The 55,072-nt window shown below is 73.1% G+C and carries 51 protein-coding genes, 2 tRNA genes, 1 pseudogene and 1 riboswitch (2 of these 55 running past the window's edge); of the genes and pseudogenes, 26 read left to right on the forward strand and 28 right to left on the reverse strand.

The genetic code is table 11. From position 1 onward, the window contains the following. Window positions 1-878, reverse strand: a pseudogene (locus tag ACF9IK_RS15980) (PP2C family protein-serine/threonine phosphatase) (its annotated part extends 424 nt beyond the left edge of the window); the annotation flags it as partial. A 172-nt stretch (window positions 879-1,050) separates the two neighbouring features. Continuing rightward, on the reverse strand, window positions 1,051-2,430 hold the full coding sequence (locus ACF9IK_RS15985) for an NAD(P)/FAD-dependent oxidoreductase (protein ID WP_395294868.1): 1,380 nt from the start codon (window positions 2,428-2,430) through the stop codon (window positions 1,051-1,053). Between the two features lie 611 nt (window positions 2,431-3,041). On the opposite strand from ACF9IK_RS15985, the gene ACF9IK_RS15990 reads away from it, so the two are divergent. Both ACF9IK_RS15990 and ACF9IK_RS15995 read left to right on the forward strand, forming a co-directional pair. Next, the gene (locus tag ACF9IK_RS15990; RefSeq protein WP_395294869.1) at window positions 3,042-3,962 is read left to right on the forward strand and encodes a TetR/AcrR family transcriptional regulator; all 921 of its coding nucleotides are present in this window, start codon (window positions 3,042-3,044) and stop codon (window positions 3,960-3,962) included. Between the two features lie 337 nt (window positions 3,963-4,299). Next, entirely contained in the window at window positions 4,300-6,615 is a 2,316-nt protein-coding gene (locus ACF9IK_RS15995) for a sigma-70 family RNA polymerase sigma factor (RefSeq protein WP_395294870.1), read from the forward strand. Between the two features lie 25 nt (window positions 6,616-6,640). Here ACF9IK_RS15995 and ACF9IK_RS16000 read toward each other — a convergent pair whose 3' ends face one another. The 3 genes from ACF9IK_RS16000 to ACF9IK_RS16010 all read right to left on the reverse strand — a co-directional run bounded on the left by ACF9IK_RS16000 (window position 6,641) and on the right by ACF9IK_RS16010 (window position 10,301). Continuing rightward, window positions 6,641-7,402: a DsbA family oxidoreductase gene (locus tag ACF9IK_RS16000; RefSeq protein WP_395294871.1), complete on the reverse strand. Its 762-nt coding sequence runs from the start codon at window positions 7,400-7,402 to the stop codon at window positions 6,641-6,643. Window positions 7,403-7,469: 67 nt separating this feature from the next. After that, on the reverse strand, window positions 7,470-7,991 hold the full coding sequence (locus ACF9IK_RS16005; RefSeq protein WP_395294872.1) for a universal stress protein: 522 nt from the start codon (window positions 7,989-7,991) through the stop codon (window positions 7,470-7,472). A 138-nt stretch (window positions 7,992-8,129) separates the two neighbouring features. Then, complete coding sequence (locus ACF9IK_RS16010) at window positions 8,130-10,301, reverse strand: asparagine synthase-related protein (RefSeq protein WP_395294873.1); 2,172 nt, start codon at window positions 10,299-10,301, stop codon at window positions 8,130-8,132. 839 nt (window positions 10,302-11,140) lie between these two features. Between ACF9IK_RS16010 and ACF9IK_RS16015 the strand changes: the two genes are divergently transcribed. From ACF9IK_RS16015 to ACF9IK_RS16050, 8 genes are all read left to right on the forward strand, one after another. Beyond that, window positions 11,141-12,565, forward strand: a complete 1,425-nt coding sequence (locus ACF9IK_RS16015; RefSeq protein ID WP_395294874.1) for an MFS transporter — start codon at window positions 11,141-11,143, stop codon at window positions 12,563-12,565. 790 nt (window positions 12,566-13,355) lie between these two features. Continuing rightward, window positions 13,356-15,107: a group II intron reverse transcriptase/maturase gene (ltrA, locus tag ACF9IK_RS16020; protein ID WP_395294875.1), complete on the forward strand. Its 1,752-nt coding sequence runs from the start codon at window positions 13,356-13,358 to the stop codon at window positions 15,105-15,107. Between the two features lie 545 nt (window positions 15,108-15,652). Further along, window positions 15,653-17,245: a TROVE domain-containing protein gene (locus ACF9IK_RS16025; protein WP_395294876.1), complete on the forward strand. Its 1,593-nt coding sequence runs from the start codon at window positions 15,653-15,655 to the stop codon at window positions 17,243-17,245. A 158-nt stretch (window positions 17,246-17,403) separates the two neighbouring features. Further along, complete coding sequence (gene lhgO, locus ACF9IK_RS16030) at window positions 17,404-18,639, forward strand: L-2-hydroxyglutarate oxidase (protein ID WP_395294877.1); 1,236 nt, start codon at window positions 17,404-17,406, stop codon at window positions 18,637-18,639. Window positions 18,640-18,804: 165 nt separating this feature from the next. Next, a complete protein-coding gene (gene trmB, locus ACF9IK_RS16035) occupies window positions 18,805-19,635 on the forward strand; it encodes a tRNA (guanosine(46)-N7)-methyltransferase TrmB (protein ID WP_395294878.1) in 831 nt (276 codons plus the stop codon). Window positions 19,636-19,761: 126 nt separating this feature from the next. Further along, complete coding sequence (locus ACF9IK_RS16040) at window positions 19,762-21,123, forward strand: PrsW family intramembrane metalloprotease (protein WP_395294879.1); 1,362 nt, start codon at window positions 19,762-19,764, stop codon at window positions 21,121-21,123. Window positions 21,124-21,257: 134 nt separating this feature from the next. After that, a tRNA-Met gene (locus tag ACF9IK_RS16045) sits at window positions 21,258-21,331 on the forward strand. Window positions 21,332-21,543: 212 nt separating this feature from the next. Then, complete coding sequence (locus ACF9IK_RS16050) at window positions 21,544-22,302, forward strand: hypothetical protein (protein ID WP_395294880.1); 759 nt, start codon at window positions 21,544-21,546, stop codon at window positions 22,300-22,302. A 299-nt stretch (window positions 22,303-22,601) separates the two neighbouring features. Here ACF9IK_RS16050 and ACF9IK_RS16055 read toward each other — a convergent pair whose 3' ends face one another. The 13 genes from ACF9IK_RS16055 to ACF9IK_RS16110 form a co-directional block, all read right to left on the reverse strand. After that, window positions 22,602-23,780, reverse strand: coding sequence for a methyltransferase domain-containing protein (locus tag ACF9IK_RS16055; RefSeq protein ID WP_395294881.1), 1,179 nt, complete (start codon window positions 23,778-23,780; stop codon window positions 22,602-22,604). Continuing rightward, on the reverse strand, window positions 23,777-23,920 hold the full coding sequence (locus ACF9IK_RS16060) for a hypothetical protein (RefSeq protein ID WP_395294882.1): 144 nt from the start codon (window positions 23,918-23,920) through the stop codon (window positions 23,777-23,779). Before ACF9IK_RS16060 ends, ACF9IK_RS16055 begins: the two co-directional genes overlap by 4 nt. Before the next feature lie 339 nt (window positions 23,921-24,259). Next, entirely contained in the window at window positions 24,260-24,451 is a 192-nt protein-coding gene (locus ACF9IK_RS16065; protein ID WP_395294883.1) for a hypothetical protein, read from the reverse strand. Next, entirely contained in the window at window positions 24,448-24,642 is a 195-nt protein-coding gene (locus ACF9IK_RS16070) for a hypothetical protein (RefSeq protein WP_149030330.1), read from the reverse strand. The genes ACF9IK_RS16065 and ACF9IK_RS16070 overlap by 4 nt, the downstream gene beginning before the upstream one ends. A gap of 100 nt (window positions 24,643-24,742) precedes the next feature. Beyond that, on the reverse strand, window positions 24,743-25,591 hold the full coding sequence (locus tag ACF9IK_RS16075; RefSeq protein WP_395294884.1) for a helix-turn-helix domain-containing protein: 849 nt from the start codon (window positions 25,589-25,591) through the stop codon (window positions 24,743-24,745). Between the two features lie 28 nt (window positions 25,592-25,619). Next, on the reverse strand, window positions 25,620-26,144 hold the full coding sequence (locus ACF9IK_RS16080) for a DUF6879 family protein (RefSeq protein WP_395294885.1): 525 nt from the start codon (window positions 26,142-26,144) through the stop codon (window positions 25,620-25,622). Further along, window positions 26,116-26,376, reverse strand: coding sequence for a hypothetical protein (locus ACF9IK_RS16085; RefSeq protein ID WP_391380486.1), 261 nt, complete (start codon window positions 26,374-26,376; stop codon window positions 26,116-26,118). Before ACF9IK_RS16085 ends, ACF9IK_RS16080 begins: the two co-directional genes overlap by 29 nt. 172 nt (window positions 26,377-26,548) lie before the next feature. Then, window positions 26,549-26,773, reverse strand: a complete 225-nt coding sequence (locus ACF9IK_RS37040; protein WP_428846371.1) for a hypothetical protein — start codon at window positions 26,771-26,773, stop codon at window positions 26,549-26,551. 670 nt (window positions 26,774-27,443) lie between these two features. Then, on the reverse strand, window positions 27,444-28,199 hold the full coding sequence (locus ACF9IK_RS16090; protein WP_395294886.1) for a hypothetical protein: 756 nt from the start codon (window positions 28,197-28,199) through the stop codon (window positions 27,444-27,446). Next, a complete protein-coding gene (locus tag ACF9IK_RS16095) occupies window positions 28,192-28,776 on the reverse strand; it encodes a hypothetical protein (protein ID WP_395294887.1) in 585 nt (194 codons plus the stop codon). Before ACF9IK_RS16095 ends, ACF9IK_RS16090 begins: the two co-directional genes overlap by 8 nt. Further along, the gene (locus ACF9IK_RS16100) at window positions 28,773-28,919 is read right to left on the reverse strand and encodes a hypothetical protein (RefSeq protein ID WP_395294888.1); all 147 of its coding nucleotides are present in this window, start codon (window positions 28,917-28,919) and stop codon (window positions 28,773-28,775) included. Before ACF9IK_RS16100 ends, ACF9IK_RS16095 begins: the two co-directional genes overlap by 4 nt. A 6-nt stretch (window positions 28,920-28,925) precedes the next feature. After that, window positions 28,926-29,270, reverse strand: coding sequence for a hypothetical protein (locus tag ACF9IK_RS16105; RefSeq protein ID WP_395294889.1), 345 nt, complete (start codon window positions 29,268-29,270; stop codon window positions 28,926-28,928). A gap of 990 nt (window positions 29,271-30,260) precedes the next feature. Then, window positions 30,261-32,030 (reverse strand): recombinase family protein, encoded by a 1,770-nt coding sequence (locus tag ACF9IK_RS16110; RefSeq protein WP_395294890.1) that lies wholly within the window; start codon window positions 32,028-32,030, stop codon window positions 30,261-30,263. A 418-nt stretch (window positions 32,031-32,448) separates the two neighbouring features. Here ACF9IK_RS16110 and ACF9IK_RS16115 point away from each other — a divergent pair, with 418 nt between their 5' ends. After that, the gene (locus ACF9IK_RS16115) at window positions 32,449-33,594 is read left to right on the forward strand and encodes a hypothetical protein (protein WP_395294891.1); all 1,146 of its coding nucleotides are present in this window, start codon (window positions 32,449-32,451) and stop codon (window positions 33,592-33,594) included. A 3-nt stretch (window positions 33,595-33,597) separates the two neighbouring features. Here ACF9IK_RS16115 and ACF9IK_RS16120 read toward each other — a convergent pair whose 3' ends face one another. The 3 genes from ACF9IK_RS16120 to ACF9IK_RS16130 form a co-directional block, all read right to left on the reverse strand. Continuing rightward, the gene (locus ACF9IK_RS16120; protein ID WP_395294892.1) at window positions 33,598-34,344 is read right to left on the reverse strand and encodes a class I SAM-dependent methyltransferase; all 747 of its coding nucleotides are present in this window, start codon (window positions 34,342-34,344) and stop codon (window positions 33,598-33,600) included. 115 nt (window positions 34,345-34,459) lie between these two features. After that, window positions 34,460-35,173, reverse strand: a complete 714-nt coding sequence (locus tag ACF9IK_RS16125) for a sensor domain-containing protein (protein WP_395294893.1) — start codon at window positions 35,171-35,173, stop codon at window positions 34,460-34,462. A gap of 109 nt (window positions 35,174-35,282) precedes the next feature. Further along, complete coding sequence (locus tag ACF9IK_RS16130) at window positions 35,283-35,873, reverse strand: GNAT family N-acetyltransferase (protein WP_395294894.1); 591 nt, start codon at window positions 35,871-35,873, stop codon at window positions 35,283-35,285. Between the two features lie 42 nt (window positions 35,874-35,915). Between ACF9IK_RS16130 and ACF9IK_RS16135 the strand changes: the two genes are divergently transcribed. Then, on the forward strand, window positions 35,916-36,818 hold the full coding sequence (locus tag ACF9IK_RS16135; protein WP_395294895.1) for a hypothetical protein: 903 nt from the start codon (window positions 35,916-35,918) through the stop codon (window positions 36,816-36,818). A 90-nt stretch (window positions 36,819-36,908) separates the two neighbouring features. On the opposite strand, the gene ACF9IK_RS16140 is transcribed toward ACF9IK_RS16135, so the two are convergent. Next, the gene (locus ACF9IK_RS16140; RefSeq protein WP_395294896.1) at window positions 36,909-37,766 is read right to left on the reverse strand and encodes a M23 family metallopeptidase; all 858 of its coding nucleotides are present in this window, start codon (window positions 37,764-37,766) and stop codon (window positions 36,909-36,911) included. A 12-nt stretch (window positions 37,767-37,778) separates the two neighbouring features. Continuing rightward, window positions 37,779-37,937, reverse strand: a riboswitch (cyclic di-AMP (ydaO/yuaA leader). 245 nt (window positions 37,938-38,182) lie between these two features. On the opposite strand from ACF9IK_RS16140, the gene ACF9IK_RS16145 reads away from it, so the two are divergent. The 3 genes from ACF9IK_RS16145 to ACF9IK_RS16155 all read left to right on the forward strand — a co-directional run bounded on the left by ACF9IK_RS16145 (window position 38,183) and on the right by ACF9IK_RS16155 (window position 40,210). Next, window positions 38,183-38,473, forward strand: coding sequence for a YiaA/YiaB family inner membrane protein (locus ACF9IK_RS16145; RefSeq protein WP_395294897.1), 291 nt, complete (start codon window positions 38,183-38,185; stop codon window positions 38,471-38,473). 158 nt (window positions 38,474-38,631) lie between these two features. Further along, complete coding sequence (locus tag ACF9IK_RS16150; RefSeq protein WP_395294898.1) at window positions 38,632-39,513, forward strand: alpha/beta fold hydrolase; 882 nt, start codon at window positions 38,632-38,634, stop codon at window positions 39,511-39,513. Window positions 39,514-39,640: 127 nt separating this feature from the next. Continuing rightward, window positions 39,641-40,210, forward strand: a complete 570-nt coding sequence (locus ACF9IK_RS16155; protein WP_395294899.1) for a TetR/AcrR family transcriptional regulator — start codon at window positions 39,641-39,643, stop codon at window positions 40,208-40,210. Between the two features lie 87 nt (window positions 40,211-40,297). On the opposite strand, the gene ACF9IK_RS16160 is transcribed toward ACF9IK_RS16155, so the two are convergent. Continuing rightward, window positions 40,298-40,374 (reverse strand) — tRNA-Ile (locus ACF9IK_RS16160). Window positions 40,375-40,561: 187 nt separating this feature from the next. Between ACF9IK_RS16160 and ACF9IK_RS16165 the strand changes: the two genes are divergently transcribed. From ACF9IK_RS16165 to ACF9IK_RS16200, 8 genes are all read left to right on the forward strand, one after another. Further along, entirely contained in the window at window positions 40,562-42,877 is a 2,316-nt protein-coding gene (locus ACF9IK_RS16165; RefSeq protein WP_395294900.1) for a SpoIIE family protein phosphatase, read from the forward strand. 147 nt (window positions 42,878-43,024) lie between these two features. Further along, the gene (locus tag ACF9IK_RS16170; RefSeq protein WP_395298592.1) at window positions 43,025-44,347 is read left to right on the forward strand and encodes an ATP-binding protein; all 1,323 of its coding nucleotides are present in this window, start codon (window positions 43,025-43,027) and stop codon (window positions 44,345-44,347) included. Beyond that, a complete protein-coding gene (locus ACF9IK_RS16175; protein WP_395294901.1) occupies window positions 44,331-44,744 on the forward strand; it encodes a roadblock/LC7 domain-containing protein in 414 nt (137 codons plus the stop codon). Before ACF9IK_RS16170 ends, ACF9IK_RS16175 begins: the two co-directional genes overlap by 17 nt. Beyond that, window positions 44,741-45,088 carry a DUF742 domain-containing protein gene (locus ACF9IK_RS16180; RefSeq protein ID WP_395294902.1) on the forward strand — a complete coding sequence of 116 codons (348 nt, stop codon included), beginning with the start codon at window positions 44,741-44,743 and terminating at the stop codon, window positions 45,086-45,088. The genes ACF9IK_RS16175 and ACF9IK_RS16180 overlap by 4 nt, the downstream gene beginning before the upstream one ends. Beyond that, window positions 45,066-45,692: a GTP-binding protein gene (locus tag ACF9IK_RS16185; RefSeq protein WP_395294903.1), complete on the forward strand. Its 627-nt coding sequence runs from the start codon at window positions 45,066-45,068 to the stop codon at window positions 45,690-45,692. The genes ACF9IK_RS16180 and ACF9IK_RS16185 overlap by 23 nt, the downstream gene beginning before the upstream one ends. Continuing rightward, window positions 45,689-47,194, forward strand: coding sequence for a cytochrome P450 (locus ACF9IK_RS16190; RefSeq protein WP_395294904.1), 1,506 nt, complete (start codon window positions 45,689-45,691; stop codon window positions 47,192-47,194). The genes ACF9IK_RS16185 and ACF9IK_RS16190 overlap by 4 nt, the downstream gene beginning before the upstream one ends. Beyond that, window positions 47,158-48,276 carry a cytochrome P450 family protein gene (locus ACF9IK_RS16195; protein ID WP_395294905.1) on the forward strand — a complete coding sequence of 373 codons (1,119 nt, stop codon included), beginning with the start codon at window positions 47,158-47,160 and terminating at the stop codon, window positions 48,274-48,276. The genes ACF9IK_RS16190 and ACF9IK_RS16195 overlap by 37 nt, the downstream gene beginning before the upstream one ends. Before the next feature lie 30 nt (window positions 48,277-48,306). Then, window positions 48,307-48,567, forward strand: coding sequence for a hypothetical protein (locus ACF9IK_RS16200; RefSeq protein WP_395294906.1), 261 nt, complete (start codon window positions 48,307-48,309; stop codon window positions 48,565-48,567). 145 nt (window positions 48,568-48,712) lie between these two features. Here ACF9IK_RS16200 and ACF9IK_RS16205 read toward each other — a convergent pair whose 3' ends face one another. From ACF9IK_RS16205 to ACF9IK_RS16215, 3 genes are all read right to left on the reverse strand, one after another. Continuing rightward, window positions 48,713-49,525 (reverse strand): isocitrate lyase/PEP mutase family protein, encoded by an 813-nt coding sequence (locus ACF9IK_RS16205; RefSeq protein ID WP_395294907.1) that lies wholly within the window; start codon window positions 49,523-49,525, stop codon window positions 48,713-48,715. Between the two features lie 10 nt (window positions 49,526-49,535). Continuing rightward, entirely contained in the window at window positions 49,536-50,012 is a 477-nt protein-coding gene (locus ACF9IK_RS16210) for a carboxymuconolactone decarboxylase family protein (protein WP_395294908.1), read from the reverse strand. Window positions 50,013-50,174: 162 nt separating this feature from the next. After that, window positions 50,175-51,074 carry a GNAT family N-acetyltransferase gene (locus tag ACF9IK_RS16215; RefSeq protein ID WP_395294909.1) on the reverse strand — a complete coding sequence of 300 codons (900 nt, stop codon included), beginning with the start codon at window positions 51,072-51,074 and terminating at the stop codon, window positions 50,175-50,177. A 345-nt stretch (window positions 51,075-51,419) separates the two neighbouring features. On the opposite strand from ACF9IK_RS16215, the gene ACF9IK_RS16220 reads away from it, so the two are divergent. Beyond that, complete coding sequence (locus ACF9IK_RS16220) at window positions 51,420-52,208, forward strand: NRDE family protein (RefSeq protein ID WP_395294910.1); 789 nt, start codon at window positions 51,420-51,422, stop codon at window positions 52,206-52,208. Here ACF9IK_RS16220 and ACF9IK_RS16225 read toward each other — a convergent pair. Further along, window positions 52,205-53,206, reverse strand: a complete 1,002-nt coding sequence (locus ACF9IK_RS16225; RefSeq protein WP_395294911.1) for a class I SAM-dependent methyltransferase — start codon at window positions 53,204-53,206, stop codon at window positions 52,205-52,207. The two genes, ACF9IK_RS16220 and ACF9IK_RS16225, sit on opposite strands and share 4 nt — an antisense overlap. A 148-nt stretch (window positions 53,207-53,354) precedes the next feature. Here ACF9IK_RS16225 and ACF9IK_RS16230 point away from each other — a divergent pair, with 148 nt between their 5' ends. Continuing rightward, window positions 53,355-53,966 (forward strand): dihydrofolate reductase family protein, encoded by a 612-nt coding sequence (locus ACF9IK_RS16230; protein ID WP_395294912.1) that lies wholly within the window; start codon window positions 53,355-53,357, stop codon window positions 53,964-53,966. Between the two features lie 236 nt (window positions 53,967-54,202). On the opposite strand, the gene ACF9IK_RS16235 is transcribed toward ACF9IK_RS16230, so the two are convergent. Then, window positions 54,203-54,886, reverse strand: a complete 684-nt coding sequence (locus ACF9IK_RS16235; protein WP_395294913.1) for a GNAT family N-acetyltransferase — start codon at window positions 54,884-54,886, stop codon at window positions 54,203-54,205. 52 nt (window positions 54,887-54,938) lie between these two features. Here ACF9IK_RS16235 and ACF9IK_RS16240 point away from each other — a divergent pair, with 52 nt between their 5' ends. Continuing rightward, window positions 54,939-55,072, forward strand: partial view of a hypothetical protein gene (locus tag ACF9IK_RS16240; RefSeq protein ID WP_395294914.1) — the 5' portion only. Its footprint extends 58 nt past the window's final position; 134 of the gene's 192 nt are visible here — the first part of the coding sequence; the start codon lies at window positions 54,939-54,941; its stop codon lies off the right edge, out of view.

Consider the following 55,072-nt stretch of genomic DNA (forward strand, 5'->3'; position numbering starts at 1 on the left):
CCGTCGAGCAGGCGCATCACCTCGTGCGGTGGGAGGTCGAGGCGCGCGTAGGCGCGGACGGCGGTGCGGAGCTGTCCCATGACCGCGGCGGCGCGCAGTCCGCGGCCCATGACGTCGCCGATGACCAGGGCGGTCCGGCCGCCGTCGATGGCGATGACGTCGTACCAGTCGCCGCCGACGGCGGCCTCGGCGCCGCCGGGCTGGTAGGTGGCGGCGACCCGGAGGTCGGCGGGCTGGTCGAGCTTCTGCGGGAGCAGGCTGCGCTGGAGGGTGACGGCGGCCTCGCGCTGGCGGCGTTCGGCCTCGCGCAGGCGGGTGGCGGCGAGGACCTGGTCGGTGACCTCTGCGGCGAAGATGAGGACGCCGGCCGGCGGCGTGTCCTTGTGGTCGCCGGTGTCTTCCGGCTCGGCGCGGTGGTCGAGGCGGCTGAGCGGGACACAGGAGACGTTGTAGTAGCGGTTGCCGGTGAGGCCGAGGATGCAGCGGGCCTTGACGCTGCGCGGGCGGCCGCCGCGGATGACCTGGTCCATCAGCGGCAGCACGCCCATGGTGCCGAGCTCGGGCAGGGCGTCGCAGGCGGGCAGGCCGGCCTGGCGTTCTCCGAAGAGTTCTCGGTAGGCGCGGTTGGCGTAGCCGAGCTGGTGGAGCGGGCCGTAGGTGACGGCGACCGGGGCGGGGATGCGGTTGAGCACCTCGCGCAGCTCCTGCGGACGCTGCGGGTCGAGCAGCTCGTTCGGGCCTGCCGGGGTGGCGGGGTCGCGGGGGCCGGGGACCACGACATCGCCGGAGGGCACGCCCTGGTCGGTGCCGCTCCCGCCGGACGGGAAGGCACGCCAAGGGACTCCGGTGAGCCGGGCGCTCCAGCGCATGAGGTTCAAACGACGGCCGCTTCCTCGATTTCCAGGCATATCATCACTTTTTGTGCGCGCACTGACACACGGGGTAATGACTTGGTTGGGCCGATCCTGTCAGGCGGAGGCCCGATTCCGGAAGTCGCGCGCGCACGGCGCGGCCGCCGGGGGGGGCACGTCGGGGCGCCCGGGGGCGCCGTCAGGTCGGACGGTCGTCCGCGGCCTCCCGGCCGGAGCCCCTCTCCGGCCGGGCATCGCGACCGTCCCTCGGCCCGGTCCCGAACCCCGCTTCGAACTCCGCCCGCGGGTGCTCCAGCGTTCCGAGCGAGACCACCTCGCGGGAGAACACCCCGCCAAGCAGCCAGTCCATCAGCACCCGCACCTTCCGGTCGCCGCTCGGCAGCCGGTTCAGGTGCCGGGCCCGGTGCAACCACCAGGCGCGCCGGCCGGTGAGCCGACCGCCGCGCCGGGTGTGGGCGACCGCGCGTCGTAGGCCGAGCGAGGTGGAGCAGGCGGCACGGTCGGGCCGGTACTCGGCGATGCCGGCTGCCCGTGGGCCGCCGTCCAGGGAGACGAGCAGGTTGGCGGCGAGCAGCTCGGCCTGGTCGAAGGCGTGCTGCGCGTTGGGCGCGCAGGGTGCGCCGCCCGCGTGCGGGTCGGGCACGGCGGCGCCGTCCCCCGCGGCCCAGACCCCGGGCAGTGCCCGGCCGTCCGGGCCGACGGCCTGGAGGGTGGGCAGGCAGCGGATCCGTCCGAGGGTGTCCAGCGGCAGGTCGGTGGCGCGCAGGAGCGGGGACGGACGCACCCCGGCCGTCCAGACCAGGGTGCGGGCGGCGAACCGACTGCCGTCGGAGAGCGCCAGCACCCGGCCGGCGGCCGACTCCAGGGTCGTGCGGAGCCGGACGTCGACGCTGCGTTCGCGCAGCTGGGCCAGGGTGTGTGCGGCCAGCTCGGGGGACTCCTCGGAGAGGATCCGGTCGGTGGCCTCGACCAGTACCCAGCGCAGGTCGTCCTGGCCGACGTTGTGGTAGCCGCGGACCGCGTGGCGGGCCATGTCCTCCAGTTCGGCGAGCGCACCGACACCCGCGTAGCCGGCGCCGACGAAGACGAAGGTCAGAGCGGCCTGGCGGAGGGCCGGGTCGCGGGTGGCGGAGGCGAGGTCGAGCTGTTCCAGGACGTGGTTTCGAAGGCCCACCGCCTCGGCGACGGTGGAGAAGCCGAGGCCGTGCTCGGCGAGTCCGGGGACGGGGTCCGTCCGGGAGACCGAGCCGGGGGCGACCACCAGCACGTCGTAGTCGAGCTCGACGGGGGCCGGGGGCTCGCCGCGCCCGGCGGCGTCGGCCCAGGCCCGGCGGGTGGCGTGCTCGATCCGGGTGATCCTGGCGGTGAGGACCCGGCAGTGCGGGAGGGCCCGGCGAAGCGGGACGACCACATGGCGGGGGTCGATCGAGCCGGCCGCGACCTCGGCGAGCAGCGGGTGGTACGTCAGGTAGGACTGCGGCTCGACCACGGTGATCTCCGCGTCTCCGCTGCGGATCCGCTCCCGCAGCCCGCGCTGGAGGTGCAGCGCGGCGGACATCCCTGCGCAGCCGCCCCCGACGATCAGGATCCTGATGACGCACCTCCAGCCGCTGTTGGCCGCCCGCCGGCCATCGGCCGCCGGCGCACCGCCGTCGTCTAGCCCTCAATGAAGGACCGCCGGGGGCCCTCTTGTCCACAGTCCGTGCCGGGGCGGATGGGGCCGGAGTGGACGGACGGGACCGGATGTGCTTCCGGGGACGGTTTCTGACGCACTTTCGGCCTCGAACGGAGGTGAACTATGGTCGGATTGTGTTTCGGCGCGGCCACCGCCATGTCAATCGGCGGCGACGCACCGTGGAGCGGCCATTACGGCCAGTTCCAGTGTTGGCGGGAGAACCCGACTGCGGGACGGTGTTCCGGGGAAGGGTAGTCCCGGACGAGGCCCGGTCGGGCGGTCCTCGTGCGTATGCGGTCAGCCGGGTCCGGTCGGACGCGGTCGGCCGGGCACGGACGGCCGGGCGTCTCCCGGGCAGGGCGAGCCGGCGGGCGCGGCGCAACCGGCGCGAGCGAATGGGTCATCGGGTCATTTCTGACAGGCGGCTGCACCGGGGGGTGCAGGGGCGGGCGACGACAGGGTCCGGGAACGGGCACCTGCGGGGGAGAGTTGGGATGATGGAGCAGGATCGACTGTTGGGGCGGGCGGACGCTCCGCGCGCCGTCCAGGGCGTGGTGCCGGAGCAGCGCGGACCGGCGGAACCGTCGGTGCAGGCCGGGGTGGCGTACGCCGGGGTCCCGTACCGGGCCGAGCCCTCGCAGGCCGCCGGTGCGGCGGCGCCGGGTTCCCGGTTGCGGGTGGACGCCCGGCGGAACCTGGAGAGCGTGCTGCGGGCAGCCCGTGAGGTGTTCGGCGAGTTCGGGTACGGCGCGCCGATGGAGGAGGTCGCGCGCCGGGCCGGGGTCGGGGTCGGCACGGTGTACCGGCGCTTCCCGAGCAAGGAGGTGCTGGTCCAGCGGATCGCCGCCGAGGAGGTGGCCTGGCTGACGGCACAGGCGCGCGAGTCGCTGTACGGCGGCGACGGCGCCTGGGAGGCCCTGGCCGGGTACCTGGCGCGGGCGGTGTCGACCGGTGCCGGGCGGCTGCTGCCGCCGGAGGCGTTCCGGTACGCGGAGGAACTGGGCCGGGTGCCCGAGCAGCGGTCGGGCGATCCGGCCGGTGCGGGCGGCGTGCCGGGCGGTCTCTCCGGTGCTCTTCCGGCCGGTCGGATCGAGCCACGCAGCGGTGGGCCGCAGGACGGCGACCCGGCGGCGGACGCGGACCCGCGGCTGCTGCTGCAGTTGTTGGCGGCGCTGGTGGCCCGCGCGGGTGCGGCCGGCGAGCTGCGGCCCGGGGTGACGGTCTCGGACGTGGTCCTGGTCCTGACGGCCTCGGTCCCGGTGCACGCCGGACGGACCGCACCCGAACCGGTCTCGGCGGATGCGGCGGGCGGCCGACTCGGTTCGGTGGGAGCGTGGCAGACGGACGGTCAACCCGTCGAGGCGCCTGCCGACCGACTGCTTCGGATCCTCCTGGACGGGCTGCGGGCACGCTGAGGTCCGGCGCGCTGCGCTCCCTCCGACCGCTTCCAGCGGGCGAGTTGGGCGTCTCGCCGGCGTGCGCCGTCCGGTCGTGCGCTCGGTGCGGGGCTGCGCGCCGCCGGGGCGCCGCCCTGGCCGAACACATCCCCGACGGCCCCACGGAAGAGTGGGTGACGGCGGTCCGGCTACCGCCCCACTCTGCGCTATGCCATCCTTTGCCCGTGGTTGGAGCCAATGTCCCGTTGCGCGCCGTTCGCGCGCAGTCGGCGCCGCACCGCCGGGAACCGTGCGCCTGCGCACTCCCGCGCGCCCTGCCACACTACGGGGGCTGTCGTGGAATCTGGGGTCCGTTGTGAGCGCCGAGGAACAGAACGACTACGGCTACGGCCTCGGCTTCGGCCGCTCCGGGCAGGGCGGTCCGGACGGCGGGCCGCAGGGGCCGGACGCGGGTTCACCCGGCCACGCGCCGGGACACGCGCCCGGCGGACCGCCCACCCCGTCCACCCCGTCGGGGCCCACCGGGCAGGTGCCGGACCAGGCCGGGATGCCCAGCCGCGAGACCCTCTCGGCCTCCGCCGCCGCGCTCCCGCCTGGCCGGGTCCCCGGCCAGGCGCCGGCCGGCCGGGGTGGCGTCACCCCTGAGGCCTTCGTCGGCGCCCGCCGGCCCGCCCGCCCGACCGTGCCCGCCCCCGCCGACCCGGTGGACGGCGAGCGTCCGCCCTCCGACGCCGAGTTGACGGCACTGGTCCGGGCCGGCGACGACACCGCGTACGAGGAGATCTACCGCCGGCACGCGGACTCGGTGCGCCGCTACGCACGGACCTGCTGCCGGGACAGCTTCACCGCCGAGGACCTCGCGGGCGAGGTCTTCGCCCGCACCCTCCAGGCGCTGAAGGCCGGCAAGGGGCCGGAGTTCGCCGTCCGGGCCTACCTGCTGACCGCCGTGCGCAACGTCGCCGCGGCCTGGACCCGCAGCGAGCGGCGCGAACAACTCATCGACGACTTCAGCGCGTTCGCGCAGACCTCGGCCGCCACCGTCGACCTCGACCTGGCCGACCCCGGCGCGGACGCCTGGGCCATGGCGATGGCCGACCAGCGCATGGTGATGCAGGCCTACGCCGAACTCCCTGAGGACGACCGGGTGGTGCTCTGGCACACCGAGGTCGAGCGGGAGTCCCCCAAGACCGTCGCGGTGATGCTCGGCAAGACCGCCAACGCCACCGCCGTGCAGGCGCACAGGGCGCGCGACCGGTTGGCCGCCGGTTTCCTTCAGGCGCACGTCTCGGGCAGTCAGGACCGGGACTGTGAGGGGTACGCCAACCGCCTCGGCGCGTACGCGCGCGGCTCGCTGCGCAAGCGGGCGTCGGCGGAGGTCGGGCGCCACCTGAAGGAGTGCGACCGGTGCACGGCCGCCTGCCTGGAGCTGTCCGAGATCAACCACGGGCTGCGGGCGCTGCTGCCGGGCGGCGTGCTGGTCTGGGTCGGCGTGGGCGGCTTCGGCGCCGCCGCGGCCGCCGTCGGCGGGGCGGCGGCGGCCGGCGGTGCGGCGGTCGGCGCGGCGGCGGCCACCTCGGGCGGCACGGCCGCCGGCACGGCGGGGACGGCCGCCGGCACGGCGGCGGGCTCCGCGGCCGGAGCGGCCGGCGGCGCGGCGGGATCCGCGGGTGGTGGCGGGGCCGGCGCCGGGGCGCTGGCCGCCGAGGGCCTCGGCGTGGCGGCCAAGGCCGGGATCGCCGTCGCCGTCGCGGTGGCCGCGGCGGCCGTCGCCGCCTATGCGCTGTCCGGCTCGCCCGACCCGAAGCCCGCGGTGGCCGCTCTCCCGGCCTCCTCCCCCGCCGTCCCGGCTCCGCCGCCTGCGGTACCGGCGGTACCGCCGAGCCCCGCGCCGAGCAGTGCCGAGCCCGAGCCCGCGGAGGAGCCCCCGCCGAGCCCGTCCCCCACGCCGAGGCCGCCGGCACCGCCGGCAGCGGCAGCACCGGCGCCGGCACCGGCGAGCCGCAGGGCCGAGCCGCCGAGGCCCGCGCCGAGCAGCCCGCGGCCGGCCCCACCGGCACCTGCACCGACTCCCACCCCGCCGCCGAAGCCGACGCCCTCCCCCGTGCCGGTCCCGGTGGTGCCGACGCCGACCGTGCCCGTGGTACCCACCCCGGAGCCGCCCGTCGTACCGACGCCGACGCCGACACCGCCCCCGGTGCCGACGCCGACCGTGCCCGCGCCGACCGACTTCTGGGCCGACGACCTGCCGGTGATCAAGCCCGGCAGGAACCGGGTGCCGCCGCCGGGTCCGAGCATCCGGCAGAAGGACAGCGACTGGCTCTGGCAGCGTGACAGCGTCCGGATCGGCGGCACCCGGTACGCCCACGGCGTCACCGTGCACGCGCCGGCCGCCACCGTGGTCGACCTCAACCGCGCCTGCACGTCGTTCGACGCGGTCGCCGGGGTGGACGACGTCACCGCCCGGCGCGGCGGCGTGGTCTTCTCCGTGCAGGCCGCCGACGGCCGCACGCTCTGGAAGTCGCCCGTCCTGGCCACGGGGGACGAGGCGGTGCCGGTGCACGTCCCGCTGACCGGGCAGAAGTCGGTGCGGCTGGTGGTCACCCCGGCGCACGGCGTCTGGTCGGCGCTGAACGTGGCGGACTGGGCCGAGGCCCGCTTCAGGTGCGTCTGAAGCGGGCCCCGGCGCGGGTGCGGCCTCAGATCGCGCAGGAACCGTCCGCGCAGGCCTCGCCGGCCGGGGCGACCGGTACCGGCGCGGGGCGGCGCTCCCCGATCTCGCCGGCGACCTGCTCCAGCACCTTGCGGAAGGTCTCGGCCTCCTGCCCGCCCTGCACGGCCCACTTGCCCTCGAAGACGAAGGTCGGCACGGCGGTGATGCCCAGTTCCCGGGCCTCGGCCAGCTGCGCCCGCACCTCGGCGGTGCCCTCGTCGCCCGCCAGGTAGGCCGCCACCCGGTCGCGGTCCAGGCCGGCGGAGACGGCGACGTCGGTGAGCGCCGCGCGGTCGCCGACGTCCACGCCGTCGGTGAAGTGCGCCTTGAGCAGCGCCTCCTTCACCCGGCCCTGGGCGGCCGCGCCGTACTCGGTCTCGGCGAGGTGGAGCAGCCGGTGGCCGAGGAAGGTGTTGGCGTGCAGCGCGGCGTCGAAGTCGTAGGTGATGCCCTCGGCACGGCCCAGCTCGGCCACCCGGGCGTCCATCGCGACGGACTGCGGGCCGTAGCGCTCGGCCAGCCACGCGCGGTGCGGGCTCGCCGTGGCCGGCGCGTCCGGCACCAGCTGGTACGGCCGGTAGACCACCTCGACGTTCTCCTTGCCCGCGAAGCCGTCCAGGGCCTCCTCGAAGCGGCGCTTGCCGATGTAGCACCAGGGACAGGCGATGTCCGAGTAGATCTCGACCTTCATGGCGGGGCTTTCTCCAGGGGTGGGCGCGGACGGTGTTCCGGATGGGTGAACGGTCAACCATCTCGGGGCATTCCCGGCGGCCTCCCGCGAGGCGTCCGCGCCCCGGCCCGGCCGGGGGCGCCGCTCAGGGCGCCGGCGGCGCGGGCACGACCAGGACCGGGCAGGCCGCGTGGTGGACCGCCGCCGAGCTGACCGAGCCCAGCAGCAGCCGGTCGAAGCCGCCGTTGCCCCGGGTGCCGACCACCAGCGTGTGCTGCCGGGCCGAGGCGGCCAGCAGCACGTCGATCACGTTGCCGAGCACCACGTACAGCGAGAGCGCCCCCTCGTACGGGACGCTCCGGGCGCGCTGCACCGCGGCCACCGCCCGGCGCAGGCCGTCGGCCATGCTCTCGACCAGCGTCTCGACGCTCTCCTGGACCAGCTCCGCCATCCCCGGCGGGTAGCCGGCCGGGGCCGGGTTGACCACGGCGAGCACGTACAGCGGCAGGCCGAACCGCTCGGCCTCGGTCATCGCCCGGTCCAGCGCCCAGAGCGAGCCGTCCGAGCCGTCGCAGCCGACCAGCACGCCCGGCGGGCGCCCCGTCGGCGGCCGGCCGAGCACCGACAGGACGACGGGGACGGACGGATCCGGGCTGGCGCTGGTCACCAAGGCCTCCACGCGGGCGGAACGGACGGGTCGGCGCCATGATCGCCCGTCGGAACCACCGGGGCGGCCGAGCCGCGCCGGGGCGCCGCAGGGCGCGGACTGCGCCCCCCCCCGGGGGGCGGCGCGCGGCCCGCAGCCTCAGACGAAGCGGGCCGGGGCCAGCTCGGCGCGCCGGGCCGGCGGCAGACCGGTCCAGCAGGCGCCGTGGCGGCGGGCACGGACGCGGCGCAGCCAGAGCTCGGTGGCGGCCAGTTCGGCGAGGCCGGCCAGGGTGCCGGGCGGCAGCGGGGCGGCAGGGTCCGCGGAGCGGGCGAGGCCGGCCCGGACGGCGGGCAGGTCGATCAGGCCCGCCTCGGCGAGCAGCGGGGCGTCGAACAGTTCGGCGAGGCCGTCGGCGGCGAGCCGCAGGCCGGCCCGGGCGGGGGCGGTGCGGTCGGGGCGCGGGCCCCGGCCCCAGTCGGGCGGGAGGTCGGTGCGGCCGGCTCCGGTGAGCACCGCGCGCAGCAGGGCGTGCCGCGCGCCGGGCTGGAGCCGGACGTCGTCGGGGAACAGCCGCGCCGCACGGACCACCTGGTTGTCCAGGAACGGCGCATGCAGCCGCTGGCCGGGCTGTTCGGCGGCGTGCACCAGCGTGCGGAAGCCACGCGCATGCCGGTAGAGGGCGTACCTGGCTCGGCGCGCGCCGGGTGGCTCGACGGGCGCCGGTTCGCGCGCCGCCAGCCGCAGCCGCAGCGCGACCGCGGAGAGCGCCTCGTCGGAGAGCCAGCGGGCGGCCGGTCCGGGGACGCACCAGACCAGGTCGTCCGCCGAGCGGGCGCCCGCCGTGCCGCCGCCGTCCGGGCCGTGGCGCAGGGTCAGCCGCACCGCCGCGTCGTCGAGCGCGTCGGCGTAGCGGATCCGGGAGAGCCGGTGGGCGGCGCGGACGACGGTGAGCGGGGTGCGCAGTGCACCCGCGAGGACGCCGACCGTCGCCCGGTCGGCACCGGCCAGGGCGGCGACCGGCGGCAGTAGTTCGCGCGGGCGACCGGCCCGGACCAGGTCGGCGAGCCGGGCGGGGTGCCCGTCGAGCACCTGCCGGGCGCCGTAGCCGGTGAGGTGGTCGGTGCCGCCGGCGCCGAAGCGGGCCTCGGCGCGGGCCGCGGCGACCAGTTCGGGGCCGGGCTCGTCGGTGAGCGGACCGTCCTGCGGGTCTGCGCGCAGGTCCGCGTACGGGAGGGTGGCCGGGTCGGGGGCGAGCACGGTGTGCCGCAGCCGGGGGACGTCGGGGGCGAGCGTCGCGGGGGCCTCGCTCTCGCCGAGGGTGACGGCGGCCAGCTGCTCCGGTCCGGCCCGGTCCGGAGCGGCGGCGCGGGCCCAGGAGCCCTTGACCGCGCCGGTCCTGACCGCACCGGGGCCGGGTGCGGTGCCCCCGTCGGCCGTGGCCCGGTCGCGCACGGCCGGCGCCGGTCCGGGCCCCGGGGCGAGCGGCACGGCGGCCGCCAGCAGCGCCACGGTCGCGGAGGCGGTGCCGTACGAGAGGTCGACGCCGAGCCGGGCCCGCTCGCCGGCGGTGCGGCCCGGGTCGGGGGTGCGGACCCGGGAACGGACCGACTCCAGCAGCGCGCGGGTGAGTTCGCGGACGGCCGGGGCCTCGCCGCGCCGCTGCTGCGCGCCGCCGGTGTCGTCGTAGGCGGCGAGGTAGGGGCGGCCGCCGCGGATCGCCAGCGCGTGGCCGGGCGGCACCTGCTGCACGCCGAGGTACGGGGTGCCGGTGCCGAGGGCCTCGGGCGACTCCGGGCAGGCGAGCCGCGCGGCCAGGTGGCCGGTGTCGATCGGCGCGCCGATCAGGTCGGCGAGCGGGAGGGCGGCGGTGGCGTACGCGGTGCCGCCGGCCCAGGGGGTGTGGAAGACGGGCCGGGCGCCGGCCAGGTCGGCGAGCAGCACGGTGGAGCGGGTGCCGGTGCGCAGCACCACGGTGTAGCTGCCGGGCCAGGCCGTGAGGTGGCGGACGGCGCCGCCGCGCGCGGCGGCGAGGCCCGCTGCCAGTTCGGCGTCGGAGGCGCCGCAGTGGCCGAGGACGGCGAGCCGGACGGTGGCGGGGGTGTCCTCGACCGGGTCGGGCTCGGTCGGTCCGGTCGTGACGACGGCGGGGGCGCCGGGGCGCAGGGTGGCCAGGCGGATCTCCTCGGGGCGCCAGTCGCCCACGGCCCAGAGCGGGTTCGGTCCGGTCCAGAGGGCGCGCGCGGCGATCGGCGCCACGGCACCGGGCGTCTCCTGCGCCGGTGCACCCGCCCGGGGCGCGCCCGTGCTCCAGCCCGTCAGCCACCGCATCGCGCCTCCACCGGACGAGGACCTGCCGCCGCGCGGCACGTCCGCCGCCGGGCAGCCCCGGCCGGCCCATGGCGCACCGCGGCGGCCGCCCACGTGATCCGGCGCACCGTCAGGAGACATCGTGCCACCGGTCGGCCGTCCCGGGACCGGAGTTGTCGTTTCCGCCTGGCGGCGGCGCAGCGTCCGCGGTCGGCGTCCGGACGGTCCGGCGGGACTCGGCGGCGGTCCCTGCGCGGTCCCTGCGCGGTCCCTGCGCGGTCCCTGCGCGGTCCCCTGCGGGCCCCTGCGGGCCCCTGCGCCCTCCCGGACCGGCCCGCGAACTCCCCCGGCCGGGGCGGGCCGGGCCTCCCCCTCCTCGGCCCGGACCGCCCCACACCGCCGCCTTGGCATGGCCATCGCGAGATGGCCGAAAGGCGTCGTCCGGCCCGGGAGGGCATCCGCATGCCCTCCCGGACTCCGCCGCCGTCCGCGGGGATTGAGACGGCGGCATCCCCCGGCCCGCCGGGTCCTCGACGGCGGGCCGACCCACGACCACCAGCGAATCGCCGACCGGCCGGTCGGGCCAGGGGGCACGGCCGGGCGCACTTCGACACGGGACCGGAGCACGACGCTCCGGCGCGCGGCCGCCCGCCCCGCCCCCGGCCGGTTCCGAGTGGTCCGGACCAACCCGCCGGGCCGCCCCGCGGGCCGCCGGGAGCCCGGTACCGGGTGCGCGATCCCGCCATCCGGAATGCGGCCTCTTAACCCTCGGAACGCGTCCGACTACTCTAGGTACAGCAGCTACGGCCCGGTGCCGCCCGGGCCCCGCGCACAAGGCCGCAGGAGGTGCCGCCGCCACCATGACCGTCAGCCCACGTGGACCGAACGAACGGCTCGGCACGCTCCTGACCCTCGCGCAGATCAGCAACGCCGGCCTGGCCCGCCGGGTCAACGACCTCGGCGCCCAGCGCGGGCTGACGCTGCGCTACGACAAGACCTCGGTGGCCCGGTGGGTCAGCAAGGGCATGGTCCCGCAGGGGCCGGTCCCGCACCTGATCGCCACCGCCATCGGCGGCAAGCTCGGCCGGCCGGTGCCGCTGGAGGAGATCGGCCTCGGCGACACCGACCCGGCGCCCGAACTCGGCCTGGCCTTCCCGCGCGAGGTCTCCGAGGCTGTCCGCTCGGCCACCGACCTCTGGCGGGTCGACCTCGACCTGCGCCGCGGCTCCGGCGGCGGCCGCTGGAGCGACAGCCTGGCCGGGACGTTCTCGGTCGCGGCGTACGCGACCCCGGTCTCCCGCTGGCTGATCACCCCGGCGGACGGCTCGGTGGCCCGCGAGGTCCGGACGCCGGCCGACGTCGGCTCCTACCGGGTCGGCCACTCGGACGCCGCGAAGCTCCGCGAGGCCGCCCAGGAGGCCCGCCGCTGGGACTCCAAGTACGGCGGCGGGGACTGGCGTTCGTCGATGGTGCCGGAGTGCCTCCGGGTGGAGGCGGCGCCTCTGCTGCTGGCCTCGTACAGCGACGCGGTGGGCCGGGCGCTGTTCGGCGCCACCGCCGAACTCACCCGGCTGGCCGGGTGGATGGCCTTCGACACCGGCCAGCACGAGGCCGCCCAGCGCTACTACATCCAGGCGCTGCGGCTGGCCCGCGCCGCCGCCGACGTGCCGCTCGGCGGCTACGTCCTGGCCTCGATGAGCCTGCAGGCGGGTTACCGGGGCTTCGCCGAGGAGGCCGTCGACCTCGCCCAGGCCGCACTGGAACGCAACCGGGGACTGGCCACCGCCCGCACCATGAGCTTCTTCCACCTGGTCGAGGCACGCGCCCAGGCCAAGGCCCGCAATGCCGCGGCGTGTGCGACGGCGCTCGGCGCGGCGGAGAGCGCACTCGAACGGGCACGCGCCGGGGATCCCGATCCGGCGTGGATCGACTTCTACGCCTACGACCGGCTCGCCGCCGACGCCGCCGAGTGCTTCCGCGACCTCGGAGTGCCCTCCAAGGTGCGGCAGTTCACCCGTGAGGCGCTGGCCCGGCCGACCGAGGGGTTCGTCCGCTCGCACGGGCTCCGGCTGGTCGTCTCCGCGATGGCCGAGGCGGAGGCCGGCAACCTGGACGCGGCCGTGGCCGCCGGCGAGCGCGCCGTCGAGGTCGCCGGGCGGATCTCCTCCCAGCGCAGCCGCGAGTACGTGGTCGAGATGCTCCGCCGGCTCGAACCCTTCCAGGGCGAGCGCCGGGTCCGGGAGTTGACCGAGCGGGCCCGCGCGGTGATCGTCGCCCCGGCCTAGCGGGGCCGGCCGCGCCCGGCGGCCGTCCGGCCCTCCGAAGGCGGCGGGATATTCGGGTGCACGGGCGGGAGAGGCCCGGCTATGGTCTCTCCCGTCCAGGTGCGCAGGCGGAGGTTACTTCCACTGTTAATGGTGCGACACGAAAGTCACATAAAGCAGTAATCGGACAATAGACAGAAGGGATAATTGACCGATTCCGGGTGGTGTGCATACCCGGTCCCCACGGCCAACTGCGAGGGTGGTAACGCCCTGGTGGAAAGCAGGCCGGACAAGTCCAAGGCCCAGTCGCCCATCGGCTGGGTACAGGTGAGGGGAAGATCGGACGGATGAGCGAGAGCGAATCCCTGGCTTAAAGCCTCGTAAAGTGGACTCCGCGCCAGATGGGATGTAACGGCGGAGAAAAGGTCGGCGTCCGGGAAGGCGCAAAGCGGGACTGGTTCGTTAGTCAGTCCTCAAGCACACCTTGACCTCGGGGCACAGGGGACATCCAAGCCGATCGAATCTGTAATATGTGGAACGTGGAAACCCCGTTGTCCTCCTGGTGACAGGTAGGACGGCCGTAAGGCCAACCGATGGGACAGCGGGAACAGGAAGACCCAAGAAGCGAACGCCGGTGGCCCGAAAGGGCACGGGAAGGTCGGCAGGGGTTTGTCACCCCGCCGGCATAACCGGCCGGATACCCGATTTTGTATCGGGGCCCGAAAGGGAGCTGACGTGGGTTTGGTGGACCCAAGGAGAAAAGCAGCAAGATCGCAAGAACTTGCGGACAAGTTAGACACGGAGGGCGGCTATGGACGACACAGTCACCCTTGCGGTGAACGGACCGAAAGACATCCCGGCGGACTGGTCCCAGATTGACTGGGGCAAGGCCAACGAGAATGTAAGGCGATTGAGGCAGCGGATCTTCAAGGCCGCCAAGAATGGTGATCACCGGCAGGTGAAGAACCTGTCGAAGCTGATGTTCCGAAGCCACAGCAACACGCTGACCAGCGTGCGGCGGGTGACGCAGATCAGCAAGGGCCGCAAGACGGCCGGGGTCGACGGAGAGACAGCGCTCACTCCCAAGACACGCCAGGAACTGGCGTCCCGTATCCACGGGACGACGCAGCCGTGGCGAACCCGACCCGTCAAGCGGGTGTACATCCCCAAGAGCAATGGGAAGCAACGCCCCCTGGGGATTCCAACAATCTCGGACCGTGCCATGCAGGCGCGAGTGAAGAATGCGTTGGAACCACAGTGGGAAGCCAGATTCGATCAGAAGTCGTACGGCTTCCGCCCAGGAAGAAGTGCGCACGACGCGGTTGCGGCGCTATGGCAGGTCGCGTCCGGCGGTCGGGGCGCGGATCCCAAGCGGATGTGGGTACTGGATGCAGATCTTGCAGCCGCCTTCGACAAGATCGACCATGAGAGCCTTATGGCCACCATCGGTGACGTACCCGGAAAGGGTCTGATCCGGCAATGGCTCAAGGCAGGAGTGCTGGAGCAGGGACGGTTCGCGCCAACAACTGAGGGCACGCCGCAAGGTGGAGTCATCAGCCCCCTGCTGCTGAACATCGCTCTGAACGGCATGGAGGAGGCAGCGGGCTGCCGTTACACCCCTCGGGGTGCGACGCAGCCGGACTCCCCGGTCCTGGTGCGGTATGCCGACGATTTCGTGGTCATGTGTCACACGGAGGAAGAGGCGCACCAGGTCAAGGTCAAGCTGGCTGAATGGATGGAGCCTCGTGGTTTGAGGTTCAACGAGGATAAGACAGCGGTCCGAAACCTGTCGGACGGTTTCGATTTCCTCGGTTTCAACATCCGGCGTTATGACCGAGGAAACAAGGCCATCACGCTGACCCAGCCGAGCAAGGACTCCATGAAGAAGGCCCGGAAGAGGCTGCAGGAGCAGATGGTGTTGCTACATGGCACCAATGCTCAGGCAGTCGTGGTCAACATGACTCCTTTCGTCAGGGGTTGGTCGACCTACTTCCGGGGGGCGGCATCCAGCCAGGCGTACGCCGATCTCGACAGTTACATGTGGAGACTCACGTACAAGTGGGCGCAGCGGATGCATCCCCGCAAGACCGGTAGGTGGATTGCTTCCCGGTACTACAAGAAGGTCCGCAACGACCGTTGGGTGTTCTCCGACCCTATCGGGGACGGTCTCCTGACCAAGTTCTCGTGGACCAAGATCGAACGCCACACAATGGTCAAGGGCGGGGCGTCCCCGGATGATCCCGACCTGGTGGACTACTGGGCAAACCGCAGGAAGAAGCAGACCCCGCCGCGCATGACCACTTCGATGGTCTCGCTGGCGGCACGGCAGAACGGTCTATGTCCGCTCTGCCGTACTGCTCTGATCGTAGGGACCGAGTACGAGCCGGACAATGTGCGGGCGTGGGTGGAATGGTTCGAGGCCATGCGCAACCGGCTTCACAAGGACCACCTGGTCTACCGTCGGCACGGCGGTAGCGACGATCGCAGTAACTTGCGCCTTGTACACGCCGAGTGTCATCGCACGCATCATGCAGGCGATAGCATCCGGTTTCCTGATCACTGACGATTGGCGCTGGTCTGCTTGAGCCGTATGCGTTGAGAGGCGCACGTACGGTTCTGAGAGGGCTACGATCCAGTAATGGGTTGCGGCTACTCGACGGCGGGTCGCGGGTTCGAGTCCCGCCACCGGCTTCCGGGCCGGTGTAGCTCAGTCGGTAGAGCAGCTTGTCACCTCAGCCGCTTCGGAACTCTGGACACCCATTCGTGAATAGCATTCCGCACCTCCCGGTGCGACGGCAGCGGTTACTTCGTGGAGTGCCCCCAGCGGGGCGCGGTGAATCGGACAACAGCACCGCCGCCACCCAGATCTCGGGAGGCAGAGCGCCCGGGGTGCCCGGTGCGCAGGCGGGGGTTACTTCGGATCTTGCGGTTCCGGGTTCGAATCCCGGTCGGTCCGTACGCGAGTACGGCCGGTAGCTCGAACCGGATAGAGCACAAGGCATACGAACCTCCGCCGACGCCGGCCGCCGGGCCGGCACGATCTCGGGCACCCCTTTCCTCGGCCATGCCTCCCCTCGCGTTCCGTCCGGCCAGCAGGGGGATTCCAGCATGTCGCGTTTCAACGTCCGCAGGACCAAGCCGAGTCCGAGCTCGCCCGTGACCACCACCGGGCAGCGCACGGCCAACCACAACGGCGGCACCGGCCACCTACGGCACGCGAGGTCCGAGCTCTTCCTGCTGGCCGTCGCCAACCTCGTCGGCCAGGACACCTTCTACGAGACCGGCGGCGCCCGCGACGACCGTTACACCGCGCTGGTGCGCCGACTCGCCGTCACCGACCCGGAGTGGACCCTCGGCCTGCTCCGCTGGCTTCGGTCCGACGCCCGCATGCGCACGGCCGCACTGGTCGGCGCCGCCGAGTTCACCCGGGCCCGGCTGGACGCCGGGGAGCCCGGCCTCTCCCGGCAGGCCGTCGACGCGGTGCTGCAGCGCGCGGACGAGCCCGGCGAGCTGCTCGCCTACTGGACCTCGCGCTACGGCCGCGCGCTACCGAAGCCGGTCAAGCGCGGCGTCGCCGATGCCGTCCGCCGGCTCTACAACGGACGCTCGCTGCTGAAGTACGACACGGCGTCCAAGGGTTACCGCTTCGGCGACGTCCTGGAGCTGACCCACCCCGCGCCCGACCCGGCCAAGCCGTGGCAGGGCGAGCTCTTCCGCTACGCCCTGGACCGCCGGCACCGGCCGGAGGAGGCCCTCCCGCCGGCCTCGGACGCGCTGCTCACCGCCAACCGCGAGCTGCTCGCGCTGCCGGTCGAGGAGCGGCGGGCGGCGGTGACGGCCGAGGGCGGCGCCGAGCGGCTGGCCACCGCCGGACTGACCTGGGAGGCGCTGGCCGGCTGGCTGCAGGGCCCGCTGGACGCGGCCGTCTGGGAGGCGGTCATCCCCTCGATGGGGCCGATGGCGCTGGTGCGCAACCTGCGCAACTTCGACCAGGCCGGCGTCCCGGACGAGGTCGCGGCCGAGGTCGCGCGGCGGATCGCCGACCGGGGCGAGGTGCGCCGCTCCCGGCAGTTCCCGTTCCGCTACCTCGCCGCGTACCGGCACGCGCCTTCGCTGCGCTGGGGGCACGCACTGGAGACCGCGCTCTCCCACTCGCTCGCCAACGTGCCCGCGCTGCCGGGCCGGACGCTCGTCCTGGTGGACCGCTCGGGCTCGATGTTCGACCGCCCGAACGCCCAGACCCTGCTCAACCGGGCCGACTCGGCCGCGATCTTCGGCACCGCGCTGAAGATCCGGGCCGCCGACGCCGACCTGGTCGAGTTCGGCACCACCAGCCGGGTCGTCACGGTGACGAAGGGCGAGCCGGTGCTGCGCGTGCTGGAACGCTTCACCGACCTCGGCGGCACCGACACCGCCGCTGCCGTCCGTACCCACTACCGCGGCCACGACCGGGTGGTGATCGTCACCGACGAGCAGACCGGCCCCGGCTGCTGGGGCGGCGACCCGCTGGCCGCCGTCCCGACCGACGTGCCCGTCTACACCTGGAACCTGGCCGGCTACCGGACCGGCCACGGGCCCGCCGGTACGGCGAACCGGCACACCTTCGGCGGCCTGAGCGACTCGGCCTTCCAGCTGATCCCGCTGCTGGAATCGGGCCGGGACGCCCGCTGGCCGTGGGAGCGGCAGCACGGGGAGCGCTGACGCCCCGGCTCCGAGCGGCGAGTACCGAGGGGGCTTGCGGGACGCGCCCGGAGGCCCCCTCGACCGGCACCGCGCGCCGTGGCAGCATCGGCGGGTCGGGCCCCCCGCCGGCGGCGGGCGCGGAGGGAAGACCCGGGCGGACGCGTGGGGAGCGAGCGGTGACGTACGACTACGACGTAGTGGTGGTGGGCGGGGGCATCGTCGGGCTCTCCACGGCGTACGCGCTGACCAGGGAGCGGCCCGGCCTGCGACTGGCGGTGCTGGAGAAGGAGGCCGGCCTCGCCGCCCACCAGACCGGGCGCAACAGCGGGGTCATCCACAGCGGCGTCTACTACCAGCCGGGCTCGCTCAAGGCCCGCTACGCCGTCTCGGGGGCCGCCGAGATGGTGGAGTTCTGCCGCACCCACGACGTCCCGTACGAGGTGACCGGCAAGCTGATCGTGGCCACCGACCCGGCCGAGCTGCCGCGGCTGCACGCGCTCGCCGAGCGCGGCCGGGAGAACGGCATCCCGGTCACCGAGCTGGACCGGGCGGGCATCGCCGCGCACGAGCCGGAGGTCACCGGCATCGCCGGGCTGCACATCGGCACCACCGGCATCTGCGACTTCCCGGCCGTCGCCGCCACCTACGCCCGGCTGGCCGGGGAGGCCGGCGCCGAGCTGCGCACCGGCACCGAGCTGCGGGCCGTCGCCCGCCGGGCCGACGGGGTGACCGTCCAGACCTCCGCCGGGGAGCTGCGCTGCCAGGTGCTGGTGAACTGCGCCGGCCTGCACAGCGACCGGATCGCCCGGCTGGCCGGCGACGACCCCGGCGTGCGGATCGTGCCCTTCCGCGGCGAGTACTACGAACTGGCCGAGGAGCGCCGGGAGCTGGTCCACGGCCTGGTCTACCCGGTGCCCGACCCGGCCTTCCCCTTCCTCGGCGTTCACCTGACCCGGGGCATCCACGGCGACGTGCACGTCGGCCCGAACGCGGTGCCCGCGCTGGCCCGCGAGGGCTACGACTGGCGCACCGTCCGCCCGCGCGACCTGGCCGACACGATCACCTTCCCCGGCACCTGGCAGATCGCCCGCCGGCACTGGCGGTACGAGATCGGCGAGCTGCACCGCTCGCTCTCCAAGCGGGCGTTCACCACCGCCGTCCAGCGGCTGCTGCCGGCCGTGACCGCGGCGGACCTCGTCCCGGCCGCAGCCGGGGTGCGGGCCCAGGCGGTGTCCCGGGACGGCGCGCTGCTGGACGATTTCGCCTTCGCCGGCTTCGACCCGGACGACCCGCGCTCCACCCGGCGCCTGGTGCACGTGCTGAACGCGCCCTCCCCCGCGGCCACCGCCTCGCTGCCGATCGGCCGCGAGGTGGCCCGCCGGGCGCTCGCCGCCCGGGAGGCCGGCGGCTGAGCGGAGACGCGTGACCCGGGCTCACACGACGGGGCGGGCACGCAGGAGATCGGCCCGTTCGACTTCCTGCGCGGGCGCCGCGCCCGCCACGCCCGCGTCGCGTGCGTCACAGGGCCTCGCCGGGCCTGCGGCACGCGCCGGGCGGCCCCGTAGACTCGGTTGATTGTGACTGCCACCGCCCCGATCCCCCAGCAATCGCCCTCCGCCCGGCTCTCCGCGGCGCCCGCCGCGTACCCCGCGCCGATGTACCCGCACAAGGCCACCGAGGCCCAGCACAGCGAGCGGCGCATCCGCAGCTTCCAGCCGCGCCGGGGCCGGATGACCAACGCCCAGGCGGGCGCGCTGGACCGGGGCTGGGAGAAGTACGGCATCGCGATCGACGGCACCCCGCTCGACCTGCGCGACCTCTTCGGCGGCCGGCCGGTCACCCTGGAGATCGGCTTCGGCATGGGCGAGACCACCGCCGCGATGGCCGCCGCCGACCCGGCGATGGGCATCCTGGCCGCCGACGTCCACACCCCCGGCCACGGCAACCTGCTCGGCATGCTGGAGCGCGACGGCTCGGAGAACGTCCGGCTGGCCGCCGGCGACGCCGTCATCCTGCTCCGCGACATGCTGCCCGACGCCTCGCTGGCCGGCCTTCGGGTCTACTTCGCCGACCCGTGGCCCAAGCCCAAGCACCACAAGCGCCGCCTGGTCCAGTCGACCTTCCTGGACCTCGTGCTGCCGCGGCTCGCCCCGGGCGCCCTGGTGCACTGCGCCACCGACTGGGAGCCCTACGCGGAGCAGATGCTGGAGGTGCTCTCCGCCTCGCCCGAGCTGGAGAACCTGCACCCGGAGGGCGACGGTACCGGCTGGCTGGAGCCCGCCGACCACCCGGACGGCAGCATCCCCGGCTACGCGCCGCGGCCGGACTGGCGGCCGGTCACCAAGTTCGAACGGGCCGGGATCGCCAAGGGCCACGTGGTCCACGACCTGCTGTTCCGCCGCCGCTGAGCCGCCGCCGGGTGTTCGACCCGGCGGACCCGCACCGGCCCACCGGCCCCGATCCGGCCGATCCGCCCGGGGAGATTCGTCCCGAGTCCTCCCGGCGGGCCGGTGCCTTGGCCTACCCTGTGCCGGGTGAGCAGCCCGTCCGGCGGCGGGAACCGGGCCACGGCCCACGTCGCCGACGACCGAGTGATGCCCACGCGCCCCGCCGGCACCCGGACCATCCCGGGGCCCCGGGGGCGCCGGGCACACCGGCTCGTGCCCTGGCCGGCCGCCCTCGCGCCGCAGCCCGCGCCGCAATCCGCGCCGCCGGCCGTTCCGCAGCCGAGCAGCCCGCCCGGCACCCCGTCGGGGACCGCACCGCCCGCCGCGCCACCTGGCCCAGCCCCCCGGCGGCCGCGCGCCGACCACTCGCTCGCCGTCTCCTCCGTCACCGCGGGCGCCGCCCTGGCCCTGGCCGGCTGCGGCGTGCTGATCCTGCACCTGGTGCACCGCCAGACCGGCACCACCGGACTGCTGGTCGGCCTCGGTCTGGCGACCGTCCCGCTGCCCTTCGTGCTCGGCGGCCTGGCCTGGCTCAACCAGACCGCCCGGGTGCCGCTGCGGCACATCGTGTTCTGCCTCGGCTGGGGCGCCTTCGCGGCGACCACGGTCGCGATCCTCGCCAACGGCTGGACCGCCGACTACCTGACCGCCCACCAGGGCAGCCTGGGCGAGGCGCTCGGCGCCGACCTGGTCACCCCGGTGATCGAGGAGAGTGCCAAGGGGACGGCGCTGCTCCTGCTGCTGGTACCGATCGGCCGGCAGCTCCCGTGCCGCGGCCACCGCACCACCGACCGCCCCTGCGCGAGCCTGCTGCGCCCGATGCCCGGTGCCGGCCGGCCCCTCCCGTACGCCCGCCGGACCGCCGCGCCGTACGCCCGGGGCCGACTGCGCCCCTACCTGCGGCCGCTGCCCTACCTGCGCCCGTACCCGCTGACCCACGACCGTCCGCGGGCGCGGGCCCGCCCCCGCACCCTGGCCGCCGGGGTGGTCCTCGGCGGGGTCACCGCCTGCGGCTTCGCCTTCACCGAGAACGCGCTCTACCTGGGACGGGCCTTCAGCGACGACGAGCAGCAGCGGCTGGACAGCATCGGCCTCGGGGCGACCCCGAGCCTGCGCGACTTCGACAGCACGGTGCAGACCTTCGTCCTGCGCGCCCTGCTCTCCCCCTTCGCCCACCCGCTGTTCACCGCGCTGACCGGGCTGGGCCTGGCCGTCACCCTCACCACCGGCCGGCGCTGGCTGGCCCGGCTGGCCGCGCCGACCGGGCTGGTGCTGTCGATGGCCCTGCACGGCACCTGGAACGCCGCGGCCGACCTCGGCACCCACGGCTTCCTGCTGGTCTACGCGGTGCTGATGGTGCCCTGCTTCGTCGCGCTGGTCGGCTTCGCGGCCTGGGCGCGGGCCCGGACCGTCCGGCACTCCGCGCGCCGTCCGCGCGCCGCGGCCTGAGACCGCACGGCCGGGACCGCCGGGAACCGCATGACTAGGACCACCGGGAACCACACGACCGGGACCGGCCGCCCGGGCCCCCGGAGAACCGATTTCCCATCCGCGCGACTTCCCCGTATTGTTGTGTTCACCGACGCGGGGTGGAGCAGCTCGGTAGCTCGCTGGGCTCATAACCCAGAGGTCGCAGGTTCAAATCCTGTCCCCGCTACTCAGTAGCCGAAAGGCCCGGAGGATCCGTCCTCCGGGCCTTTCGCCGTTTCCGAGAGACGGCGACGGCACGATTGCGTGAGGAACCGGTGACGGAGCCCGGACCCCAAGATCCGGTAGCGGATCCGTCGAGCATACTGAGGGCCCACCTGTCGCCCGTTCGGACGCGACCGCTCGCGTCGAGTAAGGAAACCCTGATGCTGTCGAAGCGCCTTGTCAGTACCACCGCGATCTGCCTGCTGCTGGCAAGCGGGCACGGCCGCGTGCGGCGACGCCAAGGACAACAAGGCTTCGGCCGCGGCTCCGGCACCGAAGCTGGACACCGACAAGCTGAGCGCCGACGAGATCCAGAAGCAGGCGAAGGACGCCCTGGCGACCGCCTCCTCGGTGAGGATCAGCGGCGAGATGAACGACGCCGACGGCAAGATGACCATGGACCTGGCGCTCGACACCAAGGGCCAGTGCACCGGCACCATGAGCGTGCCCGGCGCCGGCAAGTTCGAGATCATCAGCGATGGCAAGCAGTCCTTCCTGAAGCCGGACACGGACATGTGGGCCGCCGTCGGCGGTCCGAACGGCGCCAAGGCCGCCGAGCTCTTCAAGGGCCGCTACCTCACCGGTTTCGAGAGCGACGACGACTTCAAGAGCTTCTCCTCCGTCTGCAACCTCACCGTGCTGAGCAAGCAGCTCGTCGAGGACGACGACGACAAGAGCACCTTCACCAAGGGCTCGGCCGGCACCGTCAACGGCGCGAAGACCTTCAGCCTCAAGGCGAAGGACGCCAAGGGCGAGGAGTCGACCATCCACGTCCTGGTCGAGGGCAAGCCCTACCCGGTGCGGATCGAGAAGTCCGGCGGCAAGGAGAGCGGCCAGATCAGCTTCGGCGACTTCGACAAGCCGCTCACCGTCCAGGCCCCGCCGGCCGACAGCGTGATCGACTTCAAGAAGTTCAAGGAGCTCCAGGGCGCCTGATCCGGGCCCGGGCAGCGGCCGCGAATAATCCGTTGCCCTCCTCCGGGTGGGCTGCCTATGGTGGCGGCACACTGAAAGGAGGTGATCCTGAATTGAGTAACTACGCAACTGCGCACGTAAGCGCGTCTGACTCGCTCGGGCGCGCCTCCGCTGAGGTTACGGCCTAGTCGTAGCCCAGCGGACGGGAACGCGCAGAAGTTGTCGTGCCCCCGGGACCCCTCAAATCGAGGCCCCGGGGGTTCGGCATGTCGGGGCCCGGCCGCCCGTGGGGGACGTGGTGACGGCCGGGCCGGTCTGGGTCAGCCTCGGACGGGAACCGGGTTCTCCGAATGGTCCAGCCACACTGTGTGGCCGTTCGGGGTCACGGTGAGTCCGAAGCGGTCGAAGTCGGGGCGGCCCTGGTCGTCCCACCAGCGCCAGGCGGCCTCTACCTCGTCCCAGAGGTTCCGGGGGCCGGACTGGTACACCTCGTACTCCGTACGCTCCCGCTCGTAGTCGACGGAGGCCCACGACCGGGTATCCCGGCTGTAGAGCCACAGCGTGTACGCACCGTTGTCGTAGCGCTCCGCCCGCCAGAACGTCCCGGGCACGGCCGCCCCGATGACGAACTGCTCGAACCACCCACCTGTGTCCGGAGGGGCCAGCGTGGTGGTGCTTCTCGCGGCGTCGGCAGGCCATTCCCGGCCACGTAGGTAGTCCTGGAAGGGCGGCCGGTCGGTGCGCTGCTGGCGCAGCCGCATGAACGCCGAGCTTCGGGTGAACGTGCCGTGCGCCTTGGTCCCGTCGTCGTTCACGGTCAGCCGGACGATCTGCTCTCCGCCGTACTCGGTGCCGAACGGGGCGACGATGATCCCGCCGGGGGTCGTCTGCTCCAGCCACGCCGCAGGGATCTCCAGCAGGGAGCACGTGGCGATGATCCGATCGTAGGGAGCGCCCTTGGCCCAGCCCGACCGCCCATCTCCCTCGATCACGGTCGGCTCAAGTCCGGCCCGGTCCAGGTTCGACCGAGCGCCACGGGCAACGTTCGGGTCGTACTCGACGGTCACCACGTTGGCGTCGCCCTGGCGGTGAGCCAGCAGGCCGGCGTTCCAGCCCGTCCCGGTCCCGACCTCCAGCACCGTGTCACCGGGGCGCACGTGGAGGTCTCGGAGCATCGAAAACACCATCGTGGGCATGGAGTTGGACGAACTCGGGGTCGTGCCCAGCCCGTCGCCCTCGTGTTCTCCGTCGTCCCACTGCGTGGTCAGCGGGATGTCCGAGTAGACCGCCCTTCGCCACGCCCCGGGGTCCTGCGACTGGTACACCACGGGGTTCTGTTTCGTGCCGTCCGCGATGCCCGGCCAGATGCGATCCGGGACGAACAGCTCACGGGGCACGGCCTTGAAGGACGGGAGCCAGTCCGAGGAAAGCGCGCCGCTGGCCACCAGCGCGGAGGCGAGCCCCTGGGGACCCGCCTCCTTGAGCGTCTCGCCGGTCACTTGCCGCCCGCCGGGCTCTGGCCGTCCGAGGTGTTGCCGCCCTCGTCGGACCCGCCGCCGCCGCGCCCGGAGCCCTTGTTGCTGTCGTCCTGCTGCTTGCCGCCGTCACCGGCACCCGTGCCGCCGCCGCGCTTACCCATCTCAGTACCTCCGTGCCGTTGAGCCCAACTGGCTTTTGCCTGCCGGGTTTTGCGACCCGTCCCGGCCATTCCTTCCCCAGGTGGCCGGGACGGGAGTTCTGTTGGGCGCGTCAGCGCCTCGGGTGGTTCGCCTCACGCACCCGGGCCAGCAGCACCGCCCGGCGCTGCCGTTCCTCCGGCGTCAGGGGCACCTCGGTGTGCTCCTCCGGGCTGAGAACGGGCCGGGGCCCGGCGGACCGCTTACGGGGCCACGGGTGGGTCCTCAACCACTCGAACGGGTCCACGGGCTCAACGTCCCCAGAGGGGCCCTGTACGGCCGCCTGCGGGCTGTCCTGGTGGTCACTCATCCGGGTCCGCCTGCGTGCACTCGCCGTCGTCGGCGTGCCGCTGCCGCCACCGGACCAGGTGCCGCGCAATGGTGGGGTTCGTGTCGGCCGGGTACTGCGCTTCGACCCCGTCGAAGTAGGCGCATTCGAGACAGGGGTTCTCCGGCGCACTGACAGCCGGGGCGGCAGCCGTGGGCAGCCTCATGCGGCCCCCTTGTCGGGACACACATCGGCACCGCAGGTGCAGAACGGCCAGTCCTTGGGGATGCCCCGCCCCATGGCCTTGGCGGCGTACGCCGGGTCGTAGTCGGCCAGCGCATCGCCGACGGGAGCGCGCTGGCGCTGCTCGGCCCGGTACTCGGCGCGGGTCTTGGTCTTGCGAGTGTTGGTGCTCACCGCCATGGGGCCACTCCCTCGGACTGCTCAGAACCGATGAGCAACACGCTAGGGACCTAGGCGAGTTGGACTCTACAAAGTTGCATGAGATTGCACAGATTCACCCCAGCGCCTCAACCGCCGACGTGATCAACGCCCTTGCCTGCGACCCGTAGACCGCCAGCTCCGCCAGCCTCTCGAACGCGCGCCCGTACTCTGCAATCTCGCTGGGAGTCTTGACATTGACTCCTGCCGTGAGCAGTTCCACAGCGACGTGCTGATCATCGAAAATATAGAACGCTTCCAGTGGCCAAATTCGGCGCGGTGCCGCAAACGGAATAATCCCGAGGCTGACCCGAGGGAGCGCCATCACTGTGAGGAGATATCCCAGCTGGGCCGCCATGGCCTCGGAATCACCAATTCGATAGCGCAGGACGGTTTCTTCCATCAACAGTGCGAATCGGTGATTTCCTTCGCGGATCACATGAGCCCTAGCCATGCGGGCCTCCACCGCCTCCGCCACATCATCCGGCGTGCCCTGAAATTCAGTAATGGAGGCCATGAGGGCAGTGGCATATCCCGGCGTTTGAAGCATTCCCGGCACAACATTGGAAGCATAAACGCGAAATTGGCGCGTGCGCTCCCAAAGTGGAACGACCTCTTCCTGCGCGCGGCGCATGCCATTACGCTGCAACTTTTTCCACTGAACGTACATAGAGTCCGCAGTGCGATTTGCCGCAATGAGGTCATCCGCCTGCCCAGAAGCTCCGCACGCTTCACACCAGGAACGTATGTCAGTATCGGAGGGTGGGGTCTTCCCGTTCATAATCCGAGAGGACTTCGAGGGATGCCACCCACAGCGGATAGCCAGCTCCCGCCCCGTCAACCCCGCATCTAGGAGCAGTTCCCGCAGTCGGGCCGCCACGGCTTCGCGGGCGTCTTGAGCACTAGATGATGGAGATGAAGGCATGAGCTAGCTATCCGATATGTTTGATGGGTCAGACTTTGTACTCGTCGTGCGGGATTCCCGAATCCCATACCGCCGCAAATGCAGACGCGCACAGCTGGGCAACGCCCGGGGCAGCGCTCAGCTCCTGTCCCGCCCAATCACCGTTTCCTGTGAAGTGGTTGAACAGAACGATTTTCTCGTCAAAGAGCCAGAAGTCGTTTCCGGGGAGCGCGATCCCGGACGCCAGCCGACGGGGAAGCCATCGGATCTCCTCGCCCGCCGCAATGTTCACGACCGTGCCAGCGTGCTCCCACCGGATGTAATCCGTAACCGGCTCCGAAACAATGCGAGCGCGGCGAACCTTGACGCCCCGGGCTACCGTCTCAGAAATGACAGATACCCAGGGAGCCCAGTATGGTGACGTGGGATCAGAATCCCGCTTTCCGGAGGTCACCCAGCGGTCGAAATCCTCGGACTCGTCTCCGACGCCGTACGCATCACGCATTTCTAGATGAACTGCGGAGTGCCTGGCCTCTTTCAGAAGCTCAAAGAAGTCCGGCTCGCTCTGCGGCATCGCACGCCTCCCTCAGAATAGGAATCATTCGCATGGGGAACCTGATCACGTCCTCGTTCTCAGGGATTTCGGTAGCGTGCCCGGGTGCCGTATTCTGTTCACACTGTTCCTTCAAGGCCGGAGACGCCTTCCAGCCCAGGAACACGAGTTCCTTCTGCTCTGCGTCCACCCAGACAGTCGGTGATCCCTGCTGCTGCGTCTCGGGGTCGATCCCGATGAACTCTAGTGCCATCGTGCCCTCCGTGCTGTGCCGGTTGCATGGATGTGCACGACCATCACTCAAAGCGGCGATGTCGTCAAGGCAGCATGCAAGTTGATCATGCGTCAGGCGCAGAGGCCCACCTCCAAAACAACGAAGGGCCCCCGTCCTGCCCAGCGAGGGGCGGAACGGGGGCAAGGGGCGCTCAGAGATCCGGGTAGGGCTTCCGGTGCCAGAGGCCCCGGGCGTCCTGCCAGAGTCCGGCCGTGACCGGTGGGAGGCACCTCCGGGCGTTGTGCGGGCCGGTTCGGTGGGCGTCGCCTGCTCGGGTGCTGGCGAAGGTCTCGTGACAGGCCGGGCAGTGCTCGGCGCGCTGGCCGGTCCACTGCCGACCGCATGGCGGATGGACGAAGGGTGTTCGGATGGGCATCTCCAGTCTTCTTGCCACGGTGGGTACTTGGCGGGCCGTGGCGGGTTCGGTGGACCCGTTGGGGCCCCGGCCGGCTGTCGGGTCGACCAGGGCCCCGGGTGGCGGCTCTGTAGGGGTTCTGGGCCTGGCGGGCCCCACGCGTGCGCGGGCGGGCGCGCAGGTGCACCCGCGCTGTGCATGCGCGGGTGGGCCGGACGGCGAATCAGGCGCCGGGGCCAGGTCACAGCGGGTGACAGGCGGCCCCGGCCGGAACTCCCAGACCCGTAGAGAGGCCGATTCCTGCTATCGGCACCGATCCCTGAGAGAGGGGGTGGGGGGTCCTCCCCCACCCTCAGGTGCTACGCAACGTAACCAGGGTGCTCGGGCGGCTTGCGCAGCCGTGAGTACCGGCCGCCGGGCTTCCGGCCAGCAGCAGCGGCCAGGCCACCGTCACGGCCCGACTTCACCCCGTGGTGGTAGCCGCACAGCGCTTGCAGGTTGCTCGGGCTGTGGTCGTCGCCGGGGACCACGTGGTCACAGTCGGACGCCACCTCAGGGCAGCGCTGGCCCGTGTCCGCCCGCATCCACTCGCACTGCCAGCCAGCGCGCTGCATGACGCCGCGCCGCAGCGTGGCCCAGTTGCGCGGCAGGCGTGCCCGCCGGTCACTGCCCTCCCATGCCTGGCCCACGGTCACCGACCTCGGGTGCCGAACGGGGCCGACGGTACGGCCATCGGGTTGTGCTCCTCCGCCGGGTCGGCGTCGGGGCTCAGTCGGCCGGGCAGGCCGCCGGGGTAGGTGGTCGAGTACTCCAGCCGGTCAGAGGCGATCCGGTCCAGCGCTCGCCGGTCGGTATCCCACGGGATCCCGCCGCGCGGGGCCATGATCCGCCACTGCCGCTCGTTCGCCCCCCACGGCTGGGCAAGGTCGCCGTCCATGTCCTCAACTGCCGTTGCGTAGATGCTGAGTTGATCCATGAGAGCTGTAAGCCGAGCGGTCGTGGCCAGCGCCTCGGTGCGGGTCTTCTCGACTTCCTCGCAGATGGCCTGTCGCCAGTCAGCGCGAGTGGCGATGGCTGCGGCCTTCACCGCGTGAGCTGCTTCGACGGCCAGTTCGTACAGCGGCATCTGCTGCCGCTCGGCCTCGGCAAGCTTGTTCTCCAGCGGCCCCCGGTTCGTGGCCTTGGGCATCGGCTTGCCGTCGCGGAGCGCGTCCTTGGCCGCCCTGGCGTCCTTCGCGTCCAGGCCCGCAAGCTCCGCGCGGAGCGCGCCCACCAGGTCGTTCACGGCGTCCCGGCGCTCCCGAGTGCCCTCCAGCTCGGCGAGGGCGGCCCGGACGGAATCCGGGGTCATCAGGTCAACGTAATGCGGGATGGCCATTTCGGCTTGGGTGTGGAGCATTTCAAGGCGCTTCGCGCGTTCCTGCTCGGGTGTCAGACTCTCAGGCAAGGGTGTTCTCCTTAGTCGTGTTGGCGAAATGCGAAGCGATGAATTCGCGGTTCTCGGCAATGAGCGCATCAGCATTGCTGATCACGTCAGCGCGCTGCGCCACCTTTTGGCTGGCCATGTCGGCAGCGCGCTCGGCGGCCTCACACTCGGCGCGCGCAGCATTTTCGGCAACCTCTCGGGCCTCGGCCTCGGCGGCTTCCTGCTCCTCGACAATCTCGGCCGTCAGTCGCTCGACTGCATCCAGGACAGCGCCGTAATCCCGCTGAGCCTCGGCCCGGTTGGGTGAGACACCCAATAGGAATTCATTGGCCGGCGCGGGGGTACTGATTCCAGCTTCCTTCGGTGAGAAATCGGCGGGAAACATTCCGCGCGCCGCCCCGCCAGCTGCCAGCACCAGCGGAATGGCATACGGGATCGAGTGGCCGCCGGTCTTCTCGGCGTGGCTGAGCACGGGGTCCGACAGCCAGCCGACCACGGGCCGGTAGGCCAGCGAGGGGCGGCCCTCCGACGAGAATGTGAGAACGCTCGCCGTCGCCTCCATGCCCGGCATGAAGTGAGTGTTTCGGAATTCTGTCATGCGCAGTCACCTTCCGTCTCATCGGCGTCGTCAGGGTCGGCCCAGAAGTGCCAGCCGAATTGGCCGTTTCCCTTCGAGCCCTCCGGGTTGAGCACTCGAATAACGAGACCCGGGTTTTCGGGAGTTTCGCTGTTCTCGGTCATTGGCATTCAGCTTCCCAGTCGGCGGGCCATGATGTTGGCGGCGAGCTTTATCGGGTCAATGTCCAGGTGCGATGGCGGCTGATCCACTGCGCCGCCGGTCGGGACACTCGACTTTGGATGGGTCCGCAGATTGGCGGGCATCGACCTGATTGCCTCCATGAGGCGGTCGGCGTCTGCCTTGACTTCAGCTTCGGTAGTTCCGCTCAGTCGGCCAGCCAGCGCGAGGGAAAGGCCGGAGGACTTCGCCACCTTTTCCCGCATGGCAGTGATCTCCGGCGAGTTTACGTCCGGCGAAACAGCCTGCGCGGGGCGGCCTTCCTTCGTGTTTTCCTCTGCCACGACCTTTGCCATGACCGAGCTAACGAATTCCCTGCGATCCACTACAATTCCCTTTCGGATTGTTGCATGCAAAAGCCCTGCACTGCCGGAGTTCGGCGGAGCAGGGCGAAACCTAGTTATTCAGCTAGAGGCGATAACGGCGGCCTTTCGCAGCCGGTACGCCTTCTGGCTATGAGCGTTGGAGCAGTACTTACGGGGCCGCCCAATGCCGTCCCATCCGGCGTTGTTCTCACAACCCGGCAGACTGCATACGGCGTCCCAGCGCGCCGCTTCGGCGTCCTCGTGCCGGGCCCTGGCCGTGTGCGCCTCACACCATGCCCCGAGGCCGTTGGCAGAGGCAGCAACGTCCCCGCAGACATCACAGGGTCGCCCCAAGAGATCAGCGGTGGTTCGCTTCTCGGCCCGCTTGAGCGCCTGGCGACAGGCATTCGAGCAGACGGCGCGCTGGCGGCCCCGCAGGGACTTCCGGCACCGGCCGCAGGTGGTTCCGATGATCAGCAGGGCCGGGCTCCCATAAGGGTGTTGGGAAAGTGAAGTGGTGGTGACACGGGCTTCCCAGTTACCCCTACAGAGCTATTTGCGAGTACTGCTATAGCTAGATACAGAAGTAGGTACAACACTTGCCCTCTTTCCTAACAGGACCCACCCTGCGGCCTGCCTCCGCTGTCACAGGTATTAATGGGGAGTGGTTAACGAATCTGGTCGCTCGCGCTGTCGGCCGACGCATGGCATCTGTAGGACCCCCACAGCGCGTACCAGCCAGCAGCCAAGCGAGAACAGGGCCCGCACTGCTCGCCGGCCTGGCGGAGCCCTACAAAACGCACTGTGGCGGGCCTCACAGCGGCCGATCAGCCATCAGGGCCACAGAGCGGGCGCAACGGCCCTTGCGGGGGCCACGCCGGGCCCACACCTCCGGCGGGCGCTGCATGGTCCCGTGTGACGCTCTGCGGGCATGCGAAAGCCCCGTCCGGCCAGTGGGGGCCGAACGGGGCTCTCAGGAAGCTAAGGGGTCAGTTGGAGATCGGTCTCAGCGTTCTCAGCTTCGGGTGCTGCTTCCTCGGGTTCCGGAGTCGGCAGCTTGGCCCACTCTGCGGTTACCCGCTCCGCCGGATTCGCGCCGCGCCCTCGCTTCTTTGACTTGGCGACCTTGAAGGAGGTAACGAAGAAGCTCAGGAACTCGCGCTTCTCCACCACTCCCCACTTGGCCCAGAGGCTCTTTTCACCGATCGGGTCGGCGTCGCCGTCCAAACCGGTCCAGGACGACGGGATGGTGATTGCCTTGGTGGTCTCGGCGTCGATTTCAGCCAGCCTCTTCTTACAACCCGCCTCATGTGCCTGGTACTTGGTGAGGGTGTCCTTGAACGCCTGCCGACCGATAGCCCCGTTGTACAAGCCCTCGGAGCGGTCGGTGTAGAGCTGAGTCATGGACTCCTGAACGTGTTCGAGCTGTGCGGCAGTCTCTGCGCGTTCCTCTTCGAGGCCGGTCACGTCCCGCTGGCGTGCGAAGCGGATCGCAGCGGCGGTAAGCCACTCCCGGTCCTCCTCATCCTCAAGGTTCGCGTTCTGGAGTCGGGCCCAGACCGAGCGGGCCACGGCGTCGTCAGCCGCCTCCGCCCGGATGGTGAGGCCGTGGGAGTTCAGACGGTTCGTCGGCCGGGGGCATGTGTATCGCGCCTGGCCATCTTCGTAGATCATGTTTGCGTTGCAGATGCCGCACCGAAGAACACCCCAGCCGCCCAGCAGCGTCCGGTCGTTCTCCGGGTTGCGGGGCCGGATGCTCGCTCGGGAACGGCCCTTGAGAACGTCTTGGAGCTGGTACCACTTGATCGGCTCCATGAGCCCCTTGTGGGCTGCCATCGGAGCCCCGGTCTTGTCCCGCATGATCTCCCTGCGGCGGCGCTTCCCGTCCGGGTCCGTGACCCACTCAGCGGCGAAGCCACCAAGGGCGGGGTGGCGCAGCAAGGTGTTCAAGGTGCCCACATCCCAGAGCGGCGGACAGTCAGGGTCAGCCGGTGTGATGTTACTGCGTGACCGGCCGGACCGCTTCCGCCCGGCGGCCAGCGCCAACGCTCCGGGGGACGGCTCACCCTTCTCGTTGAGGCTCTGCACGATGCCTGACACCGTCTCGCCGTCCATGACGCGATCAACGATCTTGAGAACGGTCGGGGCCGTCTCGGGGTCCGGAACGAGCTGGGAGCGGACCAGCTTCCCTTCCTTGACCCGCTCGGTCTGCATGCCGAACGGCGGGCGTCCGGACACGTGGCCACCGATGGCCTTCAGCTCGGCCTTGGCCTCGGATATGTGCGCAGACTTCAACTCCGACTCTTGCTGAGCCAGCGCAGCGATGAGGGCGAACACGGCCACCCCGATGGGGTGCGTGGTGTCAAGGAACGGCTCCTCGACGGAGACCAGGCGCACGCCGTGCTGCATGAACACGTCGTTGATGCGCATGGCCTCCATGGCACCCTGACGGGTCAACCGGGCCAGCGAGAAGACGACCACCACGTCTACGTCCCCCGCGCGCACCGCCGCCATCATGGCGTCGAACCCGGCCCGTTCGGTGTCGGGGTCCCATCCGGACTTACCGATGTCCTGGAAGACGCGACCGGTCTTCCAGCCCTTGCCATCGGCCAGGGCCGTGCCCCGGGCGATCTGGGATTCGGTGGAGGTCTCCGACTCGTCCACGCGCCGCTTCGACTGGCGGGCGTAGATCACTGCGCGAACGGACTCTAGTTCTGTCTGCCGGATGTTCCGGCTCACGTACGGGGTCATAGTGCGCAGCATCCTATGAACATGAGTTCCATCAGGATGCGTGAGGTGGCTGCTCGCTAGAGCCGCCCCTGCCTGCGCAGGGCGAGGCCCCAGGCCTCCGGCAGGCGAAATTCCAAGCAGTCACCCGGCCCGTGGGCTCACCGGTACATCCCCGGTGCCTCGGCGCCCGTCCCCTCGCAGGGCCGGCGCGGAGGAGCAGCCCACGGGCCGTCTGCATGTCCGGCACCTCGCAACATCCGGCACCGGCAGTGTCCGGCCCCCGCGGTTCCCGGCGCCCGGCCGTTTCCGGAGCCCCGTACCGGGCATCCGAGGTCCGGCGGGCTTGCCCGCGGCCGGGCGGCAGGCGGCGCGCAGCCGCCCCCGGGCAGGGCCTAGAGTCGGCGCGGATCCGGAGCAGGACGGGTACAGGGGGTACGCGATGGCGGGGAAGGTCCGGCGGGCGGGGAGCGCGGCCGCGACGGTGCAGGCGGCACAGCGGATGGCGGCCGCGGTGCTGCTCGGCGTCGGTGTGCTCGGGCTGCTGTTGTTCTCGCTCGGCCGGGAGCACTCCTGGCAGACGCTGGGCGGCGGGCTGGTGGTGGCCGGGGCGTCGACGGTGCTCGGCGGGGGGCTGGGGTTCCTGTTCGGGGTGCCCCGGGTGCGCGGTGGCGGCGGTCCGGGCGGGGAGGCGCACGGCTCCTACGCGCCGAACACCAATCTGGAGCAGGTGTCGGACTGGCTGACCAAGGTGCTGCTGGGTGTCGGGCTGACCCAGCTCGGCTCGCTCGGCGAGCGGATGCACGAGCTCGGGTCGGCGCTGGCGCCCGCGCTGGGCGGGGAGGAGGGCGCGGTCCCGTTCGCGGCGGCGCTGGTGCTCTACTTCCTGGTCCTCGGCTTCCTGGCGGGCTGGCTGGTGACCCGGCTGGCGCTGCCCCGGGTGCTCTCCGACGCGGACGAGGCACTGGACCTCTTCCTGGCGAGCCAGGACCGTGACCGCCGGGGCGACAAGGTGGGCGCGGACGATCTCCGGGTGCGGGCGATGCAGCAGCTGGGTCTGCTGGGCGGCGCCGCGGACCGGGCCGAGGAGCCGGCCCGCCGCCCGTCGGCGGGCGCCGCGCCCGGGCCGGCGACCGTGATGGCCGAGGTCCGCTCGGCGGCGCCGCGCTCGGCGCTCACCGCGGACCAGGTGCGCGAACTGTTCGCCTACGGCGACGAGGACCGCCGGCTCCAGGCACTGGCGCTGATGCAGGGTGATCCGGCGCTGGCCGACCTGCCCGGCGTGCTGGAGGCGATCGAGCACCCGCGCTCCGGCTTCGAGCAGTACAACGCACTGCTGGCGGCCCGCGGTCTGCTCCACCGGCTGCCGGCCGCCGAGGCCCGGCGGCTGCGCGACGCGCTGGCCGGGCAGCTGGTGGCGGCGGACGGGATCCCCTACGGCTCGGACAGGAGCTGGCTGGCGGAGAAGATCCTCTCCCGCCTGGAGGCGCCCACCCCGCCACCGCGGGAGATCGGCCTCCCGCAGCAGGCCGGCCCGGCCGCCGAGGAACCGGCGCAGCCGGAGTCGTCGCAGCCGGTTCAGCCGTAGGAGCTACCGGGAGCCGGCGGTCCGGCGTCGGTGGTCGGCGGCCCGCAGGACGAGGACGCGCCGGGAGCGGCCGTCCTCCACCCGGGCGAAGACCTCGACCTCGCTGGCGATCCGGCGCTCGCCGAGGGCGTGCCGCAGCCCGTCCAGGTGCGGGCAGCGCCGTCCGGCGCCGTCGTGCAGCGGGTGGACCCGGACCTCGCCGTCGGGCCGGGTGACCCGGACCAGTTCGGCCAGGGCGGCCACCTGCCGGTCGAGGTCGAACAGTTCGGGGTAGGCGAAGACCAGGTACCCGCTGAGCGTCAGTGCGAAGGTCCCGTCGGCGAACGGGAGCCGGGGCAGTGCGGCGGCCACGTACTGCTCCGGGTGACGTTCGGTGTCGGCGGTGAAGAGCCGCCGGGCCCGGTCCCAGCTGCGCAGGTAGCGGTCGTACGGGCGGTGCTGCGGCAGCGGGTAGAGCGCCGGGCGGGCCGCCATCGCGGCGGCCATCGAGGCGCGGGCGGCCAGCGCGCGGGCCGCCACCTCGGGGACCGGCAGGGCGTAGGCCGGATCGGTGGCGATCACGTGGCAGCCCAGGGCGCGCGCCTCGGCGGCCAGGCCGGCCGCGCCGGCGGGGCAGTCGAGCACCGGCCCGGGCACCGCGGCGAGTGCGGCGCGGGTCAGGCCGAAGAGACCGCAGTACTCGTCCAGCGGGCGGGAAGTGACGAGGACGCCGTCGGGGTCCGGGGCGGCGGGGGCTGCAGGGGCGGCCATGCGGGCATCCGAACACGGGCCGGCCCCGCCCGCATCCGGAGACGCCCGGCCCCCGCGGCCGGCCGGACCCGGCCGCCGCCGCGGTGGTCCGGCCGGGGCCGCGGGGGCCGGGGGATCAGCGGCCGAGCAGAGCCCGGACGGCGAGCCGGTTGACGTTGGTCAGGCCGCGCACCAGCTGCGGGGTGAGGAAGACGACGAGCAGCCCGAGCAGCGAGACTCCGGCGATCTGCAGCGGCGACTGGACGTAGTAGACGTGCCGGGTGTGGTCGTCGTCGTAGAAGTCGAAGAGCTGCATCCCCGGCCAGCCGACGTAGGTCGGGTAGACCCAGTGGTAGAGCGGGTACGCCGCCAGCACCCAGCCGACCAGCAGGAACGTCAGCGACACGGTGAAGCTGAGGATCGCCCACGGGAACATCAGCACCTGGTGGAGCACGGCCTTCCAGCCGGCCGCGTCCGCCATCCGCGCGGTGATCAGGCCCCAGCTGCCGGGGCGGACGACCTTCACCGGCGCCGGTCCGGGCACGTCGAGCGCCAGCATGCTGCGGGTCCGGGCCCGCTCCAGCCGGCCGAAGCCACGGGCGCCGGCGGTCAGCGCGGCCAGGACCGGCAGGCCCAGGACGGTGACCAGGGTGCCGAGGCCGAAACTGAACAGGGTGATGGCGAAGGCGAAGCCCGCGACGGCCACCGGGAGGCCGGTGAGGCTGTAGCCGAGCTCGCGGTAGAAGTAGGAGGAGAACGGCGCGCGCCAGGCGTACGGCGGCTCCTCGGTACGGCGGGCGCCCTCGGCGGGGAGGTCGTACGCGGTGCGCTGGATGCTCTCGCTGCTCATGGCCGGTCTCGGTCCTCGGTTCTCTGGTGCGGGCTTTCGGGGGATGGCTCCACCCTCCCAGGGCCCGGGCGCGGCGGACATCCGGCTCCCCGGCGAACCGGGGGTGGGGTTAACCCCCCGTCGGGCCCCGCCAGCCGGGCCGCGGCCACTCGTCGGCGAGCAGCGAGTACTGCAGCGAGTCGTGCCAGGTGCCGCGCAGCCTGACGTCGTGCCGGATCCGGCCCTCCAGCTGGAAGCCGGCCCGGGTGAGCACCCGGACGGAGGCCTCGTTGGCCGGGTCCACCCGGGCGGCCAGCCGGTGCAGACCGAGCGGGCCGAAGGCGAAGTCGCAGAGCAGGGCGGTGATCTCGCCGGCGTAGCCGTTGCCCCAGGTGTCCCGGCGCAGCGCGTAGCCGAGGTCGGCGGAGCGGTGGTCGCCGAGGGTGAGGGCGGCGTTGCCGATCGGGGTGGCGTCGGCCGGGTCGTCGGCGTCCGCGCGCCGGGTGACGGCCAGTCGGTAGACGGTCCGTTCCTCCCGCAGGGCCTCCTCCAGGTACTGCTCGATCTGGTCGGCGCAGTCCACCGGGTCACGCGGCTCGAAGGGGAGGTAGCGGGTGGCCTCCGGGTCGCCGAAGACGGCGTGCAGCGCGTCGACGTCGCCGGGGGTGTGGTGGAACTCGCGGAGGGCGAGGCGGGGGCCGGTGAGCCGGACGGGGACCATGGTGGCAGACCCTACCCGCGCTTTCCGGTTACCGTAAGTGACATGGAAGACGATGACCTGCGGCTCGCCCCGCACACCAGGGCCGCCGAGCTGCTCGCCTGGGCGGAGGCCGAGGGCCGCGCGCCGGTGGCCGAGGCCCCGCTGCGGGCGATGCTGGCGCTGCTGGAGCTGGGCGGGGGCAGGATGCGCGACGGCTGGCCGGAGCTGACCTCGGACGCCGTGGAGCAGCTGCTCCACGAGCGGCTCCACCTCTACGTGCAGCCCGACCCGGAGCAGGACCCGCTGGCGTACGGCGAGGCGGTGCGGCTGCTGATCGACCACCAGCGGGCGGCGAAGCGGCTGAACGCCAAGCGGCAGGAGCGGCTGCACGCGGAGGCCGAGTGGCAGGGCGAGGTGGCGGCCGGCCTGCTCCGCCGGGCCGATCTGGTGACCTGGCCGCGCCTGTACGCACTGCTGCTTCGCGCGTACGGGGTGGACGTCACCGACGAGGCCGCGGTGTTCGCCTGGCTGTCGGGCTTCCGGGAGCTGGCCGAGGAGGACCGGCGGGCCGCGTTCGAGGCGCTGGCGACGGCCGGCTGGCTGGACGAGGCGGACCCCGCGGGCTGGGGTCCCGGCCGGGTGCTCTCGGTCGGGATGGCCACCGACGGCGCCCGGCGGCTGCTGGAGCACGGGCTGATGCGGCGCAGCTACCGCAACCTGGCGGAGCTGACGGCGCTGGGCCGGCCGATGCCGGACGAGCTGACCGGGGACTTCGGGGCGTTCGAGGAGGCGGCGGAGGCCGCCGCGCTGGACCTGTTCGGCACGTGGACGGTGCCGGGACTGCCGCGGCTGCTGGTGGCGGAGTTCCCGGAGCTGGCCCCGGAGCCGGGCCAGGAGGAGATCGACGCCTACCTGGCCGGCCTGCCGGCGGAGCCTGACCTCGCGGAGCAGGACCGCGCCGGGTAGCGGCGGACGGCGGGCGGAAACGGGGAGGCGCCCCGGCGGGTACGTCCGTACCGGCCGGGGCGCCTTCGTCGTGCCCTCGGGGGCGAACCGTCAGGGGGTGACGCCGCGCTGCTCGAACCAGCTCTCCGGGTCGACCGGGGCGCCGCCGTCGGGGCGCACCTCCAGGTGCAGGTGCGGGCCGGTGACGTTTCCGGTGGCGCCGACCTTGCCGAGCTGCTGGCCGGGGACGACCTTGCCGGAACCCTTGATGATCGAGGAGAGGTGGCAGTACCAGATCTCGGTGCCGTCGGGCAGCGTCTCGACGATCCGGTAGCCGTAGGAGCCGGCCCAGCCGGCCGAGGTGATGGTGCCCTGGCCGACCGCGTACACCGGGGTGCCGGTGTCGGCGGCGAAGTCCAGGCCGGTGTGCAGGTGGGCCCAGTAGGAGGCGCTCTGGCCGTAGTGGGCGGAGAGGCGGTAGTCGCGCACCGGCAGGTTGATCGCGGCGAGCTTGGCCTTCTCGGCCGCCTCGGCGGCGCGCTTGGCCTCCTGCTGCTGGACGGCGCGCTTGGCCTCGGCCTCCTTGGCGGCCTGGAGGCGGGCGGTCTCCTCGGCGGCGGTGCGCTGGCTGTCGGCCTGCTGCTGGATCCGGGCGGCGAGCGCGAGGCCCGGGTCCGCGGAGAGCGCGACCGGGGCCTCGTCCGGCGCCTCGACGGCGGGGGCGGCGGCCGGGGTGGCGGAGGCGAAGCCGGTGGCGCCCAGGGTGGCGGCGACGGCGGTGACGCCGAGCAGCGGGGCGGTCCCGCGGGTCTGACGCGGCATCCGGTGGCGGTTGGTCTCGGCGGGCTGCGGGGCGGCCTCGTCGTCGGACCCGCCGTACTCGCCCAGATGGGCGGGCGGCCACGGGTCGAGCAGCTGGGTGCCGGCGGAGGAGCCGGGCAGGTGTGCCGGAGAGTGCGTCGACGCCACGGAGGCGCGCTCCTTTCCTTCCTTCGCGCCTACCGGGTTAGCTGACGGGTTCGGAGCAGGAAGGTCTCCTACGGCTGGGCCTGGGCCCGGCCGATTCACCCCAAGGAACGTGGTTCCCCGGCTCCCTGGCCTGCCCGGAGGCCGGCCGGCGGGATTAGGCGACGGCGCGCGGTGCCGTCTGGGTACGGCGTTGCGGACCGCGCTGCGTTATCAAACGTTAATCCTAGGAGCCCCCGATTCCAAGCCGTCCGCACGGGACGACAGGACACGACTCGGACACTACGCGATCCGGTGGGTGATTTGGGGCGTTTGACGACAACTGACACTACCGAACGTGATAGGACGTCAACGAACGACCCCGCGTTTGAGTACTCCTACTCATGTGGACCTCGTTCGAGGGCGCGCATCCTGGCGCCATGAACGCACCGATGCAGTCGCGCACCACGGCCGCGTACCACGTCCAGGCCGTGCTCTCCTTCGCCCTCTCCGCCGGCGCCCTCGCGATCGGCATCGCCTACCTCCCGGTGGGCGCCTGGACCCGCGCCTTCCTCGGGGTCGGCCTGCTCTACACCGTCACCTCCTCGTTCACCCTGGCCAAGGTCGTCCGGGACCGGCAGGAGACGAACGAGATCGTCACCCGGGTCGACCAGGCCCGGCTGGAGAAGCTGCTGGCCGAGCACGACCCGTTCAAGGTCGAGGGGGCCTGAGCCGGCAGGCCGAGGCGGCGGCGAATCCCCGGGCCGGGGCCGGGGCCGGAGCCGGGGCCGGAGCCGGGGCTGGAGCCGGGGCCGGGGCCGGGGCCGGAGCCGCCGGGGATCCGGGTGTCGCCGATAGCTTGACGGCTAAGGCTATTAGCCTTAGCTTTGTGGGTGTCGGCAGCACCGCCGGCACCCCGTCCCGGCGGACCGCGGAGGCCCTCATGACCGGCACCAGCACCCCCACCACGCTGTTCCTCGACGTCCCCGGTGGCCGGCTGGCCTACGACGACACCGCGCAGGGCGACGGCCTGCCCGTCGTCCTGCTCCCCGGGATGCTCGACAGCCGGGCCGCCTACCGGCACCTGCGCCCGCTGCTGACCGCGGCCGGCCGCCGGGTGATCACCATGGACCTGCGCGGCTTCGGCGAGTCCTCGATCGCCTGGGACGACTACTCGCCCGCCGCCATCGCCACCGACGTGCTCGCCCTGCTCGACCACCTCGGCATCGAGCGGGCCGTGCTGGCCGGCAACTCCTACACCGGCGCCACCGTGGTCAAGGCCGCCGGGGACGCGCCCGGACGGGTCGCCGGGATCGTCCTGCTGGACGCCTTCGTCGAGAACCTGCCGCCGACCGCCCTGCAGCGCGCGATCTTCGGCGTGATGGGTGCCCTGCTGGTGCACTCGCCTGCGTTCTGGGGCCTCTACCACCGCAAGATGGCCTACCCCGGCCCCAGGCCGGCCGACTTCGACGGCTACGTGGACGGCCTGGTCGCCGCGATGCGCACGCCGGGCCGCAAGGCCGCCACCCGCGGCTACGTCCGCGGGGAGTCCGCGCCCGCCGGCTGGACCGCCGCCGTGTCCTGCCCGGCGCTGGTCGTCATGGGCAGCAAGGACCCCGACTTCCCGAAGCCCGAACTGGTCGCCGACCGGCAGGCCGCCGCGCTCAAGGCCCGCAAGGTGATGATCGAGGGGTCGGGCCACTACCCGATGGCCGACCAGCCGCAGGCCACCGCCGACGCCCTGCTGCCCTTCCTCGCCGAGCTCGTCTGACCTGCCGCAGACCTGCCGCAGACCCGCCGCGCCCGGCCCACCCGGCCCGGGACCGCCCCGCGCACCACGCCGACCGCGCGCCCGCGCGCGCCGAACCCCCACCCCGGAACCACGGAGGCCGTTCCCCATGCCCCGCGTAGGACTCACCCCCGAGCAGGTCGTCGACCACGCCCTCGCCCTCATCGACGAGCAGGGCGCGGACGCCCTCACCCTGGCCGCGGTCGCCGCCCGCGCCAAGGTGGCCACGCCCTCGCTCTACAAGCACGTCAGCGGCGGGCTGGCCGAGCTGCGGCGGCTGGTCGCCGTCCGGGTCACCGAGGAGCTGGCCGACCGGCTGGCCGAGGCGGCCGTCGGCCGGGGCGGGGACGACGCCGTCGCGGCGGTCCTGCGCGCCTACCTCGGGTACGCGACCGAGCACCCGCACCGCTACCACGCGCTCCCGCAGTCCCCGCAGCCGGACGACGACCTCGCCCGGGCGGCGGCCCGGCTGGTCGGCGTGATCGTCGCGGTGCTCCGCGCATACGGGCTGGAGGGCTCCGAGGCGATCCACGCGGCCCGGACCGTCCGCTCGGTTGCGCACGGCTTCGCCTCGCTCTCCATCGGCGGCGCCTTCCAGCTCGCCGAGGACCTCGCCGTCACCGAGGACCGCCTGGTCGCCGTGCTGACCGGGGGCCTGCGCGCCTGGCCCGCGCCCTGACCCGGACCCCGGCACGCCGAAGCGACGGGGCGTCCCCGGAAACGCCGCAGGGCCCGGAGCGTGATCGCTCCGGGCCCTGCGGCGTGGTGGTGGGCCTAACAGGACTTGAACCTGTGGCCTCTTCCTTATCAGGGAAGCGCTCTAACCGTCTGAGCTATAGGCCCTCGCCGAACCGCCATCCTACTCGACCGTGACGGGTGCCCCGGCACCCGGCAACCGGACGGCGACCGGAACCGATCAGGACCGATCGGGACCAATCAGGCAAGACGGGATAGATTGGCCGGCAACAAGGTACGAGAAGTCGAGAGCCCGATCCGGCAGAGCCCCACAGGGCGGCGGAAAGGCCATCCCATGGACCTGACCTCGCCGTGGCTTCCCCCATCCGAGGACGAGAACCGGGTGCCGCGGAGCAGCCCGAGCGCACGCAGCGCGATGCGCTGCGTCCGGCTACTGCTCGGCTGCACCAGCGCGAGCGAGCTGCTCGGCACGGTCCTCGCCGAGGGCCCGGGCTGGATCACCGGCGAGGGCTCCGCGCTCTACCTGCTGGACTCCGCCGGAGTGCTCCGGCTCACCGCCTCCCACGGCCTGCCCGACTGGGCCCGCGAGCGCTACGGCGTGGTCGACCCGGCGGGCGACCTGCCGGCGGCGATGGCGCTGCGACTGCGCCGCCCCTACCTGCTCAGCCCCGAACGCACCGGCATCGACCACCCGGACCCGAACACCGGCACGGGCACCGGCACCGGCACCGGCACCGGCACCGGCATGGTCGCCGTCATCACCCTGCCGATGATCGTCGACGAACAGCCGATCGGCGTCCTGGGCCTGGCCCTCGCCCACCGGGGCACCGTCCCGCGGCGCGATCTGGACGTGCTGGAGACCCTGGCCGACGCCTGCGGCCACCGCCTCGCCCACCTGCTCGACCACGCGCATCCCGGGGACCGCGCGCCCGTGGGCGGCGTCCGGCCCGGCCCCGGGGCCACCGGGGGCGACGCCGGCCGGGCCACCGGACCGGGCCAGCCGATGCTGTCGCTGGCCGTCCGCTCCGCCGGGCACGGCGCCTTCGAGCGGGACCTGGTCACCGGCGAGACGTACTGGGACGACCAGGCCTACCGGGTGACGGGCCGGCCGCCGCCGGCCGAGGGCGCCGCGGATCCCGCCCCCGACCTGGACCGGATCGTCCACCCCGAGGACCTGCCGGACGTCCAGGCCGCGCTCGCCGAGGCACTGGCCGCCGGCGGCCCGTACCGGATCACGTACCGGGTGCTGCGCCGGGACGGCGGCGTGGTGCGGGTCGAGGAGACCGGCGAGGTGATGCTGGACGTGCACCGGCGGCCGGTCCGGATCGCCGGCCTGCTGGCCGACCGGGACCGCACCCGTGCCGCCGAGCAGCCGTCACCCGAACCGCCGGAGGGCGACGCGGCGGCGACCGCCGCCCGCTCTGCGCTGCTGCTGGCGCTCACCCGGGCGCTGTCCCGGGCGGTCACCGTCCGGGACGTCACCACCGCGGTGACCGACGTCGCCCGGCCGGCGTTCGGCGCCGCGAGCATCGTGCTGGACCTGGTGGACGAGGGCCGGCTGCTGCCCGTCTCGCACACCGTCTACGGTGGCCCGCGCCGCACCGAGCTGGCCCGGCTGGCCGACCTCTCCGAGAGCGTGATGCAGCACGCGCTGGCCCGCTCGGCCCCCCTGTTCAGCGAACCCGGACGGACCGGTCGGTCGCCGGAGAACAGCGGCGGGCCGCTCACCCCGGCCGCATGGGCGGTGCTGCCGCTGGTCGCCTCGGGCCGGCAGGTCGGCTCCTGCCTGATCACCTTCGCCGCCGAGCGGGTCTTCGGCCGCGAGGACCGCACCCTGTACTCCGCGTTCGCCGGCATCCTGGCGCAGTCGCTGGAGCGCGCGCGCCTCTACGACACGCACCACCACCGGGCCACCGAGCTCCAGCGCGCGATGCTGCCGCGCACCCTGCCCCGGCTGCCCGGGATCGCCAGCGCCGCCCGCTACCTGCCCAGCACCGAGGGCATGCAGATCGGCGGCGACTGGTACGACCTGCTGCGGCTGCCGGACGGGCGGATCGGCCTGGTGATCGGCGACGTCCAGGGCCACAACGCCGAGGCCACCGCGGTGATGGGCCAGCTGCGCAGCGCCCTGCGGGCCTACGCCACCGACGGGCACGATCCGGCGGCGACGCTGGCCCGGACCGGCCGGCTGCTCTCCGGGCTCGACACCGACCTCTTCGCCACCTGTCTCTACCTCACCCTGGACCCGGCCGACGGCACCCTGCAGGCGGCCCGCGCCGGGCACCCGGCCCCGGTCCTGATCACCGGCGACGCCCGGGCGGTGGAGCTGGACCTGCCGGGCGGCCCGCCGCTGGGCGTGGACCCGGGGGTGCCGTACCCGCCGGCGGTCGGACACCTGGCGCCGGGCGAGACCCTGCTGGTGTACACGGACGGCCTAGTCGAGGACCGCGAGGAGGACTACGACGAGTCGGTCCAGCGGATGCTCGGCGGCCTGGAGCTGTGGGCCCGGCAGACCGGTCCGGTCCTGATCGGTCCGGCGCCGGCCCTGGAGCGGCTGGCCGACCTGCTCACCCTCAACGTGACCGAGCGCCGCTCTCGTCCGGACGATGTCGCGCTGCTCCTGCTGCACCGGGTGTCGCCGGCCCGGTAGCGCGCCCACCGGCCGACGGAGGGGCCGATCGGACCCGAAGGACGTCTGATTGCCGCCGTATTGACGGGATGTTGACGAGATCCGGTCACATGGCGAGATCCATTCACATCTTCGTAGGATCATCACCCTAGAATTCGCCGCGTGACGATGACTCAGTGGTGCGTGACGGCAGCCGGCGTTCTCGCCGCCCTCGCCCTCGTGGCCGCCGCCCGCTACCGCGCGGTCTCCGCCACCCAACGCAGCCGGGCCGACCGGCAACAGCGCGAGATCACCCTCCTCCGGGAGCGGCTGAACACCGAACTGGCCCGCCGCGGCAGCGAACTGGCCGCCGTCCAGCAGGAGCAGGAGCTCAACGCCTCCACCCAGCGGGCCTTCCTGAGCGTCGCCCGCCGGATCCTCGTCATGGCGCACGACCAGCAGGCCCTGCTGGACGAGATGGAGCGCACCCACGACGATCCGGCGCTGCTGGAGGGCCTGCTCAAGGCCGACCACGCCGCCGCCCAACAGGCCCGCCTCGCCCAGACCCTGGCCGTCCTCTGCGGCGCCCGGGCCGGGCGGCACTGGCCCGAGCCGGTCTCCCTGGAGGACGTGGTGCGCGGCGCGCAGTCGCGCATCCTGCCCTTCCAGCGGGTGGTGGTCCGCAGCCGGATCGAGACCGCCGTGGTCGGCGCCGCCGCCGAGGCGCTCATCCACGCCGTGGCCGAGCTGCTCGACAACGCCACCCGCTATTCCCCGCCCAGCACCCAGGTGTTCGTCACCCTGATGCCGGTGCACAACGGTGCCGTCATCGAGATCGACGACGGTGGCGTCGGCATGCCCGAGCAGGCCGTCGCCAAGGCCGCCTCCGCCCTGGCCGGCGGCTCCACGCTGGAGGTCTCCCGCCTCGGCGAGGTACCGCAGTTGGGCCTCGCCGCGGTCGGCCGGCTCTCCGAGCAGTACGGGTTCCGGGTCACGCTCAGCTCCGCGCCCTCGCCGTACGGCGGCGTCCGGGTCGTGGTGCTGCTGCCGAACGCGCTGCTCACCGAGCCGCTGCCGCCGACCGTCCCGGGCCTCGGCCACGCGGACCGGGCGTTCTCCCCCGGACCGCTCCGCGCGCCCGCGCCCCCGTACCAGGGCTCCGCCGACCACATCCGGGCGGCGGGGCAGCACCCGCCCGCCGTCCACCCGCTGCTGGAGACCCCGCCGACCGAACGGCCCCCCGCGGCCGGCCCCGCCACCCCGCCCCCGCTGCCCCGCCGGAGCCACCGGCGCGACCGTGCCAGCCGCCACGCCGCGCCGGCCGCGCCGGCCCAGGCGCCCGCCCCGCCGTACCGCTCCGCGCGGGACGCCCAGACGTTCATGGCGATGTTCCAGGCCGGTACCGCCAGCGGCCGCTCGGCCGCCCGGGCCCAGGCCGCCACCGAAGCTTCTCCTCCCCCTTCCCCCCAGCTTCCCCAGCGCTCCGGAGAGTTCCATGACCACCACCCCTGACCTCGGCTGGCTGCTCGCCGACATCGTCTCCGTCCCCGAGGTCCAGCACGCCGTCGTCGTGTCCAACGACGGCCTGGAGATCGGCCGCAGCGCGGGCATCCTGCGCGAGGACGCCGAGCGGCTCGCCGCCGCCTGCTCGGGTCTGCAGTCGCTGGCCCGCGGTGTCGCCCAGGGCTTCGGCGGCCACGGCAGCGCCACCCGCCAGATCATCATCGAGTACGGCGGCGGCTACCTCTTCATCGTCGCCGCGGGCGCCGGCGCCCACCTGGCCGTGGTGACCAACGAGGCCGTCGACGCCGGCCTGGTCGCCTACCAGATGCAGGTGCTGGTCGAGCGGATCGGAACCCACCTCACCAGCCCGCCCCGGGTGGACCACCCGGTGGGGGGCCAGCGGTGAACGGGCCGGTCCGGCCCTACGTGATCACCGGCGGGCGCAGCCGGCCCACCCGCGCCGCGCTCGCCGTCGAAAGCCTGGTCAGCGCCTTACCCGACCGGCCCGAACTGCCCGAGGACGCGCTGCTCAACCGCGAGCACCAGCGCATTCTGGACCTCTGCTGCAGCCTGCTGTCGATCGCCGAGGTGGCGGCCCACCTGGGGCTGCCGCTCGGCGTCGTCAAGGTGCTGGTCGGCGATCTCCAGGACCTCGGCGCCGTCCAGGTGCTCCCGCCCGTCCCGCAGGCCGAACGCCTGCCCACGACCCTCCTGGAAGAGGTGCTCGTTGGCCTCCGCCAACTCCGCTGAAGCCCCCGCCGGCCCGCCCGCCGAGCCGCAGTATCTTCCGGCCTCCGTCCTGGGTGCGGTGAAGATCCTGGTCACCGGCCCGTTCGGGGTCGGCAAGACGACGCTGGTCGGCTCGCTCAGCGAGATCACCCCGCTGCGCACCGAGGAGACCATGACGGCCGCCAGCAGCGGCGTCGACGACCTCACCGGGCGCGCCGGGAAGACCACCACCACGGTCGCACTGGACTTCGGCCGGATCACGCTCAACCCGCGGCTCGCGCTCTACCTCTTCGGCACCCCGGGCCAGCAGCGGTTCTGGCCGCTCTGGGACGACCTCTCGCGCGGTGCGCTCGGCGCCATCGCCATGGTCGACCTGCGCCGCCCGGACGAGAGCTTCGACGTGCTCGGCCGGCTGGAGGAGCAGCAGATCCCGTTCGCGGTGGCCGTCAACACCTTCCCGGACACCCCGAGCTACCCGGAGGAGGAGCTGCGCTCGGCCCTCGACCTGCTGCCCGACGTGCCCATCCTGTACTGCGACGCGCGGGACCGGCGGGCCGCCTACGACCTGCTGATCGACTTCGTCAGCCACCTGCACGCCACCTCCGTCCTGGAGCTCCAGCGATGACCGCCCCCGAACCGGGCACGTCCGGGCCGCACCCGGCCGGCCCCCCGCCCGGCTGCCCCGCGCACGCGGGCGGCGTCCCGGCCGGCGCCGGCATGCCCACCGGTGTGCCGCTGCCGGCCCTCTACGGCTCCGCCGTCGCCGACGACCCGCACGGCCTCTACGCCGACCTGCGTGCCCGGTACGGCCCGGTCGCCCCGATCGAGCTGGAGCCCGGGGTGGAGGCCTGGCTGGTGCTGGGCTACCCGGAGCTGCTCGAACTCACCCGCAACGAGGCGCTGTTCTCCAAGGACTCGCGCCGCTGGCGGGTGCCCGCCGAGGGGCGGCTCGCCGCCGACTCACGGCTGCTGCCGATGACCGCCTGGCGGCCCACCCTGCTCAACCTGGACGGCGCCGAGCACCAGCGGCTGCGCGCCGCCGTCACCGACACACTGGCCCAGATCGACCACCGCCGGCTGCGCGGGACGACCGAGGCCGCCGCCCACTCGCTGATCGACAGCTGGGGTCCGGACGGCACGGCCGACCTGATCGCCCAGTTCGCGCGCCAACTGCCGCTGCTGGTCTTCACCCAGTTGCTCGGTCTGCCCGCCGAGGCCGGCCCCCGGCTGGTCGAGCTGATCAACCACTTCGTCGACAGCAGCAAGTACTCCGTCAAGGCCAACGCGGAGTTCCAGGCGATCCTGGTCGACCTGGTCAAGAGCCGCCGCGGGACGCCCGGTGCCGACCTGACCTCCTGGCTGCTGGCCCACCCGGCCGGGCTGACCGACGAGGAGGCGGTGCACCACGTGGTGGTGATGATGGTCGCCGGCAACGAGACCAGCATCAACTGGATCGGCAACACGCTGCGGCTGCTGCTCACCGACCGCCGCTTCCGGGCCACCCTGACCGGCGGCCGGCTGACCGTCACCGACGCGCTGGAGGAGGTGCTCTGGCGCGACCCGCCGACGCAGAACTTCCCCGGCCGGTGGGCCACCGGCGACACCGTGCTCGGCGGCCAGTACATCAGCGCCGGGGACATGCTCGTGCTCGGCCTGGCCGCGGCCAACGCCGACCCCGCGGCCCAGGGCGCCTCCGCCGCCGCGCAGGGCACCCTCGGCGGCAACCGGGCGCACCTGGCCTGGGGCGCCGGCAGGCACGTCTGCCCGGCCCAGCACCCGGCCCGGATCATCGTCGAGACCGCGGTCGAGACCCTGCTGCACCGGCTGCCCGACCTCCAGCTCGCCGTCCCGCCGCACGACCTGGCGTGGCGGCCGTCGCCCTGGTCGCGCGCCCTGGTCAGCCTGCCGGTGCTCTACAGCGCCTTCACCCCGCCCCGCCCGCCAGCCCCCGAGAGGCCCGCATGGACACCGCCGCCCCTGGAACCGAACAGCCCGGCCGCCGGCCCGTCGAGCCCGTTCGGCTCGACCCCTTCGGCCGCGACCAGCACGGTGAGAACGCCCGACTCCGGGACGCCGGCCCGGCGGTCCTGGTGGAGCTCCCTGGCGGGGTGGTGGTCTGGGCGATAACCCACCACGACACCCTCCAGGCGCTGCTCGCCGACCCGCGCGTCGGCAAGAACCCGCAGCTGTGGACGACGTTCACCGAGGGCCGGCTGCCCAAGGGCTGGCCGCTGCTGAACTTCGTCACCGTGCCCGGCATGGTGACCGCCGACGGCGATGACCACCGGCGGCTGCGCGGGCTGGTCACCCAGGCCTTCACCCCGCGCCGGATCGCCGAGCTGCAGCCCGCGATCGAGGCCCGGACCACCGCCCTGCTGGACCGGATCGAGCTCCTGGAGGGCGAGTTCGACCTGCGCCGGCACTTCGCCTACCCGCTCCCGATGCAGGTGATCGGCGAGCTGCTGGGCCTGCCGCCGAAGCAGCAGGACGAGTTGCACGAGCTCTCCGACGTCCTGGTCTCCAGCTCGGCCACGCCCGAGGCCGCCCTCGCCGCCCAGCAGGGCCTGTTCGCGCTGCTCGGCTCGGTGATCGCGGCCAAGCGCGCCGAGCCCGGCGACGACCTCACCACCGACCTCATCGCCGCCCGCGAGTCCGAGGACCGGCTCAGCGAGCAGGAGCTGGTCGGCACCCTGCTGCTGATGCTGGTGGCCGGCCACGAGACCACGCTCAACCTGATCACCAACGCGGTGCGCGCGCTGCTCGCCCACCCCGACCAGCTCCGGCTGGCGCTGGACGGTGAGGTGGAGTGGTCCGCGGTGGTCGAGGAGACGCTCCGCTACGACTCGCCGGTCGGACAGTTCCCGATGCGGTACGCGATCGAGGACATCGAGGTCGGCGACGCCGTCATCCGCCGCGGCGAGGCGCTGCTCGCCTCGTACGCCGCCGCCGGCCGGGACGCCGGGCACCACCCGGACGCCGACCGGTTCGACGTCACCCGGCAGCCGAACCGGCACCTCTCGCTCGGCCACGGCCCGCACTTCTGCCTCGGCTCCGGGCTCGCCCGGCTGGAGGCGGAGACGGCGCTGCGGTCGCTGTTCGAGCGGTTCCCGCGGCTGGCCCTGGCGGAGGAGCCGGGGGCTGAGCCGATCGGCTCGTTCGTCAGCAACAGCGTGCGGACGCTGCGGGTGACGGTCGGGCCGCGCGGGTGACCTGAGGGCGGCCGGGTCGTTTGGCGTGTCATGACGAAACTCGCCACCCTGGCCGCCCTCACCATGGCGGGCCTCGCCCTGGCCGCCCCCACCGCGTCCGCCGCGACCTCGGTCGCCTCCCAGCCGGACGCCCTGGACGGGCTCTCCAGCGGGCTCAACCTCTCCCCCACCGACCTGGCGCTCCACGAGGCCGGCAAGCTGCCGCTGGTCGGCCACGCCGCCCAGCAGGTGGAGGCCGTCGGCACGGGCCAGATGGAGCACCCGGGGATCAGCGGGCAGGTCCTGAACTGACGGGCAGGTCCTGAAGCGGCCCGGGCCCGTGCCGGGGGGCCGCCCGCGCAGCGGCCTCCGGTCCGGTTCGGGCGCTCCCCCGAGCGTGCCCGAACCGGACCGGCGCTTGCGGCCCCGGGGCCGGGGCCCGAGCAGCGGTCAGCCGTCAGCCCCCGGCGAGGGCGTTCAGCTCCTGGTAGGTCAGCCCGCCGTCGAGCGCGGTGTACGTCCCCGCGCCGTAGACCTCCTCGGCGGCCCGGCGCACCGCCGCGTACGCCGCCTTGGCCAGGCCCGGGCCGAGGCTCACCCGGGCCACGCCCAGCTCCGCCAGCTCCGGCACCGACGGCGAACCGGGCCCCGCCAGCACGTTCAGCGGCGCCGGAACGGCCGCGACCAGGGCCGCGATCGTCTCCGGATCGGCGACTCCCGGCACGAACACCCCGTCCGCACCCGCCTCGACGTACGCGCGCAGGCGGGCGACCGCCTCGTCCAGCCGTCCGGCCGGCTCTCCGATCCCGTGCAGGAAGACGTCGGTGCGCCCGTTGACGAACAGGTCGACCCCGGCCCGGGAGGCGGCCTCCCGGGCCGCGGCGATCCGCTCGGCGGCCTCGGCCGGGGACCGGTGGGCGTCCTCCAGGTTCACCCCGACCGCGCCGGTGGCGAGCAGCCCCGCCACCGTCTCGCCGACCTCGGCCGCGGTGGCGCCGTAGCCGCTCTCCAGGTCGGCCGTCACCGGCAGCTCCACCGCGCGCACGACCAGCGCGGTCTGCGCGAGCACCTCGTCGCGGTCGGCCGCGTCGCCGTCCGCGCTGCCCAGGCTCCAGGAGACGCTTGCACTGGCCGTGGCGACGGCCCGCGCCCCGGCGGCGGCGACCAGCCGGGCGCCGGCCGCGTCCCAGACGTTGGCGAGCACCAACGGCTCGCCCGGGCGGTGGAGTTCGCGCAGGACGCGAGCCTTGTGCTGCTGAGTGGGCGTCATGGTGGCGACCCTACTTCGCGGCCGGGCTGAGGCGGGAGGCGACGCCGATCCGGTTCCAGGAGTTGATGGTGACGATCAGGGCGATCAGCTGCGCCAGCTCGGCCTGATCGAAGTGCTCGGCGGCCTCCTGGTAGACGGAGTCCGGGACGTGCCCCCGGGTCAGCAGGGTGATCGACTCGGTCAGCGCCAGGGCGGCCCGCTCCCTGGCGGTGAACCACGAGGTCTCGCGCCAGGCCGGCAGGGAGAGCAGGCGGTGGTTCTGCTCGCCGTTCTTCAGCGCGTCGGTGGAGTGCATGTCGATGCAGAACGAGCAGCCGTTGATCATCGAGGCGTGCACCTTGACCAGCTCGGCGAGCGCCGGGTCGACGCCCTTCCTGGCGGCCCGGTCCAGGGCGATCATGGCCTGGTAGAACTCGGGGGCGAGGTCGGGGAGGGAGATCCGCTGCTCGGGGGCGGACACGGTGGCGGTCTCGTTCGTCGTCGTCATACCGGCCAGCCTAGGCGGGGATTGGACCGCCTCCTTGGCACAATCGGGGCCGGGGATCATGGGCCACTTCAGGTGGTGGGCCGCCCGCGGGGTGCCGGAACCCCGCGGCCGGCCCCGGCCCGGGAACCCTGGTCGGCCCCGGCCCGGGAGCCCTGGTCGGGCCTACGCCGCCCGGCTCGCCGGGAGGAAGTTCATGCGTTCACGGACGACGGGGAATCCCGCCCTGGCGAAGTTCGCGGCCATCGGGAAGTTGGCCCGGTCCGTCGATCCGGTGATGAACTCCGCGCCCTGCTCGACGAGGAAGTGGGTGCACTCCGCGAGGAGGTCGTAGGCGTAGCCGCGACCGCGCTGCTCCGGGACGACCCCGATGAAGCCGATGGTCGGGCCGGAGGGGTTGTGGGCCGGGATGTGGATGCCGGCCGGCTCGCCCTCCGGCGTGTGCGCGATCTGCCACCACTCCCGCGGGGAGGGGCACCAGTGGAAGAAGTCGAGTTCCTCCCGGGCGGCCTGGTCGAGGCCGCCCTCCTCGACGGCCCTGAGCGCGTGGGCGTCCAGGGTGGCGGAGTGGATGCGGCGCAGCACGTCGAAGAACACGGCGTCGTCGGGTTCTGCGCTGAAGCGCAGACGCCCGGGCCGTTCGGGCAGGCCTCGCTCCGGGGTCCAGCGGTACAGGAAGCGTTCCACCAGGAGTTCGTACCCTGCGGCCCGTGCGGCGGCGAAGCGGGCCTCGGCGGCGGCGCGCAGGGCGCTCTCCTCCCGCCAGCCGCCGGGCAGGTTGATCTCAAGTTCGACCTTCCAGGGAGCGGAGCGCAGGAGCTCGGCCCCGGCCTCCTCCTCGCCCTCGGCCACGTCGAACCAGTTGATGTTGACCGGCTCCGCGTCGTCGGGGCCGCCCCACCACGCGCCGCGTGCGACGACCTCGCCGTCGCGCAGGGCGACGCGCTTCCAGTCGGGGCGGAACCGGGTGCGCCGATGGCCTTCACGGGCGCCCAGGGGGTCGGGAAGTGCGTCGAAGAGATGGGCGTCGCTCGCGGAGAGCGCGCGGATGACCGGATCGGTCATGGATTCCTCCGGGATACAGGCTGCTTGGAGCGCTCCCGGTCAGAACTGACGAAACACGCCGGGACAAAGGAAGAGGGAGCGCTGGAGAGGTGTGAACTGCACGGCACTCGCCTCCTTCCGTCCGTCTCGGGGCGTGATGCCACACGGTACGTGATCTTCCGCGGGCCGTCCACGGGTTTCCGGCCGGGTCCGGTGCGGCGGCGGGGCGGCCGGGCCCCGTCCGGTCCGGCTGTCACGGATGTTCCGCCTGTTCCGATCGGCGAACGTGCGTGCGAGGATCGGCGGCGGGGCGGTGTCCGGCCGCCCCACCGGGAAGACCACCGGGAAGACCAGGGGGCCAGCCGCGTGTGTACCGCGTTCGTCAGCATCGAACCGTCGTCGGCGGTGCCGGTGCTGCTGCTGTCGGTGCGGGACGAGTACGCGGGGCGGCCGTGGCTGCCTCCGGACCACCACTGGCCCGGGCAGCCCTCGGTTCTCGGCGGGCTCGACCGCGCCGCGGGCGGGACGTGGCTGGCGGTCGAGCCGGGCGGCCCGGGGACCCGGCCGGTCGCGGCCTGCCTGCTGAACGGCTTCGGCGCGATGGCCCCCGCGCACGCGCGGCTCTCGCGCGGCGAACTGCCGCTGACCGCCGTCCGCGACGGCGGCATCGGCCACCTCGACCTGGAGCGCTACGACCCCTTCCACCTGGTCGTCGTCCGGCCGGACGGCGCCCGGGTGCTGAGCTGGGGCGGCGGCAGCCCCGAGGAGCGCGAACTGCCGACCGGCCTGAGCGTGGTGCTGAACGACGGGCTGGAGGGCCTGGCCGCCACCCGGACCACCTCGGAGCTGGTCCGCACGCTGATGGCCGCCCGCGCCGCGCACTTCCGCGCCCGCTTCGAGGCCGCCGCCCGACCCGAGCCGCTGGCCGGGCCCGCGGAGGAGGCATGGGGCGCCTGGCTGCCGATCGTGGCCGGCGACGGCCTGCCGCTGGACGCCCCCGAGGCGCTGGTCCAGCGCCGGGATTTCGGCGACGGCCGGATCTGGGGCTCCTCCTCGATATCCCTGCTGGCCTTCGGACCTGACGGACTGCGGTACGACTTCGGCCGTGCCCCCGTGAGCGGCCCGGCCGACGACCGGTGGCGGCGGATCATCTAGGGGTCGGCCCCGACAACACCGTTGTCGGGAGGCGTGGTTGACCGGGGGCCTACCAGGGCCGGCACCCCCTGAGAAGCGAGAGGGCGATGACCCTGCCCCCGGGCTGCCGACCGGTCCGGCTTGCCGCCTCCGGCCATCGCCCGATGCTGCGCGAGCCGGAGGCCGTCGCACGGCTGGTCGAGGAGCTGCGCGCCGAGGCGCGCTGAGCACCCAGACGGGCAGATGCGCAGGAGACCGGCCCGTCCGACGCCCCACCGCGTGGGGAGAAGGTGCACGCCCGCGCACACCGGGCGCGGCTTCGGGCACTCCCTGCCCAGGAGGTCGGCGGGCCCGACTTCCCGCGCGGGGATGGACGTCAGACGGCCCGGGCCAGCAGGCAGACGTGGGACCGGCCGGGCCGCTCGGCCGCCTGCTCCACCCGCGCGGTCACGGCGAACCCGGCCCGGTCCAGCAGTGCGGCCTGCTGGTCGGCGGGGGAGGTACGACTCGTACGTCACCGGGTGGCCGTAGCCCCGCGCGGGCCGCAGGTGGGCGGTCTCGCCCGCGTGGCCGCCCAGCAGCAGGCGGCCGCCGGGAGCAAGGGAGCGGCGGAACTCCGCGAACACGAGGGGAAGTTGCCCCGGAGGCGTGTGGTGGGTCGAGTACCAGGCCAGCAGGCCGCCCAGCCCCGCGTCGCGAAGCGGCAGGCCGGTCATCGAGCCGACCGCGCAGTCGACCGCGGGGTGGGCCCGGCGGGCCAGCTCGATCATGCGCGGCGACAGGTCGATGCCGAAGGCGGTCACGCCCAGCCCGGCCAGGTGCGCCGTCACCCGGCCCGGCCCGCAACCCACGTCCGCGACCGGGCCGAGGCCGTCCGCCCGCACCAGTTCGGCGAAGGCGGCGAGCACGCCGCGGGACACCGGGTCCATGGCGTCCGGCGGGACCACCCGCCGGACGTAGTCCTCGGCGACGGTGTCGTACGACGCGCGGACGGCGGCCGGGTACGCGGGCACGGTCATGACGCCGAGCGTAGGACCTTCACGTGCGACCTCCCGGACGAAAGCCGACTTCCCCTCAGAAAACCCTTGCAACCACTACGTTCGAAGTACTATAACTGTCGTGGTTCGAGTGGCGGGCCGGACCGGCACCACGACATCAAGGACACGGATGCGCAAGCTCAGCTACTTCATCGGCAGCACCATCGACGGCTTCATCGCCACGCCCGACGGCGGCTTCGAGTTCTTCTTCCCGTACGTCACGGGCGACTACGCCTCCTGCCTGTCCACCGAGTACGCGGACACCGTCTTCACTCCGGCCCGGGTCGCCGCGGGCATCGACGACACGCCCAACAAGCGCTACGACACCGTGCTGATGGGCCGCAACACCTACGAGCCGGGGCTGGCCGTCGGCGCCACCAGCCCGTACGCCCACCTGCGGCAGATCGTCTTCTCCCACTCCATCGCCGAGAGCCCGGACCCGGCCGTCGAGGTCACCGCCGAGGACCCGCTGTCGGTGGTCCGCCGCCTCAAGCAGGAGGAGGGGCTCGACATCTGGCTCTGCGGCGGCGGCTCGCTGGCCGGGCAGCTGCTGCCGGAGATCGACGAACTGATCGTCAAGCTCTACCCGATCGTGGCCGGCTCCGGCATCCCGCTGTTCTCGGCCGACTTCGCGGCTCGCACCTTCGAGCTCGCCGAGAGCCGGACCTTCGACCAGGGCTCCGTGCTCCTCACGTACCGGAGGCCCGCGACGGCGGCGGACGCCGAGCCGGAGCAGGCGTAGCCGACCGCGCCGAGCAGCCGACCCGGCGCTGAACGGCGGCGCCCGGCAACAGGTTCACGAGGACGGTGGCGGCGCTTCGGCGGCTGCGACACCGCCGCCCTCCACATCGCGCCCGGCCCGTGCGACAGCGCGCTTCGACTTCCTGCAGGTGGTCTCTGACAGGGGGCCGTGATCGGAGGCCAATCCGCACGAGTACGCCGTGCGTACTCGCGGACAGGCAGGCGCGTGAGCCGGTCCTACCCGTTGGAGAGAACCACCGGCCCCCGGGCGATCAGGACGTCGGCTTCGCGGTGCCAGCCCAGGGAGGAGTAGAGGCGCTGGCCTTCCTCACTGGCGATGAGAAGACCGGTACGGGCGCCGTGGGCCACGGCGGCCTCCGCCAGAGAGCTCATCATGGCGCGGCCCAGGCCGCGTCGGCGGTGCGCCGGGTCCGTCTCGATGCGATCGGCGATCGCATCGGCGCCGACCACGGCGATGGTGCCGCGCGCCGCCACCTCTCCGGAGGGGCCGTGGAGGGAGACGACCGTGACCGCTCCCTCCGTGCGGACCTCGCGCTCGTACGGCGCGGCGGGTGCGTGCTGCGGGTGCTCGGTCAGATCGGTCGTCATGAACCACTCGGACCGGTGGAGCAACTCCAGTCCGGCAGCGCTGACGACGGCTTCGACGGCGCCTGGGCGCAGCGTAGGTACCGTGAGCCAGGTGGCCTGCCCGGCGGCGGCGACGATTGCCGCCAGCCGCGCCAAGGACTCGGGCTCCTCATCCGCACGCAGCGCGAACACCTCGACCTCACGGCCGGGTTGGTCGCACTTGGACCGCAGGCCGTCCCCTGGGGACTCGACCGGCTCCGCCTCGGGCAGGGAGCGAGCCACGGTCCAGCCGCTCAGCCAACGTCGTATCAGCTCTGATTCGATCTTCGCCATCCGGCGATTAGAACATGACCGCAACCGGTGGACGGGAGGCATCCTGTCGCTGATGGCCTTCGCGGACGCACCGGCGCTTGCTTGTGCCGGAGGTCCTCACGCAGGGCGACTCATCGATGATTCTGGGCTGTCGGCGCGATGCCGTGAGTCCCGCGATCTGGTGCGGGCCGTCGCGTTGTCGCCGGA

It is taken from the genome of Kitasatospora hibisci (assembly GCF_043950205.1).
In the GTDB taxonomy this organism is placed as follows: Bacteria; Actinomycetota; Actinomycetes; order Streptomycetales; family Streptomycetaceae; genus Kitasatospora; species Kitasatospora hibisci.

Bases quoted from the DNA above. Each gene is read 5' to 3' on its own strand.
- ACF9IK_RS15985 (WP_395294868.1), bottom strand. From the start codon at position 2,430: ATGTCCGCCGCGCTGCACCTCCAGCGCGGGCTGCGGGAGCGGATCCGC.
- ACF9IK_RS15990 (WP_395294869.1), top strand. From the start codon at position 3,042: ATGATGGAGCAGGATCGACTGTTGGGGCGGGCGGACGCTCCGCGCGCC.
- ACF9IK_RS16010 (WP_395294873.1), bottom strand. From the start codon at position 10,301: ATGCGGTGGCTGACGGGCTGGAGCACGGGCGCGCCCCGGGCGGGTGCA.
- ACF9IK_RS16015 (WP_395294874.1), top strand. From the start codon at position 11,141: ATGACCGTCAGCCCACGTGGACCGAACGAACGGCTCGGCACGCTCCTG.
- ltrA (WP_395294875.1), top strand. From the start codon at position 13,356: ATGGACGACACAGTCACCCTTGCGGTGAACGGACCGAAAGACATCCCG.
- ACF9IK_RS16025 (WP_395294876.1), top strand. From the start codon at position 15,653: ATGTCGCGTTTCAACGTCCGCAGGACCAAGCCGAGTCCGAGCTCGCCC.
- ACF9IK_RS16060 (WP_395294882.1), bottom strand. From the start codon at position 23,920: ATGGGTAAGCGCGGCGGCGGCACGGGTGCCGGTGACGGCGGCAAGCAG.
- ACF9IK_RS16065 (WP_395294883.1), bottom strand. From the start codon at position 24,451: ATGAGGCTGCCCACGGCTGCCGCCCCGGCTGTCAGTGCGCCGGAGAAC.
- ACF9IK_RS16075 (WP_395294884.1), bottom strand. From the start codon at position 25,591: ATGCCTTCATCTCCATCATCTAGTGCTCAAGACGCCCGCGAAGCCGTG.
- ACF9IK_RS16080 (WP_395294885.1), bottom strand. From the start codon at position 26,144: ATGCCGCAGAGCGAGCCGGACTTCTTTGAGCTTCTGAAAGAGGCCAGG.
- ACF9IK_RS16085 (WP_391380486.1), bottom strand. From the start codon at position 26,376: ATGGCACTAGAGTTCATCGGGATCGACCCCGAGACGCAGCAGCAGGGA.
- ACF9IK_RS37040 (WP_428846371.1), bottom strand. From the start codon at position 26,773: ATGCCCATCCGAACACCCTTCGTCCATCCGCCATGCGGTCGGCAGTGG.
- ACF9IK_RS16095 (WP_395294887.1), bottom strand. From the start codon at position 28,776: ATGACAGAATTCCGAAACACTCACTTCATGCCGGGCATGGAGGCGACG.
- ACF9IK_RS16100 (WP_395294888.1), bottom strand. From the start codon at position 28,919: ATGACCGAGAACAGCGAAACTCCCGAAAACCCGGGTCTCGTTATTCGA.
- ACF9IK_RS16105 (WP_395294889.1), bottom strand. From the start codon at position 29,270: ATGGCAAAGGTCGTGGCAGAGGAAAACACGAAGGAAGGCCGCCCCGCG.
- ACF9IK_RS16110 (WP_395294890.1), bottom strand. From the start codon at position 32,030: ATGACCCCGTACGTGAGCCGGAACATCCGGCAGACAGAACTAGAGTCC.
- ACF9IK_RS16115 (WP_395294891.1), top strand. From the start codon at position 32,449: ATGGCGGGGAAGGTCCGGCGGGCGGGGAGCGCGGCCGCGACGGTGCAG.
- ACF9IK_RS16120 (WP_395294892.1), bottom strand. From the start codon at position 34,344: ATGGCCGCCCCTGCAGCCCCCGCCGCCCCGGACCCCGACGGCGTCCTC.
- ACF9IK_RS16125 (WP_395294893.1), bottom strand. From the start codon at position 35,173: ATGAGCAGCGAGAGCATCCAGCGCACCGCGTACGACCTCCCCGCCGAG.
- ACF9IK_RS16130 (WP_395294894.1), bottom strand. From the start codon at position 35,873: ATGGTCCCCGTCCGGCTCACCGGCCCCCGCCTCGCCCTCCGCGAGTTC.
- ACF9IK_RS16135 (WP_395294895.1), top strand. From the start codon at position 35,916: ATGGAAGACGATGACCTGCGGCTCGCCCCGCACACCAGGGCCGCCGAG.
- ACF9IK_RS16145 (WP_395294897.1), top strand. From the start codon at position 38,183: ATGAACGCACCGATGCAGTCGCGCACCACGGCCGCGTACCACGTCCAG.
- ACF9IK_RS16155 (WP_395294899.1), top strand. From the start codon at position 39,641: ATGCCCCGCGTAGGACTCACCCCCGAGCAGGTCGTCGACCACGCCCTC.
- ACF9IK_RS16165 (WP_395294900.1), top strand. From the start codon at position 40,562: ATGGACCTGACCTCGCCGTGGCTTCCCCCATCCGAGGACGAGAACCGG.
- ACF9IK_RS16170 (WP_395298592.1), top strand. From the start codon at position 43,025: ATGACTCAGTGGTGCGTGACGGCAGCCGGCGTTCTCGCCGCCCTCGCC.
- ACF9IK_RS16175 (WP_395294901.1), top strand. From the start codon at position 44,331: ATGACCACCACCCCTGACCTCGGCTGGCTGCTCGCCGACATCGTCTCC.
- ACF9IK_RS16190 (WP_395294904.1), top strand. From the start codon at position 45,689: ATGACCGCCCCCGAACCGGGCACGTCCGGGCCGCACCCGGCCGGCCCC.
- ACF9IK_RS16200 (WP_395294906.1), top strand. From the start codon at position 48,307: ATGACGAAACTCGCCACCCTGGCCGCCCTCACCATGGCGGGCCTCGCC.
- ACF9IK_RS16205 (WP_395294907.1), bottom strand. From the start codon at position 49,525: ATGACGCCCACTCAGCAGCACAAGGCTCGCGTCCTGCGCGAACTCCAC.
- ACF9IK_RS16210 (WP_395294908.1), bottom strand. From the start codon at position 50,012: ATGACGACGACGAACGAGACCGCCACCGTGTCCGCCCCCGAGCAGCGG.
- ACF9IK_RS16215 (WP_395294909.1), bottom strand. From the start codon at position 51,074: ATGACCGATCCGGTCATCCGCGCGCTCTCCGCGAGCGACGCCCATCTC.
- ACF9IK_RS16225 (WP_395294911.1), bottom strand. From the start codon at position 53,206: ATGACCGTGCCCGCGTACCCGGCCGCCGTCCGCGCGTCGTACGACACC.
- ACF9IK_RS16230 (WP_395294912.1), top strand. From the start codon at position 53,355: ATGCGCAAGCTCAGCTACTTCATCGGCAGCACCATCGACGGCTTCATC.
- ACF9IK_RS16235 (WP_395294913.1), bottom strand. From the start codon at position 54,886: ATGGCGAAGATCGAATCAGAGCTGATACGACGTTGGCTGAGCGGCTGG.